The 55,027-nt window shown below is 68.0% G+C and carries 49 protein-coding genes (1 of these 49 cut by a window edge); 25 read left to right on the plus strand and 24 right to left on the minus strand.

The annotated features are described in order from the left end of the window. Positions 1 to 1,244, minus strand: a 1,244-nt coding sequence (locus AC1DFC_RS08130; protein ID WP_478178938.1) for a secretin N-terminal domain-containing protein, incomplete at its 3' end; no start/stop codon positions are given. 517 nt (positions 1,245 to 1,761) lie between these two features. Between AC1DFC_RS08130 and AC1DFC_RS08135 the strand changes: the two genes are divergently transcribed. Both AC1DFC_RS08135 and AC1DFC_RS08140 read left to right on the plus strand, forming a co-directional pair. Continuing rightward, positions 1,762 to 1,890, plus strand: a complete 129-nt coding sequence (locus AC1DFC_RS08135; protein ID WP_007827620.1) for a hypothetical protein — start codon at positions 1,762 to 1,764, stop codon at positions 1,888 to 1,890. Then, positions 1,887 to 2,423, plus strand: coding sequence for a methylated-DNA--[protein]-cysteine S-methyltransferase (locus AC1DFC_RS08140; RefSeq protein ID WP_007827622.1), 537 nt, complete (start codon positions 1,887 to 1,889; stop codon positions 2,421 to 2,423). The genes AC1DFC_RS08135 and AC1DFC_RS08140 overlap by 4 nt, the downstream gene beginning before the upstream one ends. Positions 2,424 to 2,440: 17 nt before the next feature. Here the strand turns inward: AC1DFC_RS08140 and AC1DFC_RS08145 are convergent, their stop codons facing one another. Beyond that, positions 2,441 to 3,664, minus strand: coding sequence for an MFS transporter (locus AC1DFC_RS08145; RefSeq protein WP_413332706.1), 1,224 nt, complete (start codon positions 3,662 to 3,664; stop codon positions 2,441 to 2,443). A 76-nt stretch (positions 3,665 to 3,740) separates the two neighbouring features. Beyond that, positions 3,741 to 4,628, minus strand: coding sequence for a LysR substrate-binding domain-containing protein (locus tag AC1DFC_RS08150; protein WP_413332704.1), 888 nt, complete (start codon positions 4,626 to 4,628; stop codon positions 3,741 to 3,743). A gap of 78 nt (positions 4,629 to 4,706) precedes the next feature. Between AC1DFC_RS08150 and AC1DFC_RS08155 the strand changes: the two genes are divergently transcribed. Next, complete coding sequence (locus AC1DFC_RS08155) at positions 4,707 to 5,873, plus strand: MFS transporter (protein WP_042672536.1); 1,167 nt, start codon at positions 4,707 to 4,709, stop codon at positions 5,871 to 5,873. 116 nt (positions 5,874 to 5,989) lie between these two features. Here the strand turns inward: AC1DFC_RS08155 and AC1DFC_RS08160 are convergent, their stop codons facing one another. The 3 genes from AC1DFC_RS08160 to AC1DFC_RS08170 form a co-directional block, all read right to left on the minus strand. Next, on the minus strand, positions 5,990 to 6,151 hold the full coding sequence (locus AC1DFC_RS08160) for an HHHH-motif protein (protein ID WP_165403270.1): 162 nt from the start codon (positions 6,149 to 6,151) through the stop codon (positions 5,990 to 5,992). Positions 6,152 to 6,305: 154 nt separating this feature from the next. Beyond that, positions 6,306 to 7,604: an MFS transporter gene (locus AC1DFC_RS08165; protein WP_478178939.1), complete on the minus strand. Its 1,299-nt coding sequence runs from the start codon at positions 7,602 to 7,604 to the stop codon at positions 6,306 to 6,308. Positions 7,605 to 7,677: 73 nt separating this feature from the next. Beyond that, positions 7,678 to 9,540 (minus strand): M48 family metallopeptidase, encoded by a 1,863-nt coding sequence (locus AC1DFC_RS08170; protein ID WP_413332701.1) that lies wholly within the window; start codon positions 9,538 to 9,540, stop codon positions 7,678 to 7,680. A 296-nt stretch (positions 9,541 to 9,836) separates the two neighbouring features. Between AC1DFC_RS08170 and AC1DFC_RS08175 the strand changes: the two genes are divergently transcribed. The 11 genes from AC1DFC_RS08175 to AC1DFC_RS08225 all read left to right on the plus strand — a co-directional run bounded on the left by AC1DFC_RS08175 (position 9,837) and on the right by AC1DFC_RS08225 (position 21,721). Next, on the plus strand, positions 9,837 to 10,697 hold the full coding sequence (locus AC1DFC_RS08175; protein WP_007827632.1) for a CmcJ/NvfI family oxidoreductase: 861 nt from the start codon (positions 9,837 to 9,839) through the stop codon (positions 10,695 to 10,697). Between the two features lie 129 nt (positions 10,698 to 10,826). Beyond that, positions 10,827 to 12,041, plus strand: a complete 1,215-nt coding sequence (locus AC1DFC_RS08180) for a multidrug effflux MFS transporter (RefSeq protein ID WP_007827633.1) — start codon at positions 10,827 to 10,829, stop codon at positions 12,039 to 12,041. Continuing rightward, positions 12,041 to 13,489 carry an MFS transporter gene (locus AC1DFC_RS08185; RefSeq protein ID WP_007827634.1) on the plus strand — a complete coding sequence of 483 codons (1,449 nt, stop codon included), beginning with the start codon at positions 12,041 to 12,043 and terminating at the stop codon, positions 13,487 to 13,489. Before AC1DFC_RS08180 ends, AC1DFC_RS08185 begins: the two co-directional genes overlap by 1 nt. Positions 13,490 to 13,559: 70 nt before the next feature. Further along, positions 13,560 to 14,201 carry a paraquat-inducible protein A gene (locus AC1DFC_RS08190; RefSeq protein ID WP_413332698.1) on the plus strand — a complete coding sequence of 214 codons (642 nt, stop codon included), beginning with the start codon at positions 13,560 to 13,562 and terminating at the stop codon, positions 14,199 to 14,201. After that, a complete protein-coding gene (locus AC1DFC_RS08195; RefSeq protein ID WP_478178940.1) occupies positions 14,198 to 14,917 on the plus strand; it encodes a paraquat-inducible protein A in 720 nt (239 codons plus the stop codon). The genes AC1DFC_RS08190 and AC1DFC_RS08195 overlap by 4 nt, the downstream gene beginning before the upstream one ends. After that, complete coding sequence (locus AC1DFC_RS08200) at positions 14,914 to 16,557, plus strand: PqiB family protein (RefSeq protein ID WP_007827637.1); 1,644 nt, start codon at positions 14,914 to 14,916, stop codon at positions 16,555 to 16,557. The genes AC1DFC_RS08195 and AC1DFC_RS08200 overlap by 4 nt, the downstream gene beginning before the upstream one ends. Continuing rightward, positions 16,554 to 17,174: a PqiC family protein gene (locus AC1DFC_RS08205; protein ID WP_413316212.1), complete on the plus strand. Its 621-nt coding sequence runs from the start codon at positions 16,554 to 16,556 to the stop codon at positions 17,172 to 17,174. Before AC1DFC_RS08200 ends, AC1DFC_RS08205 begins: the two co-directional genes overlap by 4 nt. 150 nt (positions 17,175 to 17,324) lie before the next feature. After that, positions 17,325 to 18,926 (plus strand): MFS transporter, encoded by a 1,602-nt coding sequence (locus tag AC1DFC_RS08210; protein WP_478178941.1) that lies wholly within the window; start codon positions 17,325 to 17,327, stop codon positions 18,924 to 18,926. Positions 18,927 to 19,066: 140 nt separating this feature from the next. Further along, positions 19,067 to 20,140: a LacI family DNA-binding transcriptional regulator gene (locus AC1DFC_RS08215; protein ID WP_478178942.1), complete on the plus strand. Its 1,074-nt coding sequence runs from the start codon at positions 19,067 to 19,069 to the stop codon at positions 20,138 to 20,140. Further along, positions 20,137 to 21,162, plus strand: a complete 1,026-nt coding sequence (locus AC1DFC_RS08220) for an NAD(P)-dependent oxidoreductase (protein WP_478178943.1) — start codon at positions 20,137 to 20,139, stop codon at positions 21,160 to 21,162. Before AC1DFC_RS08215 ends, AC1DFC_RS08220 begins: the two co-directional genes overlap by 4 nt. A gap of 82 nt (positions 21,163 to 21,244) precedes the next feature. Continuing rightward, on the plus strand, positions 21,245 to 21,721 hold the full coding sequence (locus AC1DFC_RS08225; RefSeq protein WP_413311987.1) for a VOC family protein: 477 nt from the start codon (positions 21,245 to 21,247) through the stop codon (positions 21,719 to 21,721). A 14-nt stretch (positions 21,722 to 21,735) separates the two neighbouring features. Here the strand turns inward: AC1DFC_RS08225 and AC1DFC_RS08230 are convergent, their stop codons facing one another. Genes AC1DFC_RS08230 through AC1DFC_RS08245 form a run of 4 tightly spaced genes read right to left on the minus strand, consistent with a single transcriptional unit; the run spans position 21,736 to position 24,788 of the window. Next, complete coding sequence (locus AC1DFC_RS08230; protein WP_007827652.1) at positions 21,736 to 23,151, minus strand: MATE family efflux transporter; 1,416 nt, start codon at positions 23,149 to 23,151, stop codon at positions 21,736 to 21,738. Then, on the minus strand, positions 23,148 to 23,723 hold the full coding sequence (locus AC1DFC_RS08235) for a DUF2239 family protein (protein WP_478178944.1): 576 nt from the start codon (positions 23,721 to 23,723) through the stop codon (positions 23,148 to 23,150). The genes AC1DFC_RS08230 and AC1DFC_RS08235 overlap by 4 nt, the downstream gene beginning before the upstream one ends. 55 nt (positions 23,724 to 23,778) lie before the next feature. Further along, complete coding sequence (locus AC1DFC_RS08240) at positions 23,779 to 24,222, minus strand: GIY-YIG nuclease family protein (RefSeq protein ID WP_478178945.1); 444 nt, start codon at positions 24,220 to 24,222, stop codon at positions 23,779 to 23,781. A gap of 59 nt (positions 24,223 to 24,281) precedes the next feature. Further along, on the minus strand, positions 24,282 to 24,788 hold the full coding sequence (locus AC1DFC_RS08245; protein ID WP_007827663.1) for a hypothetical protein: 507 nt from the start codon (positions 24,786 to 24,788) through the stop codon (positions 24,282 to 24,284). Between the two features lie 502 nt (positions 24,789 to 25,290). Between AC1DFC_RS08245 and AC1DFC_RS08250 the strand changes: the two genes are divergently transcribed. From AC1DFC_RS08250 to AC1DFC_RS08265, 4 genes are all read left to right on the plus strand, one after another. Beyond that, positions 25,291 to 26,085 (plus strand): LuxR C-terminal-related transcriptional regulator, encoded by a 795-nt coding sequence (locus tag AC1DFC_RS08250; RefSeq protein ID WP_007827664.1) that lies wholly within the window; start codon positions 25,291 to 25,293, stop codon positions 26,083 to 26,085. Positions 26,086 to 26,093: 8 nt separating this feature from the next. Continuing rightward, positions 26,094 to 27,062, plus strand: a complete 969-nt coding sequence (locus tag AC1DFC_RS08255) for a sensor histidine kinase (protein WP_478178946.1) — start codon at positions 26,094 to 26,096, stop codon at positions 27,060 to 27,062. Between the two features lie 79 nt (positions 27,063 to 27,141). Continuing rightward, positions 27,142 to 29,517 carry a Tex family protein gene (locus AC1DFC_RS08260; RefSeq protein ID WP_007827667.1) on the plus strand — a complete coding sequence of 792 codons (2,376 nt, stop codon included), beginning with the start codon at positions 27,142 to 27,144 and terminating at the stop codon, positions 29,515 to 29,517. Between the two features lie 34 nt (positions 29,518 to 29,551). Then, entirely contained in the window at positions 29,552 to 30,625 is a 1,074-nt protein-coding gene (locus tag AC1DFC_RS08265; protein ID WP_478178947.1) for a patatin-like phospholipase domain-containing protein, read from the plus strand. On the opposite strand, the gene AC1DFC_RS08270 is transcribed toward AC1DFC_RS08265, so the two are convergent. From AC1DFC_RS08270 to AC1DFC_RS08290, 5 genes are read right to left on the minus strand one after another with little or no spacing between them, the layout of a single operon-like run. Beyond that, a complete protein-coding gene (locus tag AC1DFC_RS08270; protein ID WP_007827672.1) occupies positions 30,589 to 30,954 on the minus strand; it encodes a hypothetical protein in 366 nt (121 codons plus the stop codon). The genes AC1DFC_RS08265 and AC1DFC_RS08270 overlap by 37 nt on opposite strands. Beyond that, the gene (locus tag AC1DFC_RS08275) at positions 30,954 to 31,334 is read right to left on the minus strand and encodes a RidA family protein (RefSeq protein WP_007827674.1); all 381 of its coding nucleotides are present in this window, start codon (positions 31,332 to 31,334) and stop codon (positions 30,954 to 30,956) included. The genes AC1DFC_RS08270 and AC1DFC_RS08275 overlap by 1 nt, the downstream gene beginning before the upstream one ends. Continuing rightward, positions 31,331 to 32,836 (minus strand): efflux transporter outer membrane subunit, encoded by a 1,506-nt coding sequence (locus tag AC1DFC_RS08280; RefSeq protein ID WP_478178948.1) that lies wholly within the window; start codon positions 32,834 to 32,836, stop codon positions 31,331 to 31,333. Before AC1DFC_RS08280 ends, AC1DFC_RS08275 begins: the two co-directional genes overlap by 4 nt. A 16-nt stretch (positions 32,837 to 32,852) precedes the next feature. After that, positions 32,853 to 35,948, minus strand: a complete 3,096-nt coding sequence (locus tag AC1DFC_RS08285) for an efflux RND transporter permease subunit (RefSeq protein WP_478178949.1) — start codon at positions 35,946 to 35,948, stop codon at positions 32,853 to 32,855. Then, the gene (locus AC1DFC_RS08290; protein WP_478178950.1) at positions 35,941 to 37,095 is read right to left on the minus strand and encodes an efflux RND transporter periplasmic adaptor subunit; all 1,155 of its coding nucleotides are present in this window, start codon (positions 37,093 to 37,095) and stop codon (positions 35,941 to 35,943) included. The genes AC1DFC_RS08285 and AC1DFC_RS08290 overlap by 8 nt, the downstream gene beginning before the upstream one ends. Before the next feature lie 186 nt (positions 37,096 to 37,281). Between AC1DFC_RS08290 and AC1DFC_RS08295 the strand changes: the two genes are divergently transcribed. The 3 genes from AC1DFC_RS08295 (at position 37,282) to AC1DFC_RS08305 (ending at position 40,459) form a co-directional block, all read left to right on the plus strand. After that, positions 37,282 to 37,986, plus strand: a complete 705-nt coding sequence (locus AC1DFC_RS08295) for a response regulator transcription factor (RefSeq protein ID WP_413332671.1) — start codon at positions 37,282 to 37,284, stop codon at positions 37,984 to 37,986. Next, positions 37,979 to 39,400: a sensor histidine kinase gene (locus tag AC1DFC_RS08300; protein ID WP_478178951.1), complete on the plus strand. Its 1,422-nt coding sequence runs from the start codon at positions 37,979 to 37,981 to the stop codon at positions 39,398 to 39,400. The genes AC1DFC_RS08295 and AC1DFC_RS08300 overlap by 8 nt, the downstream gene beginning before the upstream one ends. Before the next feature lie 78 nt (positions 39,401 to 39,478). After that, on the plus strand, positions 39,479 to 40,459 hold the full coding sequence (locus tag AC1DFC_RS08305) for a tripartite tricarboxylate transporter substrate binding protein (protein WP_478178952.1): 981 nt from the start codon (positions 39,479 to 39,481) through the stop codon (positions 40,457 to 40,459). Positions 40,460 to 40,476: 17 nt separating this feature from the next. Here AC1DFC_RS08305 and AC1DFC_RS08310 read toward each other — a convergent pair whose 3' ends face one another. From AC1DFC_RS08310 to AC1DFC_RS08340, 7 genes are all read right to left on the minus strand, one after another. Next, positions 40,477 to 40,863 carry a DUF4150 domain-containing protein gene (locus AC1DFC_RS08310; protein ID WP_413311963.1) on the minus strand — a complete coding sequence of 129 codons (387 nt, stop codon included), beginning with the start codon at positions 40,861 to 40,863 and terminating at the stop codon, positions 40,477 to 40,479. A 23-nt stretch (positions 40,864 to 40,886) separates the two neighbouring features. Then, positions 40,887 to 41,633, minus strand: coding sequence for a DUF3540 domain-containing protein (locus AC1DFC_RS08315; RefSeq protein ID WP_478178953.1), 747 nt, complete (start codon positions 41,631 to 41,633; stop codon positions 40,887 to 40,889). Further along, a complete protein-coding gene (locus AC1DFC_RS08320; protein ID WP_478178954.1) occupies positions 41,630 to 42,748 on the minus strand; it encodes a pentapeptide repeat-containing protein in 1,119 nt (372 codons plus the stop codon). Before AC1DFC_RS08320 ends, AC1DFC_RS08315 begins: the two co-directional genes overlap by 4 nt. Continuing rightward, positions 42,745 to 45,384, minus strand: coding sequence for a DUF2169 family type VI secretion system accessory protein (locus AC1DFC_RS08325; RefSeq protein ID WP_413332663.1), 2,640 nt, complete (start codon positions 45,382 to 45,384; stop codon positions 42,745 to 42,747). Before AC1DFC_RS08325 ends, AC1DFC_RS08320 begins: the two co-directional genes overlap by 4 nt. Positions 45,385 to 45,408: 24 nt before the next feature. After that, positions 45,409 to 45,846, minus strand: a complete 438-nt coding sequence (locus tag AC1DFC_RS08330) for a hypothetical protein (protein WP_007827692.1) — start codon at positions 45,844 to 45,846, stop codon at positions 45,409 to 45,411. An 8-nt stretch (positions 45,847 to 45,854) separates the two neighbouring features. Next, positions 45,855 to 48,197, minus strand: a complete 2,343-nt coding sequence (locus AC1DFC_RS08335) for a type VI secretion system Vgr family protein (RefSeq protein WP_478178955.1) — start codon at positions 48,195 to 48,197, stop codon at positions 45,855 to 45,857. 141 nt (positions 48,198 to 48,338) lie between these two features. Further along, entirely contained in the window at positions 48,339 to 49,475 is a 1,137-nt protein-coding gene (locus AC1DFC_RS08340) for an iron-containing alcohol dehydrogenase (protein ID WP_478178956.1), read from the minus strand. Between the two features lie 134 nt (positions 49,476 to 49,609). Between AC1DFC_RS08340 and AC1DFC_RS08345 the strand changes: the two genes are divergently transcribed. Further along, the gene (locus AC1DFC_RS08345; protein ID WP_007827697.1) at positions 49,610 to 50,524 is read left to right on the plus strand and encodes an alpha/beta hydrolase; all 915 of its coding nucleotides are present in this window, start codon (positions 49,610 to 49,612) and stop codon (positions 50,522 to 50,524) included. Further along, positions 50,521 to 51,411: a YbgC/FadM family acyl-CoA thioesterase gene (locus AC1DFC_RS08350; protein ID WP_413311952.1), complete on the plus strand. Its 891-nt coding sequence runs from the start codon at positions 50,521 to 50,523 to the stop codon at positions 51,409 to 51,411. The genes AC1DFC_RS08345 and AC1DFC_RS08350 overlap by 4 nt, the downstream gene beginning before the upstream one ends. On the opposite strand, the gene AC1DFC_RS08355 is transcribed toward AC1DFC_RS08350, so the two are convergent. Beyond that, positions 51,405 to 52,313 carry a hypothetical protein gene (locus AC1DFC_RS08355; RefSeq protein WP_478178957.1) on the minus strand — a complete coding sequence of 303 codons (909 nt, stop codon included), beginning with the start codon at positions 52,311 to 52,313 and terminating at the stop codon, positions 51,405 to 51,407. The two genes, AC1DFC_RS08350 and AC1DFC_RS08355, sit on opposite strands and share 7 nt — an antisense overlap. Positions 52,314 to 52,460: 147 nt before the next feature. Then, positions 52,461 to 53,387, minus strand: a complete 927-nt coding sequence (gene ygfZ / locus AC1DFC_RS08360; RefSeq protein ID WP_478178958.1) for a CAF17-like 4Fe-4S cluster assembly/insertion protein YgfZ — start codon at positions 53,385 to 53,387, stop codon at positions 52,461 to 52,463. 113 nt (positions 53,388 to 53,500) lie between these two features. Here ygfZ and mltG point away from each other — a divergent pair, with 113 nt between their 5' ends. Next, a complete protein-coding gene (gene mltG, locus AC1DFC_RS08365; RefSeq protein ID WP_007827703.1) occupies positions 53,501 to 54,526 on the plus strand; it encodes an endolytic transglycosylase MltG in 1,026 nt (341 codons plus the stop codon). Then, positions 54,523 to 55,027 carry the 5' portion of a dTMP kinase gene (gene tmk, locus AC1DFC_RS08370; protein WP_413332652.1) on the plus strand. Its footprint extends 152 nt past the window's final position, so 505 of the gene's 657 nt are visible here — the first part of the coding sequence; it begins with the start codon at positions 54,523 to 54,525; its stop codon lies beyond the right edge, outside the window. The genes mltG and tmk overlap by 4 nt, the downstream gene beginning before the upstream one ends.

The following is a 55,027-nucleotide window of genomic DNA, read 5'->3' on the forward strand; positions in this document are numbered from 1 at the left end:
ATGTTGCCGGCCGCGCCGTTGCTGCTTTCGCTGGGCGCGCGGTCGAGCTTGTCGACCAGCGTGCGCACCAGCGCCACGCGCGCCGGATTGGCCGCGCGCAGGATCAATGAGTTGCTGCGCGGATCGGCCAGCAGCGTGGTGCGGAACGACGTATCGGTCGCGCCTGGTGCGGCCGCGTTCGGTGCGGCGGTGCCCGCCGCACCCGAGCCGCCGCTGTCGACGAGACGGGTGATCAACGGCAGCATGTCGGTGGCGATCGAGTGCCTGAGCTGGATGATCTCGACGTCGGACGCATTGGGTACGTCGAGCGAGGCGATGATGCGCGCCAGCCGGCGCATGTTGTCGGCGTAGTCGGTGATCACGAGCGAGTTGTTGCCCGGATTCACGTTGATGGTGTTGTTCGGCGGAATCAGCGGGCGCAGCACCGGCAGCAGGTTGTTCGGCGACTCGTAGTTGAGGCGGAAGATCTGCGTGACGATCTGGTTGCCGCCGCTCGACGCGGTGGCGCTGATGGAGGTGTTGACGGTGCTGCTCTGCAGCTTGGCGCTGGCCTCGGGCACCACCTTGTAGAGGCCGTCGGCTTCCACCAACGCGAAGCCCCGCAGGCGCAGCGCCGCGGCAAACTGGTCGAAGGCGGCCGCCGGCTGGATCGCGCGGTCGGTGACGAGGTTCATCGTGCCCTTGACGCGCGGGTCGACCACCACGTCGCGGCCGGTGACCACCGCCATGGTGCGGGCCACGGCCTCGATGTCGGCATTGGAGAAGTTCAGCGTGATCGGCCCGCCGCGAACAGGCGCCACTGCAGCGTCTGTCGATGCGGATGTCTCCGGCGACCGTGTCTCGGCAACGGTCTGCAGCGTGACCCGCAGCGAATTGCCTCGTATCTCTGCCTTGTACGGCGTCGGCTGCCTGAGATTCAATACCACCCGGCTGCGCTCGCCTGCCTGAACCACATTGATCGAGCGCAGGTTGGGTTGATTCACTTCGATGGCCGCACGTCCGACATCGCTTGCGACGCCGGGGAAATCCAGTGCGATGCGCGCGGGGCTCTGGACTGAAAACCCGCTGGGCACGGCGGCGAGCGATTGCGCCAGATCGATCTGGATCACCTCGACGCCCTGTTGGATGGAGGCTGCAACCGCCTTGATCGAATTTTGCGCACAGGCGGCGCTGAACGTGCCGGCGGCAAGCAGGCTCAAGCACACGGCGCGAACGCAGCGCGCAATGACGATCGACCTCCTCATGCGCCAGCGCCGAGACAACTTGTTGTTGTCCTGCAATCGAGAAGGGAAGGGGCGCATCGCGTGCGCAGAGTCTTCCACTTGTGCGTGGTTCGTTTCAGATCGAATGGCCGAGCACCATCACGGCATACGGTTCAACCGACAGCGTAAGCCTGCTCAGGCCGAGCGAGGTCGAACCCTTGGTCAGTGCGACGGACGGGGGATTCATCGTGGCACGCGGCAAGCGCACGGGAAAAGGGAGCAGCATGAGATACGCGTCAACGGCGGTTTAAATTTGGATGTCGATCACACGCCGCTGCGGCTTCGTCGACCCTCAAGAGTCGCGTTCGCATTCACTGCCCGTCCTCGCCCACAAAAGATGCGGTTCTTCCGGCGACGAGGGCACATGTGTCATTCGGTAACTTTGCGCGCCGATTGTCTGCCAAAACGTGTACTTTGCGCCAGCCATGAAAAATGGAATTCAGATACTCAGCTTTCAGGGTAATTGCCGAGGGCACAGAATGGCAGACCGCCCGTTTCGATGTCGATGACGCTCACTTCCTCCGTCCCCGTACAGCCCACGCTGCGGCTCGCGTTCGCGCTGTCGATGGGCGCGGCGGTGTCGCTCGGCATCACTCGCATTGCATATGCGCTGCAGGAGACGTCATGACCGGGTTTGCCTTGTTCGAGACTTCCATCGGCATGTGCGCCTTGGCCTGGGGACCGCGCGGACTGGTCGGCGTGCAACTGCCTGCCGACAAGGGCGAGGCAGCCACGCGGGCGCGGATGAAGCAACGCTTCCCTGAACTGAGCGAAGGGCCGCCGAGCGAGGCGGCGCAACGCGCCATCACCGCCATCCAGGGCCTGCTGCAAGGCGTGCACGACGACCTGGGCCACATCGAACTCGACATGCGCGGCGTGTCTGAGTTTCACCAGCGCATCTACGCGATCGCACGGCGCATTCCACCTGGGCAGACGCGCACCTATGGCGAGATCGCCGAGGAGCTGGGCGACAAGGGCCTGTCGCGTGCCGTGGGCCAGGCCATGGGCCACAACCCGTTCGCGCCGGTGGTGCCTTGCCATCGGGTTCTGGCGGCGGGCAACAAGCCCGGCGGCTTCTCGGCCGGCGGCGGCGCGCTGACCAAGCTGCGCATGCTCGACATCGAGGATGCGCGGCCTAACGGGATGGCTTCGCTTTTTTAGCGGCGCTTCCCCGCAGCTCAGGTGACCGGCACCGGCAACCGATGCAGCCCCGCAATGCGCGACGCGAAGATGATCGCCGCCTGCAGCACGAACCCTGCGAGCGCCAGCAGCAGGCAGGCCGGCTCGCCCCAGGCGGCCCCGACCACGCCGCCCAGTGCTGCGCCGATGGGCCGCGCCCCCGCATTGATCGTGAGGAACACGGCCGACACCCGGCCCAGCATCGTCGCTGCCGTCACGCTCTGGCGCAGCGTGGTCGTGGTAATGACCCACACCATCGGACCCGCGCCGAACAGAAAGAACGAGAGCGCGGCCAGCGCGGCGGTCGGTACGACGAGCGTGGCCGCCATCGCCGCCGCTGCAACAACCGCGACCGCGGGCCCGACCTGGATCGCGCGGCCGAACGCCAGGCACGCCACTGCGCGCGGCGTCAGCAGCGCGCCGACGACCATGCCCGCGCCATACATCGCCAGCGTGAGGCCGACCGCCTGCGCGCCCAGGCCAAGCACCCGCACCGCATAGGGCACGTAGCCGGCCTGCAGCACGAACCACGAGATGTTGAAGACCGCGCCGGTCATCAGCATCGGGCGCAGCATCTCGTGCCGCCAGACGAAGCGCGCGCCATCGCGCACCTCGAGCAGCGGATGCCGTCCGGAGGCGGGTGCGCGGGGCACCTCGCCCAATCGCAGCAGCAGGCCCACGGCCGCCACTGACAGCACCGCAGCCAGAACGAACGCGGCAGACGCACCGGCCCACGCCACCAGTGAGCCCGCGAGCGCGGGGCCGGCGGTGAATGCTGCGCTGCGCGCCAGTTCGAGCCGTCCGTTGGCCACGGCCAGCGCCTCACGCGGCACGAGTGCCGGCACCAGCGCGGGCGCCGCGACGCTGAAGCCCACGGTGCCCACCGCGCCCAGGAAACCAAGCGCGGCCAGCCAGCCGATGCTGAGCTTCGACGCGAACACCATCGCCAGCAACACGAGCAGCGACACCGCCCGCAGCCCCTCGGCCCAGACCATCAGCTGCCGCCGCGACATGCGGTCCGCGAGCAGGCCCATGGGCATCGAGACCAGCAGGAAGGGCAGTGTCTGCACCGCCGCGAGAAAGCCGATTTCGCCCGGCCCTGCGCCGAGCGCCAGCACGGCAACCAGTGGCACGGCCGCAAGGCTCAGTTGCTCGGCGGACTGCGCGGCAAGGTTGGACCAGGCCAGGTTCTGGAAGGAGGGGGGAAGGAATGTAGGGGGCATGCACTCATCTTGCGAGCGGCGAGCTCGTGGCGCCGGCCGTTTCCGGACGCACGAGCATCCGCCGCACGCCGATCGACTACGCGCCCTGGGCCTGCATCTCCACGAACCATTCGGCCATGTACGCCGCTTCCGGCGCGGCATCGGGCGCCAGGCCGTAGTAGTACCGCTCCAGCGGCATGCGCAGCGTGGGCAGCGGCGACTGCAGGCGGCCCGAGGCCAGGTCGTGCGCCACCAGCGATGTCGGCGCCAGCGCAATGCCAAGCCCATCGACCGCGGCCTGCAGCACGAAGTGCAGGTGGTCGAACTGCAGCCGGCCCGCCGGCCGCGCGCGCGGCGCGCCGACCTGCTTCCTCCAGTCGTCCCAGTCGTCCTTGCGGGTCCTGGCCGACAGCAGCACGTGTGAGGCGAGCGCGCGCAGGTCGTCCAACGGATGGGCCTTGAACAGCGAGGGCGCACCGACCACCAGCACCTCGTCTTCGAGAAAGGGCTGCACCCCCATCGAGGACGGCCAGCCTTCCAGGCCGCGACGCACCGCGATGTCGAAGCTGCCGACGGCCTGTTCGGGCATGACGGTGCTGGTGACGACTTGCGGCTCGATGTCGGGGTGGCGCTCGACGAAGGAGGGCAGGCGTGGAATGAGCCAGCGCACCGCGAAAGAAGGGCGCACGTTGATCCGCACCGCGCGGGCCGCCTCCCGCGACTGCAGCGCCCGCGCCGCCGCGCCGATCTGTGCAAGCGCTGGCTCCACCTCCGCGAAGAACTGCTGTCCCTCGGCAGTCAGCGCCACCTGCCGGATGCGGCGCTCGAACAGCGAGATGCCAAGGAACTCCTCCAGGCTCTTGATCTGCCGGCTCACCGCGCTGTGCGTGACGTGCAGCTCGAGCGCCGCACGCGTGAAGCTCAGGTGACGTGCCGCGGCGGTAAAGGCGCGCACGGCGTTGAGGGGAGGCTCTCGAAGCGGCATGCGTGCAATTTTCTCACGCATGACGGGCGTTAATGTCGTTTGTCGGCGGGGCAGGCGGCGGCGCACCATCAGCGCTCGATGTCTCGCACCCGACCCGCTTCCAGCCCCACGTCCACCGACCTGAATTCCCGCCACGCGGCGATGGCTCTCGGCCTTTCACTGCCGGCCGACGTGGTGCTCTACCTGCTGCTGCCGATGTACGCCAGCCAGTTCGGCGTGACGCTTGCCGAGACCGGCATGCTGCTCGCGGCCAACCGCCTGGTGCGCATCGCCGGCTATGGTTTCGTCGCGCGCTTCTACGCCCGCAACGGCGACCGGCTGACCTGCACCATTGCGGTGGTGGCGGCTGCCGTGTGCGGCTTGGGCTACGCCACGCTTTCGGGCTTCTGGGCGCTGCTGCCGCTGCGGCTGATGTGGGGCCTGTGCTTCGCGGCGCTGAACCTGTCGACGCAGGCGCTGGCCACGGCCGACCCGGTGGGTGCCGCGCGGCGCAACGGGCGTTCGCGCGCCTTCATTGCGGTGGGGCCGGTGCTCGCGCTGCCGCTGGGCGCGTTGCTGGCGCACTGGACGGGGCCGCGCGCGATCTTCGGCATCCTCGCGGTGTTCTCGCTGCTTGCGTGGTGCGTCACGCGGCGGCTTCCGGCGGCGCCGCATCCCGTGACCAGGCCGGCGAAGCGCTTCAAGCTGCCCAACAGCCTGGACGGCTGGTCGTTCATGGAAGGGCTGACGCTCGACGGGCTCTTCATCGTCGGCCTCTCTTACCTGGGCAAGGACCTGCTGCCGGGCGGCGCCGTGATCGTCGCCGGCGTACTGATGGCGTTGCGCTACCTCGCGGAGATTCTGCTGAGCCCGGTGGGCGGGCGCATGGCAGAGCATTTCGGCGCCGAGCGCCTGCTTGTGAGCCTGTCGCTCGTCACCGCCATCGCGCTCGTGGGCTTCGGCCTCGGCTGGCTGTGGAGCTGCGCGGCGCTGATCGTGGTGCTGCGCGCCCTGCAGCTGCCGCTGTTGCCGCCCATCGTGGCCCGCCGCACGCCGGGGCCGGAGCGTTTGCAGGCGCTGGCGGCCCGCTCCGTGTGGCGCGACATCGGCGCCGGCACCGGGCCGCTGATCGCGGGCCTGCTGCTGCCGGTCGCGTCGCCGCCGTGGATCTATGGCGTGGCTGCCTCGCTGCTCGCGCTGATGGCGCTGGCCTGCGGCTGGAGTGCATCGCCACCTGAAGCCGAAGCCGCGCGCACGGCCGGTTGACCGGTCACATGCCTCCTTCAGGAATCATCGCCATGACCACACTGCTACTCCATCGACGTTCGCCCAAGAAAAAGCCCGCATCAGCGGGCTTCCTGGAGCGGTCTGCACCGACAGAATCAACGCACCCAGTGGCAAACACGGTGGTGATGACGTGCATCCCACTTGCACACCTTGTGCTTCTTGGGGTGGTACGGCGCTGCCGAGGCGATGCTCGGTGCCAGCATGGCGAGGCCGGCGAACGCGAGGATGCTGGAGAGGATGAGCTGCTTGGTCTTCATGGGGTTCTTTCTAAGCAAAGACATCGAAGAAATGCGTCATTCAACGGGCGCTCTTAAAAAACGATCAGAGTTCACATTCGGATGACGTTTTGTACGAACTAGGCGTGAAAAATCGCACAGATCAATGGGACCGAAATGTTGGGGCTAACCCGTATCAGGCCTGCCCGGGCAGCGCCGCCTGCTCCGTGCGCGCGTCGTGCCCGATGATCAGCACCAGCCCGAACGCCACCGCAGACAGCAGCGCCAGAAAGATCACCGCGTAGATGTCGTTGCCCATCCTGTCTTTCAGCGCGCCGAAGATCGTCGGGCCGATATAGCCGCCCAGGTTGCCGATGGAGTTGATCCACGCAATGCCCGCCGCAGCCGCCGTACCGCTCAGGATGGCGGTGGGCAGGGTCCAGAAGGTGGGCAGTGCGCTGAAGATGCCGAAGGCGGCGAGCGTCACGGCGGCCATCTTCGAAATGGGCGCGCTGGTCTGGGCGGCCAGCACCAGGCCGATGAAGATGCAGGCCAGCGGAATCAGCAGGAACCACTTGCGTTCCTTGCGCGCGTCGGAGGCACGCGTCCAGAACAGCATGGCGATGGCGCCGACCAGGTACGGGAAGGCGTTGATGAAGCCGATCTCCACGTTGCTCAGCCCGCCGAAGCCCTTGATGATCTGCGGCAGGAAGAAGCTCAGGCCGTACAGCGGCACGGTGATGCCCATGTAGACGAAGCCCAGCCCGATCACGCGCGGGTTCAGCAGCGACTGCTTCCACGAGATCGGGTTGATCGCCTCGCGGTTGCGGCGCTCCGTGTCGAGTGTCTGTTCCAGCCAGCTGTGCTCTTCCTTGGTGAGCCACTTGGCATCCTTCGGGCCGTCGGGCAGGTACATCAGCACGAAGAAGGTCAGGATCAGCGAAGGAAGCGCCTCCAGGATGAACAGCCACTGCCAGCCATGCATGCCGCCGATGCCGTCCATGTTCAGGATGTAGCCCGAGATCGGCGAGCCGATCACGGTCGAGATCGGAATGGCGAACATGAACCAGCCGACGATGCGCGCGCGGTACGCCGCCGGGAACCACAGCGTGATGTAGAAGATGACGCCCGGAAAGAAGCCGGCCTCCGCAATGCCCAGCAGGAATCGCACGATGTTGAAGCTGGTCGAGCCGCCCACCCATGCCTGGGCCGCCGAGAGGATGCCCCAGCTGAACATGATGCGGGCGATCCAGCGGCGCGCGCCGAAACGCTCCAGCGCCAGGTTGCTTGGCACCTCGAACAGGAAGTAGGCCAGGAAGAAGATGCCAGCCGCGCTGCCGAACACGGCGGCGGTGAAGCCCAGGTCCTTGGACATGGCCGCGCCTGCAAAGCCGAGGTTCACGCGATCGAGGTAGGCGATGAAGTAGCTGATCATCAGCAGCGGCAGGAGCCGCCAGCTGATCTTGGAGATGGCTCTTTGTTCGACGGTATTCATGGGTGTCTCCGGTGTTGGATGGTTTTATGGAGCTGGTCGGGAAGGGGGAAGGGCGGGCATTGCCGCCGGGGTGTCAAGGCTGCTGTTCCTGCTGCTTTTGCTGCGCCCTCATGATCTGGTGCCGCTGCCAGTAGTGCCCGGTGGCGGCCTTGAAGTTTTCCTTCTGCTTGCCCAGGCCCGCGAGCTTCACCTTGGTGGTGCGCGCGCCCAGCATGCCCTTGTCGTGGTGGGTGACGATGAGCGTGTCGCCGAAGCTGCCGTCCTTGTAGGTCAGGCCCTTGACCTCGTCCCACGCGATCGTCGAGCCGCCGTCGGCACTGGGGTGCATGCCGGCATAGGTGATGTCGATGCGGTCGCCGTTCTTCAGCGCGAAGCCGACCGGTGGAAAGTGCCGCAGCACGATGGCACGCTCTTCCTCGGTGGCCGGCTCGTAGCGGTAGGCCAGGCTCAGCTCGTGGTTCTGCACGAAGCGCTGCTCGTAGTCGCTCCACAGGCGTTGCTCGATGGCGGGGGCGGTCTCGATGTCGTCGGCCCACGAGGCTTGCGGTGCGGTCGCGACGATGGCGCCGTAGGCGCTCTCGGGCACGTGGTGGCCGACGTTGCGCATGCGCTCCAGCAGCGGAGGGTGGCTGTCGTAGGGGTGCGGCACGTCGGCGGTCTTCATCGCCTCGATGAACGCTTCGGAGCTGGCGTAGGGCGGCAGGCCGTCCGCCACGAAGCGGGCGATGCCCAGTGCGCCGTCATGCTCGCGGTTCTGCGCGAACAGCTTGTGCTCGACGTCGTTGCGGTAGCTCGCATAGGCGGAGATCTTGATGAGCGACTGCACGATGGCCTGCGGCGCCGTGAGGCCGGCGGCCACGCGGTCGGCCTTGTATTCGCGCTCGCGGCTGTCTCGCGCCAGGGCGAACGCGAAGATCATGCGGTACAGCCGCAGCAGGTAGTGCGCCACGATGGTGAGGCCGCCGCTGCGCATCTTCCAGGTGTACTGGTCGAACTGCAGCAGCTTGGGGCCGAGCGCCGCGCTGCTGCGGGTGTCGCCGCCGCCCAGGTGCGCCAGCTCGTGCGCGAGCACCGCATCGGCCTCGGCCTGGTCGAGCACGCGCAGCAGCGGAAGGCTGACGAACAGCGTGCGGCCCTGCAGGGTGCGGCCCCTGACTTCGCACGGTGCCTCGGTCACGAAGAAATTGGTGTCGATGCCGGCCACGATCTGGTCGGGTGGCGCCGTCTTCACGCGGCCTGCCAGCTGGCGGATGCGCTCCCACAGGCGCGGTGCGTCCGCCTGCGCGATCAGCTCGCCCTCGATCTCGTTGCCCCAGGGCAGCTTCTTGAACAGCGTGTAGATCGCGTAGAACACCGCGGCCCCGGCCATGATGCCCGCCAGCGCGATCAGCTTGACGTAGTAGCTCTGCCAGAAATAGGCCGTGAGCCAGAACGACAGCCACACCAGCATCGCGCTCTGCAGCACGACCTCAAGCGCGCTCGACACCGTCATCAGCCGCCAACCCGCGACGAAGCTGGCGTAGCGCAGCCCGCGGTTGGCGAAGGCCAGCGCGCCCAGCACCAGCGCCGCCGCGAGCAGCGCAGCACCGAGCACGATGGTCCAGACAGCGGCGCGGTCGGCCCAGTGGAACTGCCATTGCATCGAGTAGGGGCTGCACACCTTGTCGTGGAAGTTCCTGTCTTCCGGCGCGGTGGCGTCGCAGGCCCTGGAAAGCGGATGGCTGCGATAGAAATCGGTGGCTTCGGCCTTGTCCTTGGACGAGAGCTGCGCATCGCCGGCGATGCGCTTCTCTATCGATTGCAGGAACGCCGCATCCTGCGAACGCAGCGCGTATTCGGTGAAGGCCAGCGTTGCCGCGGGAATGGCGAACAGTGACACGAGCGTGAGAACGAAAACGCGCAAGAGGTCTGCGTGGATCGTGCGGGCGAGGGCCATAAGAGTGATGCTCCTTCCTGGATAGCGGATGCTGTGAGTTGTTGTGGGGCGGTCCGGAAAGGCGATAGGGTAGCGGGTGCGGCGCGTGGAGTGAAGCCTGCTGCAGCGTCAAGCGGCGCGGGGCACCGACCAGCCGCCGAGCAAGGTTATGCCCTTTGCATTCTTCTGATTCGCGGGGTGCAGGTATAGCCTTGGCGATCATCCGTGGCCGCAAGCTTCGTCATCACTTCTTCTGTGCTTTCTTCCCATTTCAGGCTCGCGGCCATTCGAGCAATCGTTTCGAGGAGTCGCATCGCATGAGTGCTGGGTCAAACGGACAGATGCTGGCAGCCACGCTGCCTTCGGTAGTGGCGGAGCTCAACTACCTGAAGGCGGGCCAGGGCCGGCCCGTGAGCTACACCTTCGAGCCGCCGCCGGGCACGCCCTGGGTGGCTGGCGAACTGGAGCCGCGCCGCGTGACGATCCGCGATGGCCGCCCGCTGGTGGCGCTGAACGAACTGACGCTGGACCGCAGCGGCTTCACGCAGATTTCGCATCGCAGCGCGCTCGCCGATTTCTCGCGTGACGAAACGATCCGCGACATCTACTACCGCGAGTCCGAGGCCTTGCTGCGCGACCTCACCGGTGCCGAGAAGATCGTCGTGTTCGACCACACGCTGCGTGACAGCGCACAAGGCTCGCGCCGCACGGCCGAACTGCGCGAGCCGGTGCGTCGCGTGCACAACGATCAGACTTTCGTTTCCGCGCCGCGCCGCGTGCGCGACCATCTGCCCCCCGAAGAGGCCGAGGAACGCCTGAAGCAGCGCTTCGCGATCATCAACCTGTGGCGCCCGCTGGCCACGGTCGAGCGCTTGCCGCTTGCGCTGTGCGATACACGCTCCATTTCACTGCAAGACATGGTGCCGAGCGACCTCGTCTATCCGGACAAGGTCGGCGAAATCTATTCCTTCACCTGGAACCCGAACCACCGGTGGTACTGGTTCCCGCGCCTGCGGCCCGACGAGGCGCTGCTGCTGAAAATCTACGACTCGCGCGAAGACGGCGTGGCGCGCTTCACCGCGCACACCGCGTTCGAAGACCCGACCGGTTCGCGCGAGGCGCCGCCTCGCCGCAGCATCGAACTGCGCGCGCTGGTGTTCTGGCCCGCCGGCAAGTAAGTCGAAACCGTTCATCCGGGCGAAGTCTTCGCAGCCTCGCGCCTGCGCGATTCTTTGGCCAGGATTAGCTCTGGCCAGAAGCAGACCCCACGCCTGCAGCGATTGCCGTGCTTGACGACAATCGGTTCAATGCGTTCTTCCCCCTTCTTCAAGATGGCCCTGCTGCTGGGCCTGCTCTCGGCCATCGGGCCATTCGCCATCGACATGTACCTGCCGGCGCTGCCCGCCATCGGACAAAGCCTGCGCGCCGACATCGGCGCCGTGCAGATGAGCCTCACGGCCTTCTTCCTGTCGCTCGGCGCGGGCCAGCTGCTGTACGGGCCGATCTCCGACATGGTGGGCCGCAAGCCGCCGCTGTATGCGGGGCTGCTGCTGTTCGCGCTCGCCAGCGTGGGCTGCGCGATGGCGACCGACATCCAGACGCTGATCGTGCTGCGCTTCGTCCAGGGCCTGGGCGCCGCGGCCGGCATGGCGATCCCGCGTGCGGTGGTGCGCGACCTGCACACGGGCACCGATGCCGCACGGCTCATGTCGCTGCTGATGCTGGTGTTCAGCGTGTCGCCAATCCTCGCGCCGCTCGCGGGCAGCGCGGTGATCGCGGTTGCGGGCTGGCGCGGCGTGTTCTGGGCCGTGACCGTCGCGGCCGTCGCGGGCCTCGCGATGATGGTCAAGCTGCTCGACGAAACGCGCCCCGCCTCGGAACGCGTCGAGAGCAGCCTCGGCAGCGCGTTGTCAGCCTACTGGCTGCTGCTGCGCGACGCGCACTACCTCGGGCTGGTGTTCATCGGCAGCTTCGCGATGGCGGGCTTCTTCACCTACCTCGCGAATTCATCGTTCGTGATGATCGACCACTACGGCCTGTCGCCCGCGCTCTACAGCGTGGCCTTCGGCGTGAACGCGGCGGCCTTCATCGGGGCCTCGCAATTCACCGGCTCGCTGGGCGAGCGCTACGGGCTGGTCAATCTCGTGAAGTTCGGCGTGGTGTGCTGCGGTGTTGCAATGCTCGCGATGTTCGCCTACTTCGCGATGGGCGGCGACAGCCTCTGGGTGCTCATCGTGCTGTACTTCATCGCCTCGGGCTTCATGGGACTGGTGATCCCGACCACCGGCGTGCTGGCGCTCGAGAAGCACGGCGCGATCGCAGGCACCGCCTCGGCGCTGCTCGGTACGCTGCAGATGCTGACGGGCGCACTGGCGATGGCGGTGGTGGGCTTTTTCACCGACGGCCGGCCGCTGCCGATGGTGGCCGGCATGGCCGGTGGCGCGCTCATCGCACTGGTGCTGACCTGGCTCACGCTGGGCGGCGTGGGCTCCGAACAGGCGCGCAGGGCGCAGCGGGCCTGATGAACACGGTACGCGCAGGCGCCGGGCTCCCGGTGGCCGAAGACCACGACGATGCAGCCCGCAAACCCTTGGACGGGCTGGCCCTGCCGGAGCGCGGCTGGGCAATGCTGGTCATCATCCTCGGGCTGATCGTGGCGGTGCTCGACGGCACCATCGTCAACCTCGCACTGCCGGGCATCGCGCGTGAGCTGCAGGCCAGCCCGTCCCAGGCGATCTGGGTGGTCAATGCGTACCAGATCGCGACGCTGGTGATGCTGCTGCCGCTGGCTTCGCTGGGCGATCTCGTGGGCTACCGGCGCGTGTACCTCGTGGGCATGGCGGTGTTCGCGCTGTCGTCGCTGGCCGCCACGTTTGCCAATTCGCTCGGCACGCTGATCGCCGCACGTGCCTTCCAGGGGCTGGGCGCCGCCGGCATCATGAGCGTGAACGCGGCGCTGGTGCGGCTGACGTATCCGTCGGCGCAGCTGGGCAAGGGCATGGCCATCAACTCGCTGGTGGTCGCGACGTCTTCCGTGGCCGGGCCTTCGGTGGCTGCGGCCATCCTGTCGGTGGCCTCGTGGCCGTGGCTCTTCGCCATCAACGTGCCGCTGGGCATCGTCACCTTCGCGCTGGGCATGCGGGCGCTGCCGTTCAACCGCGTGGCGCCGGCTGCGGGGCTGCGGTTCTCGCCGGTCGACGTGGCGCTCAACGTGCTGATGTTCTCGCTCGTGTTCCTCGGTGTGGACCGGCTCGGCGTGCGCGAGGGGGCGGTGCAGGGCGCTGGCGGTTCGCAGGCCTCGGCCTGGGGCATCCTGCTGGCCGGGGTGGTGGTCGGCTTCATCTACCTGCAGCGCCAGCGCAGGCAGGCAGTGCCGCTGTTCCCCATCGACCTGCTGCGCATTCCGGTGTTCGCGCTGTCGATGGGCACCTCGGTCGCCGCGTTCTGCGCTCAGATGCTGGCCTACATCGCGCTGCCATTCCTGCTGCTGGACGTGTACGGGCGCAGCCACATCGAGGCCGGGCTGCTGATCACGGCATGGCCGCTGGCCATCGTGGTGATGGCGCCCATCGCCGGGCGCCTGATCGGCCGCTACCCCGACGGGCTGCTGGGCGGCATCGGGCTGGGCCTGCTGGCCAGCGGCCTGGCGCTGCTGGCGGCGCTGCCTGCGCACCCGGGCGATGCCGACATCGCCTGGCGCATGGCGCTGTGCGGGCTGGGCTTCGGACTGTTCCAGTCGCCCAACAACCACACCATCGTGACCTCTCCGCCCGCGCACCGCAGCGGCGCGGCCAGCGGCATGCTGGGCACGGCCCGGCTGACCGGGCAGACGCTGGGGGCGGTGGTGCTGGCGGGCGTCTTCAGTGTCTGGAGCCCGCACGGGGGGCATGGCCCGGTGGTGGCGCTGGTGCTGGCAGCCAGCTGTGCCGCGGTGGCGGCGGTTTTCAGCACCCTGCGCCTCAGGACGTAAGGCCGGGCGAGGGCGGTTAATTGGTTTCAATCCCAGGCCCCGGCGGCTGAATGAGTTAGGGTACTCACCTATGACGGAAGTACCTGACACCGTGGTCTGCCCGGGTTGCGATGCGGTCTACAGCCGCACGCCGCTGCAGCCGCGCGACGTGGCGCACTGTCCGCGCTGCGGCACCGAGCTCGACCGGCACCCCGGCCGGCAGGAGCGCCGCATTCTCCCGCTGACGGTGGCCTGCCTGATCATGTTCGCCATCGCGAACCTGTTTCCCATCGTCGAGATCGAGCTTCAGGGCCTGCGCAGCCAGACCACGCTGGCCGGCGCGGTGGTGGCGCTGGGCGCCGAGGGCATGTCGGTGGTGGCGCTGCTGGTGCTGGCCACGACCATTCTTTTTCCCTTCCTGCAGCTGTGCATCCTCGCGTACCTGCTGGTTCCGCTGAGTCGCGAGCGCCGGCCCGGGGGCTTCGCGCTGCTGGTGCGGCTGATGCAGTCGCTGCGGCCCTGGGGAATGATCGAAGTGTTCCTGCTCGGCGTGCTGGTGGCCATCGTCAAGCTCTCCAGCATGGCGACCGTGGTGCCGGGCGCGGCGCTATGGGCCTTCATGGCGCTCACGGTCATGCTGACGGTGGTGCTGTCGTTCAACCCCGGCGCGTTCTGGGAAATGACGTTTCGACCGAAGGGCGAGGCGCAGGATGAAGGAGCGCCGGCATCATGAAGCTGTTCGCCTTCCCGTGGCCGCGCGAACCCCGCGAGGCCGACGATGCTCACGACCTCCACGACGAAGACGCGCATGTCCCCACCGCCGCCTCGCTCGGCCTCACGGCCTGCCCACACTGCGCCGCCGTCTGGAAGGGGGCCCAAGAGGGCGAGGCCTGCGGCCGCTGCGGCACGCGCCTGCACACGCGCAAGCCGCAGAGCCTGAACCGCACCTGGGCCCTGCTGATCGCGGCGTGCATGATGTACATCCCGGCCAACCTGCTGCCGGTGATGATCACGCGCACGCTGTTCGGCACGCAGAACGACACCATCCTGAGCGGGGTGATCTATTTCTGGGTATCGGGCGCCTACGGCCTCGCGGCCATCGTATTCATCGCGAGCTTCCTGGTGCCGCTGTTCAAGCTGGCGGTGCTTTTCCTGCTCGTGGTGCTGGCGCAGCGCGGCAGTACCTGGCGCCGGCGCGAGCGGGCGAAGCTGTATCACATCATCGAGGTCATCGGCCGCTGGTCGATGCTCGACGTGTTCGTGGTGTCGCTGCTGACCGGGCTGGTGCAGATCCAGGGTTTCGCGGTCATCACCGCGGGCGTGGGCATCGCGGCCTTCGGGTCGGTGGTGGTGCTGACCATGCTGGCCTCGCTGAGCTTCGACCCGAAGCTCACGTGGGACAGCGAAGTGGCACAGGGACATGAAATCAGAGACGAGAAACCAGCATGAGTGAAGAAGACCAACCCCAGGACAAACCGACGCCCCCGCCCGCGCTGCCCAGGCCGCGCGTGGTGCGCCGGCGCGAATGGCTGCCCTCGCTGATCTGGCTGATTCCCATCGTGGCTGCGCTGGTCGGCATCACGCTGGTCGCACGCATCCTGCTGGAGCGCGGGCCCGAGGTGGTGCTGACCTTCAAGACGGCCGAGGGGCTGGAGGCCGGCAAGACCGCCGTGAAGTACAAGGACGTGCAGATCGGCCTCGTCACCCATCTGCGGCTGGCGCGCGACCGCTCGCACGTGCGCGTGCTGGTGCAGTTCAACAAGGACGCCAAGGGCTTCACCGCCGCGGACTCGCGCTTCTGGGTGGTGCGGCCCCGGCTCGACACCTCGGGCATCTCGGGGCTCAACACCTTGCTGTCGGGCGCTTACATCGGCGCCGACGCGGGCGTGTCGGAAGACACCGCGGGCGAGTTCACCGGGCTCGAAACCCCGCCCATCGTCACGCGCGACGACTCGGGCAAGCAGTTCCTGCTGCGCGCCAACGACGTGGGCTCGCTAGACGTGGGCTCGCCGGTGTACTTCAGGCGCATCAAGGTAGGGCAGGTGGCGGCCTACGAACTCGATGGCGATGGGCGCGGCGTGACCATGCGCGTCTTCGTGAACTCGCCCTACGACAAGTTCGTGGGCATGAACACGCGCTTCTGGCAGGCCAGCGGCATCGACGCGCAGCTCAGCGCCAGCGGCTTCACGCTGCGCACGCAGTCGCTGGCGACCATCCTGCTCGGCGGCATCGCCTTCCAGGCGCCCGACGACACGATGGGCCCGGTCGCGAAGGAGAATGCCGCCTTCGCGCTGGCGCAGGACGAAGCCGCCGCCATGAAGGAGCCCGACGGGCCTTCGCAACCGCTGCTGATGTACTTCAACCAGTCGCTGCGCGGCCTGACGCCGGGTGCGCCGGTGGATTTCCGCGGCGTGGTGATCGGCGAGGTCAAATCGATCGGCGTCGAGTTCGACCGTGCCGAGCGCGAGTTCCGCATGCCGGTGCTGGTGCAGGTCTACCCCGACCGGCTGCGCCGCCGCGCCGGCGAGAGCGGCACCGAATCGCGCGCCACCCAGCAGGAGCGGCTGCGCTTCCTGGCCGAGAAGGGCCTGCGCGCCCAGCTGCGCAACGGCAACCTGCTGACGGGGCAGGTCTACGTGGCGCTCGACTTCTTCCCGAAGGCGCCGCCGGTCAAGATCGACCTGACGAAGAATCCGGTCGAGCTGCCCACCGTGGCCAACAGCCTCGACGAGATTCAGTCGCAGGTGCAGGAAATCGCGACCAAGCTCAACAAGGTGCCGTATGAGCAGATCGCGGGCGACCTGCGCACCACGCTCGCGGCGCTCAACAAGACGCTGACGACCACCGAGCAGACGGTGAACCGCATCAACAACGACGTCACGCCCGAGCTGGCCGCGGCCATGAAGGACGTGCGCAAGACCGTGAGCTCGGCCGAGCGCACGCTGGCCGACGACTCGCCGCTGCAGCAGGACATGCGCCAGACGCTGCAGGAGCTGACGCGCGCCGCGGGCTCGGTGCGCGTGCTGACCGACTACCTCGAACGCCATCCCGAGTCGCTGCTGCGCGGCAAACCGGACGACAGGAAATGAAGAAGAACCTAGCCTTCCTCGCGCTGGCGGCCCTGCTCGCGGGCTGCGCCAGCAAGCCCGACAGCTACTACACGCTGGCCAGCCCGGTGGCCGCCGCCGAGGCTGCGCCTTCGACGCTCGGCAGCGCCGCGCCGCTCTACATCGAGCTCGCGCCCGTGGCCGTGCCCGAGCGCTTCGCGCGGCCGCAGATGGTGGTGCGCCAGCCCAACGGCAGCGTGCAGGTCGAGGTGCTGGAGCAGCACCGCTGGGCCTCTTCGTTCGAGAACGAGCTGCGCGATGCACTGGCCAGCGGCATCGCCGGGCGGCTCGGCGCGCTGGACGTGACCAAGGGCGGCCGGCAGGGCTCGCAGCCGGTGTGGCGCATCGCGGTGCAGCTGCGGCAGTTCGACGCGGTCGATGGCGGGCGCGTCGATGCCAGTTTCGGCTGGACGCTGCGGCGTTCGGACGAGGCACGCACGGTGGTGTGCCAGCTGGACCTCGGCGAGGCCGTGGGTACCGGGATGGACGCGGTGGCGCAAGGGGCGCAGCGCGTGGCGTCGGCGGCGGCCGCAGCGATGGCGCGCAGCGTGAATGCGGCGCGCGCGAATCCGTCGGCCACCGCCTGCGCGACGACCTGACCTCGTCTTTCTCCCTCCCCCTCCGGGGGACGGCTGGGGTTGGGGCGCGACGGCGGTCGATCGAGCATGGCGTATCGTGCGGGCAGCCCCCATCCCAACCTTCCCCCAGAGGGGGAGGGAGCAAAACGGAATCCAATCGACGGAGATCCCATGGCACAGATCGGCAAGGCTCCCTGCGACGACACGTTGATCCTGCATGGCGCGCGGGCGGAAGAGGGGACCTGTCCCGAGGCTTCCAAGCCCTGGGTGCTGGCCGCGGCCGTCGTGGGGTCGAGCATGGCCTTCATCGACGGCACGGTGGTCAACGTGGCGCTGCCGGCCATCCAGGCCGAGCTGCAGGCCACGGCGTTCCAGGCGCAATGGGTGGTCGAGTCGTATGCCTTGCTGCTGGCGGCACTGCTGCTCGTGGGCGGCGCACTGGGCGATCGCTATGGCCGGCGGCGCATCTTCGCGATCGGCGTTGGCATCTTCGCGCTCTCTTCGGTGGCCTGCGGGCTCGCGGCCACCGTGCAGCAGCTCATTGCCGCGCGGGCGGTGCAGGGCATCGGCGGCGCGCTGCTGGTGCCGGGCAGCCTGGCGCTGATCAGCGCGTCGTTTCCCGAGAAGGAGCGCGGCAAGGCCATCGGCACATGGTCAGGCTTCAGCGGCATCACGGCGGCGGTGGGGCCGGTGCTGGGCGGCTTCCTGGTCGATCACTTCTCGTGGACCTGGGCCTTTTTCATCAACGTACCGATGGCGCTGCTGGTGCTGTGGATCGTGTGGCGCCACGTGCCCGAGAGCCGCGGCGCATCGGCCACCGGCAGGCTGGACTTCTGGGGCGCGCTGCTGGCGACGGCCGGGCTTGGCGGCGTCGTCTACGCCTTCATCGAGGCGCCCACGCAAGGCTGGGGTTCGCCGGCCGTGCTCGGGGCGCTGGCCCTGGGTGTGCTGGGCAGCGCGGGCTTCATCGCCGCCGAGCGCAAGGTGCGCACGCCGATGCTGCCGCTGACCTTGCTGCGCATCGGCAACTTCAGCGGCGCGAATCTGCTGACCCTGCTGCTTTATGCGGCGCTGGGCGGCGGGCTGTACTTCTTTCCGCTCAACCTGATCCAGGTGCAGGGCTACTCGGCCACCGTGGCGGGCGCGGCGCTGCTGCCTTTCATCTTCACCATGTTCGCGCTCTCGCGCTGGGCCGGACAGTTGGTCGACCGCTTCGGGCCGCGTTTGCCGCTGGTCATCGGGCCTTCGATTGCGGCGGTCGGCTTTGCGCTCTTTGCCGTGCCGGGCGTCGGCGCGAGCTACTGGAGCGGCTTCCTGCCGGCGGTGGCGGTGCTTGGCTTCGGCATGACGGTGACGGTGGCGCCGTTGACCACCACCGTCATGAACGCGGTCGGGCCGGACCTGGCGGGCGTGGCTTCGGGCGTGAACAACGCCATGTCGCGTGCGGCGGCGGTGCTGGCGATTGCGGTGTTCGGCGCAATCATGGCCTGGGCCTTCGACGTCGCGCTGGAAGAGCATCTGCGGGGCATGGGCGCTTCGGCGCAGGTGGCGGCTTTTCTCGAAGGCGAGCGCAGCAAGCTGGCGGGCGCGGCGCTGCCGCCGGGCGTGGATGCGGCCACGGCGGCAGCCCTCAAGAGGGCCGTGGCCGAATCCTTCGTGGCGGGCTTTCGCTGGGTGATGCTGCTGAGCGCGGGGCTGGCCGTGCTGAGCGCGGCGAGTGCCTGGCTGATGATCGGTGCGGAGCCTGCGGCCAGGCCGGCCACCGAGAAATAACTAGGGCGGGTACGGAGGCGGGACTCGGCGAAGTCCGTTACCTTCGTTGTGCGTTGGCGGAAGTGCCGGCATGTTCCGCGTGGCCGCCGATGCACGCGGGGGAGCGACTCGAAAAACATAAGACAGAAGGGGGAGATGCCATGAGCAGAATCAGCGACGTGGCTCGGCGGGCAGGCGTTTCGAACAGCACCGTATCGAACGTGATGAACGGACGCATCGATCGCATGGCCAAGGAAACGCTGGCGCGTGTCGAGGCCGCCATCCGCGATCTGAAATACCGGCCCAACACCTCGGCGCGGCAGCTCAAGACCGGGCACACGCCGCTGATCGGCCTGCTGGTGCCGTCGATGGCCAACCCCATGTACGGCTTCATCGCGCGCGAAGTCGAAACGCTGGCGCAGGAGCGCTACGGCTTCCGGATCATGATCGGCAACACCTACCGCGACGCCGCGAAGGAAGCGCATTTCTTCGAGGACCTGATGGCGCACGGCGTGCGCGGCGTGATCATCATCTCGTCGCTGCTCGACGAGCAGCACGTCGAGGCCGCCGCCGAGGACGGGCTGGTGGTGGTCAGCTACGACCGGCGCGCCACGCCGGGCATGGCCTCGGTCATCGACCACGTGACCGTCGACAACTTCGAGACCTCGCGCCTCGCCACCCAGCACCTGATCGAGCAGGGACATCTGCGGCTGGCGTTCGTCACGCCCTCCGGACGCACCATGAGCCGCAGCGAAAAGGTCGACGGCTTCCTCGCTGCCGTCCGGACTGCGGGCCTCGAAGGCAGCGCCCAGGTGGTCGAAGGCCTGCCGGTCGACGAGTACGGCGATTCGATGATGAGCGAAATGGGCCGCACGCAGGCGGTGCTGATGGCGAAGTCGAAACAGCGCCCGACCGGCGTGATCGGCGTGAACGACCTGCTGGCCTTCGGCCTGATGGCGGGTTTTCGCGATGCCGGGCTTGCCGTGCCGCAGGACGTGTCGGTCATCGGCATCGACAACGTGTTTCTATCGACGCTGATGTATCCCGCCATGACTTCGGTGCGCGTGCCCGTACCCGAGATGGCGCAGGTGATGGTGGAGCGCGTGATGAACCGGCTGTCGGACCCGTCGCTGCCGGCGCAGGAGTTTGTCTTTGCGCCCACGCTGGTGGCACGCGATTCGGTCGCAGCGCCGCTGCGCGGAGAGTCGCCAGCCGGACAGGTGCTTTTTTCATGACCACGGTTTTCGTCAGCCATCCGCAGAGCAAGCTCGCGCACTATTTCGGCGACCGGGCCTCTGCCGCCTTGCAGGCCATCGCGCAGGTGCGCTTCAACCCCACGGACACCGATCTTTCGTCGGCCGACCTGGCCGAACAGGCACAGGACTGCGACGCCATCGTTTCCTACCGCCAGACGGCGGGCGACGAGGCGCTGTTCGCCGCGCTGCCGCAGTTGAAAGCCTTCGTGCGCTGCGCCATCGACATCCGCAACATCGACGTGGCGTCGGCCAGCCGGCATGGTGTGCTGGTCACGCGGGCGAGCGCGGGGTTCGTTCCCGCGGTGGCCGAGTGGATCGTGGGCGCAATGATCGACCTGGGGCGGCACATCAGCGCGTCGTCCGAGGGCTACCACGCAGGCCGGACCGTGGCATCGGCAATGGGTCGCGAACTGCGTGGCAGCACGCTGGGCGTGATCGGCTACGGGCAGATCGGCCGCTACCTGTGCGACATCGCGCTGGCGCTGGGCATGCGCATCGTCGTGCACGACCCGCACACCGCAACCGGCCGGGCCGAGTTCGCACAGGCGACGCTCGAAGCGCTGCTGGCGCAAGCCGACTTCGTGGCCTGCCTCGCAGCCGCCACCGGGGAGACCGAGAACATGATGAATGCCGCAGCCTTCGCAGCGATGCAGCCCCATGCCTTCTTCATCAATGCATCGCGCGGCGATCTCGTGGATGAAGACGCGCTGCTCGCTGCGCTCGATGCAGGAGTCATTGCCGGCTGCGCGCTGGACGTGGGCCGTGCACCCGACCAGATGCCGTCGCTGCGCGTGGCGGCGCACCCGCGCGTGATCGCCACGCCGCACATCGGCGGACTCACGCCGCCGGCCGTGGAGCACCAGGCCATGGAGACCGTGTCGCAGCTGGCGGAGATTTTCCAGGGCAGGGCACCGCAGGGCGCGGTCAATGCGGCCGAGGCATTCCGCTGGCGGCAAGCGTTCGGCGTGGGTGCCCGAGCCTCGATGGGAACTTCCCGCTGACAGGCGCCGCACGGGTTGACAACGCCCTCCTGCCGATTTGATACTGAACTCTCTGGTTCATCATTCAAGCGAAGGAGATCCCATGCAAAAGATCGTTCCCTGCCTCTGGTTCGATGGCAACGGCGAAGACGCGCTGAATTTCTACACCGCGATCTTTCCGAACTCGCGCGTGACCGACAAGCTRCTCTGGGGCGACGTCAACCCCGCCAAGAAGGGCTCGGTGCTCACCGCAACCTTCGAACTCGAAGGGCAGGAGTTCATGGTGCTCAACGGAGGGCCGGAGTACAAGTTCACCCCCGCCATCTCGATGCTCGTGAAATGCGAGACCCAGGCGGAGGTCGACTACTACTGGGAGAAGCTGCTCGAAGGCGGCGGCCAGCCGGTGCAGTGTGGCTGGCTCACCGACCGCTACGGCGTGTCCTGGCAGGTCGCGCCCATGCCGATGATCCGCATGTTCCAGGACAAGGACCCGGCCAAGGCGGCCCGCGCAATGCAGGCGATGATGAAGATGGTCAAGCTCGACATCGCCACGGTGCAGAGGGCCTTCGACGGGGAGTGATCCGCCGCCGGCGGCTATACCAGCCGGCGGATTCCCTTCTTGCGCCACACCAGCTGGTAGTACGCGGTCTGCAGCAGCAGCATCGCGCCGAAGGTCACCGGGTAGGCGATCCAGATGCCGTTCAGGCCGATGCGATGGCTCATGAGCCAGGCCACCGGCACTTCTATTCCGAGGATGCAGAGGATGGAGATCAACGTAGGCACCAGCACCGAGCCGCTGGCGCGCATGATCCCCGACAGCGCCGCGGCCATGCCGAAGATCACCAGGCTCCACAGCATGATGTGCAGCAGCGTCTGTGCGATCTCGAGCACCGGCGCGCTGGTGATGAAGAAGGCCATCAGGTGGCGCGAGAACAGGTAGCCCAGCAGCACGAGGCCGCCGGTCAGCACGAGATTCATCAGCAGCGCCGTCTTGGCGATGGCGCCGAGCCGGTCGGCGCGGCCCGCTCCGATGGCCTGCGCGCCGAGGATCGACGCGGCGATGGCGATCGAGATGGCCGGGAACTGCACGTACGCCACCACCTGGTTCACCGCGCCGTAGGCCGCTGTGGCGCTCGAGCCGTAGCTGTTGACCATCGACAGCAGCACCACCTCGGCCAGAGCGACCACGATCATCTGCACGCCCGTGGGTACGCCGATCTTCAGCACCGCCTTCAGCAGGTGCGGCTGGATGCGCAGGTTGCGCACGAATGCTGCGTCGGGCGCGAGCGGGCTCTTGCGGCTGTGCAGCCGGAAGCCGAGCCAGGTGGTCGCCACCGCGAAGGACAGCACCGAGGCCCACGCACCGCTGGCCACGCCAAGCTGCGGCAGGCCGCCCCAGCCGCGGATGAGCGCGGGCGTGACCACCAGCCCGATCAGCGTCGAGATCACCAGCGTGAGCAGCGGCGTGACGGTGTCGCCCACGCCGCGCAGCATGGCCGTGGCGAGCAGGAACACGAACACGCCCGGCATCGCGATCAGCATGATGCGGGCGTAGCGCGTGGAGTCGGCCAGCACATCGGGCGGCGTGCCCAGTGCGGCCAGCATCGGCGTGGTGAAGGCGCCGCCGAACACTGCGATCACCAGGCCCATGAGCACGCCCACAGTGAGCGTGGTGCCGGCCACGGCCTTGGCCTTGGCCACGTCGCGCGCGCCCCAGGCCTGGCCAATGAGCACCGAGGCGCCCGCGCCCAGGCCGATGATGAAGGCGATGAAGAAGAACATCACCGGGAAGAAGCTCGACACGGCGGCCAGCGCGCCCACGCCGAGCATCTGCCCCACGTAGACGTTGTTGAGCGTGCCCGAGAGCGATTGCAGGATGTTGCTGAGCAGCATCGGCGCGAGGAAGAAAAGAAAGACCTTCCACAACGGACGCGTTGCGCCCACGGGCGCCACGGGCACGCCCTGAAGGCCGCTGCGGCCGGTTGCGGAAGTCTCGGGGGTTGCTCTCATGCGGGAGTGCTCCAGCCGGCGGCTGACAATTTTTGAAGATGGGAGCGCAGGTCCACGGGCCAGGCGTCGATGAGTCCTTCGAAGCGATTGCGCTCGCCGGCGAACAGCGCGCGCGTGGCTTCCTCGAAGCCGGGCAGGGCGCCGGCAATCGCGGTCATGAAGCGATAGGTGGCCTCGCGCGAAGCGCGCACGGCGTCGCGGTCGGCGTTGACGCGGCTAGCCTCCTGCACCAGGCGCCGCAGCGCGACCGATGCGCCGCCGGGCTGGCGGTTGAGCCAGTCCCAGTGGCGCGGAAGCAGGGTGACTTCGCGCGCGACCACGCCCAGCTTCGGACGGCCTACGCCGCGGGGCGTGTCTTCATGGGCCTCTGTACCGGCGGCGTGCGGCACGAGGCCGGCCCGGTTGTGCACGTCGAAGTCGAGCGGCTCGCCGGTCTGCTCGTCGAACACGAGGTAGGGCGTGTCGTCCTTGCGCTCGCGCAACTGCGCGAGCACGTCGGCGGTGCTTCCCTGGGCAATGCACTTGAAACCGGCAAAAACGATCAGGTTGGTGGGTGGCGTGTCGGAGGGCATTGTTCTTTCTTCCGGTCCGTTCGAAACGAGGTGCGTAATCTACCCGTTGAACGGCTCAGGCGTTTGGTGTGTCGTCGAGGCAAGGCGCAAGAAGCGCGGCGTTGATTTGCGGCAGGCTTTTTTCGGCCGCCGGGGCGGATGGCGTGTTGTAGCCCTTGTCGCCGTCGCACTGGAGTTCTTCGCGCCAGAGCGCGAGGAGTTTCTCGAGTTCCGCCGCGCGGTCGAAGGCCGGGTCTTCGCTTTCCTTGACCCGGTCGATCACCTCGAAGGTGAACCGATCGGCGCCGTGCGCGATCCAGTCCTGCCCAAGCGCCTTGTTGCGGTGCGAGTGCATGTTCAGCTCGAAGCGGGCGCGGTTCATGGCGCCTTCGACGTCGAGGCTGCCGGCCACATAGGCCCGGCCGGTCAACCTGTTGCGGATGACGAATACGCCGGCCGGTCGCGCGCTTTCCTTGTACTGGCGGGAGATGGCTCGCCGGCTTTCTGCTGAGAGGTTCATGCTCCAAATATTACCCGGGTTAAATGAAGACTGCAATATATCCGGGTAAAAATAACTACTCAACCTTCCCTAAGCCGCCGCCAGCCGCGCGAGATGCGCCGGTTCAACGCCCGCACCACGCGCCAGGGCCGACTCTGGCGAACGAGCGTGAGCACCTTGTCTTTCCATGCCTTCCATCGCGGATACCAACGGGCGAACCACGGAATGCGCATCAACGGCCCTTCGACCAACTGGAAGATCCGCGCGACGATGGCCGTGCCCACCAGCTTGGCCAGCACGAGCACGGTGAGGGCGCTGGCCGCGTGCCCGCGGCTGAAGAGAAAGAGCGCCAGTACCTTTACCGGCAGCAGCAGCACAACCGGCACGAAGAAAGCCAGCAATGCGCCCCAGGGCGGCAGGCGGCGCAGCCGTTCTTCGAGCGCTGCCCAGAAGGGCAGGCGGGACAGCCGCGCGGCGAGCGCGGCCAGTGGCTCCCAGCCCCACTCCTCGAAGAGCAGCACGGGAACGACGAGCACGATACCGATGGCGCGGAGCAGTGCGCGCAGTGCACGGGCGAATGAGGTCATCCGCGAAGGGTAAGGCAGCGCGTGCCCTCGGCCACGGGAACGCTCCGCCTGTTGCAAGGCCGTTGCCGGTTGTCGCGGCCATGCTGGTTACCTGGCCCTGCGTGGTCGCCGAACCGCTTGCCGTCGCGCCCGCCGATCCGAAGTCCCGCGCCGCCCGCTCGATCACCGGACGATCCGGCCTTGGCTCGGGCAGCGGCGCGGTTTAGATGCTTTCGCCATGACCGGAGCGCAGTTTCCGGGTCGGGAAACCAGCCAAAGATGTCTCATGCTGGGTAGTGCAAGGCTATGACGAAAGTAGTGGTTTGCTCCCTCTCCGCTGGCATCGGAAGGCGTCCTTTCACGCGACGCCAACATGGAAATTACAACTTTCAGTTGACATCGAAAATCAATGGAAACAAGATGCAACCAAAGTAATCAAAAAAGCCGAAACTCGAAATCTGAATAGAAATGGATTAACTTTTCGACACGAACAAAGTGCATTAATTGTCACAAAGGGGCTGGAATGGAAAGCGATCTCGACATTTCGTTGACGGAAACAGGGAATGGGGCTAAGCACTATGCCAACCCCGGTCAGTTTGGCGGGCTGCTCGCGCCGTCCGCCGACACGCTCCCATGGCCCGATTTTCTTACCGGGCAGCACACCAAACCCGTGCGCGTCCTGCTGGTGGACGACGACCCCTTCGTGCGTCGCGTCATCGCCCAGGAACTGCTGGGCGACCTACGCATCCAGCTCGAGGGGCAGGCCGGCACGCTGCGCGAAGGGCGACGATTGCTGATGCAGCATGAGTTCGACGTGCTGATGGTCGACATCCGCCTCGGTGACGGAAGTGGATTCGAGCTCATCGAAGAGGCCAAGCGGCATCGCAGCGCGGCGGAGATCATTGTCATCTCGGCGCTCGAGGACGAACCCCAGGTGCTGCACGCCTTCGAGCTTGGCGCCTCCGGCTACCTGGTCAAGAACGCGTGGTTCCAGAGCTATGCCCAGGCCGTGCTGCAGGTGGTGAACGGCGGGGCCGCCATCACCCCCCGGCTGGCGCGGCGGCTGCTCGTGCACCTCGATCACAAGCGTTCCAACGTGAACCCGGTACGTCCACCTGAGAGCAAGGCGACGTTATCCACGCGCGAGCGCGAAGTGTTACGACTTGTGGCGACGGGCTACGTAACCGAAGAGATCGCGCTGCAACTCACCATCAGCGCCCAGACGGTGAATGCGCATGTGAAAAACATCTACCGCAAGCTGCACGCCCATACCCGCGCGCAGGCCGTGAGCTTTGCCTCCCACAGGGGGCTCCTGTAGGCCATGCCATGCTCTCGCCGCAGGTCCTTCATTTACCGCACTTTCTGGAAGACCAGTTCGTGTGGCTGTCGATCGGCTCGTGGGGCGTGCTGTTGATGTGGCTGCGCTTGCGCATCTCGCGCAGGCGGTTGCTGATGTGGGCTGGCCTGGCGGCGGCGCTGCATCTGACCCCGGTGACCGCGCAGGTGATCCGGGCTGCATCGGCCGCCAACTTGATGGGGAATGACATGCCATTCACATTTTGGGCAATGCAGGCGCTGAACCTGGGGGTGCTTGCCACGGTCGTCGGCATCTGGCTCGTTTCCCGGCACCGCGCGGAAAGCCACGGGCCCTCGCAGGAGGTGATGACCGAGCGGCGGCGCATCGCTCATGACCTGCACGACGGGGTCGGCTCGCGGCTGGTAGCGCTGCTGGCCAGCCAGGACCCCCGGTTCACCGGCCCAGGCAGCCTGTCGATGGCCCTGCAAACCTGCCTGCTCGAACTCCAGATGACGGTGGACGACCTCGACGACCAGACCTCCGCCACCGTCGTCGAGCGGCTGGCCCATCTGCGCTACCGGCTGCAGCCCGCATTCGACCGGCTGGGCATCGCGCTGGTATGGAACATCTCAAGCGAGACACAAACCCATTCGGTGCCGCCAGAAACCGCCATGCAGATCTGCCGGGTGGCGCAGGAAGCGCTGTCCAATGCGCTGCGGCACGCCCGTGCGACCCGCGTCGAACTGCGCTTCGGCATCCAGTCCCACCCGCAAGGGCTGGTGCTGGAGGTGCACGACGATGGCCGCGGCCTGGGGGCTGCCCGCAGTGCCTCTTCCGCCTCGATGGGCAAGGGCCTGCGCAGCATGCGCACGCGGGCCGACGCCATTGGCGGCGAACTGACGCTGGCGAATATCGTGCCCCGTGGACTGTGTGTGCAACTGGTGGTTCCAAGCCGGGCGCAGGCCGGCACCCGGCCCGAAGCGGAAAGCATGCTGTAACGCGCCCCGCCGGACGGCCCCGGCCGGGCACCGAGCGCCTATGGCAAACTTCCGCGCTTTGCCAGGGACGCGCTCAAGCATGCAGAAAATCATTCGCCAGCTCGCCGCCGAGATCAAGGTCGGCGAGAACCAGGTGAAGGCCGCCGTCGAACTGCTCGACGGCGGCGCCACGGTTCCATTCATCGCCCGCTACCGCAAGGAGGTCACAGACGGCCTCGACGACGTGCAGCTGCGAGAGCTGGAAGCTCGCCTTTCCTACCTGCGCGAACTTGAAGACCGCCGCGGCGCCGTGCTCAAGGCCATCGACGAGCAGGGCAAGCTGACCCCCGAACTGCGCGCCGCGATCGAATTCGCACCCACCAAGCAGGAGCTCGAAGACCTGTACCTGCCGTTCAAGCAGAAGCGCCGCACCAAGGGCCAGATCGCCCGCGAATTCGGCATCGAGCCGCTGGCCGACAAGCTGCTGGCCGACCCCATGCTGGACCCGGCCGTGGAAGCCAAGGCCTTCCTGCAGCCCGCCACCACGCTGGACGACGGCAAGCCGGGCCCCGATTTCTCCACCGTGCCGCTCGTGCTCGACGGCGTGCGCGACATTCTTTCCGAGCGCTGGGCCGAAGACGCTGCTCTGGTCCAGGGCCTGCGCGAATGGCTCTGGAACGAAGGCCTGCTCAAGTCCAGCCTGATGGCCGGCAAGGACGAGAACAACGCCGACGTCGCCAAGTTCCGCGACTATTTCGAGTACGACGAGCCCATTGGCCGTGTGCCATCGCACCGCGCGCTGGCCGTCTTCCGCGGCCGCGCGCTCGACATCCTCGATGCAAAGCTGGTGCTGCCGGTCGAGCCCGAACCGGGCAAGCCGAGCATCGCCGAAGGCCGCATCGCCTTGCACCTGGGCTGGAGCCATGCGGGCCGCCCGTCGGACGACCTGCTGCGCAAGTGCGTGGCCTGGACCTGGCGCGTGAAGCTGGCGCTGTCGACCGAGCGTGACCTGTTCACCCGCCTGCGCGAAGACGCGGAGAAGGTCGCCATCAAGGTGTTTGCCGACAACCTGCGCGACCTGCTGCTGGCTGCGCCGGCCGGACCGCGTGTCGTGATGGGCCTGGACCCTGGCATCCGCACCGGCGTGAAGGTGGCCGTGGTCGATTCCACCGGCAAGCTGGTCGAGACCGCCACCGTGTTCCCGCACGAGCCGCGCAAGGACTGGGAAGGCTCGCTGCACACGCTGGGCAAGCTGTGCGCCAAGCACGGCGTGAACCTGATCGCCATCGGCAATGGCACCGCCAGCCGCGAAACCGACAAGCTGGCCGCCGACCTCATCAAGCTGCTCGCCAAGATGGCCGCGCAGGCCGGCGCGCCGGAAATCAAGGTCGAGAAGGTCGTGGTGAGCGAGGCGGGCGCTTCGGTGTACTCCGCCAGTGAATTCGCCTCGCAGGAAATGCCCGATGTCGACGTGAGCCTGCGCGGCGCAGCCTCCATCGCGCGACGTTTGCAAGACCCGCTGGCCGAACTCGTGAAGATCGATCCCAAGAGCATCGGCGTGGGCCAGTACCAGCACGACGTGAACCAGAGCGAACTCGCACGCACGCTGCAGGCCGTGGTCGAAGACTGCGTGAACTCGGTGGGCGTGGATCTGAACACGGCCAGCGTGCCGCTGCTGTCGCGCGTTTCGGGCCTGTCGGGCAGCGTGGCCAAGGCCGTGGTGCGCTGGCGCGAGGCCAATGGTGCGTTCTCCACCCGCAAGCAACTGCTCGACGTGACCGGCTTCGGCCCCAAGGCCTTCGAGCAGAGCGCGGGCTTCCTGCGCATCCGCGGCGGCACCGACCCGCTGGACATCACCGGCGTGCACCCGGAAACCTATCCATTGGTCGAGCAGATCATCGTGAAGACCGGCAAGCCGATTGCCGAGCTGATGGGCCGCGCCGACATGCTCAAGGCGCTCAAGCCCGAGCTGTTCGCCAACGAGAAATTCGGCGTCATCACGGTCAAGGACATCCTGGGCGAACTCGAGAAGCCGGGCCGCGACCCGCGCCCCGACTTCAAGGTGGCGCGTTTCAACGACGGCGTGGATGACATCTCGGACCTGGCCGAGGGCATGATCCTCGAGGGCACCGTGAGCAACGTGGCCCAGTTCGGCGCCTTCGTCGACCTCGGCGTGCACCAGGACGGCCTGGTCCACGTGAGCCAGCTGAGCCACAAGTTCGTGAACGACGCGCGCGAAGTCGTCAAGACCGGCGACATCGTCAAGGTCAAGGTGATGGAAGTGGACGTGGCGCGCAAGCGCATCGGCCTGTCGATGAAGCTCGATGCAGCGCCCGCGCGCCGTGACGGCCCGCGCGACAACCGTTTCGAAGGGGCAGGGCGCGGCCAGCAGCAGCAAGGCCGGCGCGACAACTCGCCGCAGCCGGCGGGGCAGATGGCGAGCGCGTTTGCCAAGCTGCAGGGGTTGCGCAAGTAGTCGGCAACGCACGGTTCTTGCGGAAGCATCCGGCATGAAAGCCCTGCGCATCTACGCCGGCCCCGCGGCCCGCAAGCACATCGAACGGCACGGCCTGCGCTCGCAGGACGTGCGCACCATCCCCGGCGCGGCAGGCGGTCCCAAGGGGCTGATCCTCGGGCCGCTCGACCGCTTCATCTTCGGGCGCTGGCTCACGCAGTCGAGCCAGCAGGTGCATCTGGTGGGCGCCTCCATCGGCGCGTGGCGGCTGTCGACGGCCTGCCTGGCCGACCCTGACACCGCTTTCGAACGCTTCGAGCACGACTACGTGCACCAGCAGTTCGAGGTGCCGCCGGGACAGAAGCGGCTCAGCCCGCGCCAGCTCAGCGACAAGTTCGCCCAGAGCCTCGAAGACTTCTATGGCGGGCGCATCGGCGAGGTGCTGAACCATCCGCGTTACCGCCTGCACGTGGTGACTTCGCGCGGGCGCCACATCCTCGGGCGCGAGGGCAGGGCGCGCACTCCCGTCGGCTACCTGGGTGCCTTCGCGACCAACAGCCTGCACCGCAGGAGCCTGGGCGCGTGGCTGGAGCGCTGCGTGTTTTCCACGCCCGGCGCCTCCTTGCCCTTCGGTACGCGCGACTTCCGCACGCGCCAGCATGCACTGAGCGAGGCCAACTTCAACATGGTGCTGCAGGCCTCGTGCTCCATTCCGTTCCTGCTGGCTGCGGTGCACGACATTCCCGGCGCGCCGCGCGGCGCCTACTGGGACGGCGGCATCACCGACTACCACCTGCACCTGGACTACCAGCCGGCCGACGAGGGCATCGTGCTGTATCCGCATTTCCAGCAGGCGGTGGTGCCGGGCTGGCTCGACAAGGGGCTGCGCTGGCGCCACAAGGCCAGCGGCTTCCTCGACCGCATGGTGCTGCTCGCGCCCGACCCCGATTGGGTGCGCTCGCTGCCCAACGGCAAGCTCCCCGACCGCAAGGACTTCATCCACTTCGCGAACGACGCGCAGGCACGCATCGCCGCGTGGGGCCGTGCCACGCGCGAAGCGCGGCGGCTGTCCGACGAGTTCGAGGGCTGGCTTCAGCGCGACGGCGTGCCCGAGCTGCTGCCGCTCTGACCCACCGGCGCCAGCAGTGCCAAGGGTGCCGCGCAGTCGAGGATGTTCACTTCCACCGCATCGCCGACCTTGAGTTCGGCGCCTTGAGGCCATCGCCCCGTGCCTACCGAGCGCGTGTGCACGCCGCCGTAGCGGTAGCGCACGACGGCGTAGGGTGTCGCGGCACCGCCGTCTGCACCGCAATCGCGATCGGCAGTGGCTGCCAGATCGCTCGTGCGCCCGACGCTGACGACCTGCGCGGCCCGCCAGCCGGCGGAACGGTCGAAGGAATGCGCATCGAAGGCCGAGCAGCCGCCCAGCATCAGCCCCCAAAGAACGACCGTGCGCATCACGGCGTCGGCCCCATCGCGGTGATGGCCGCCGTGGCCTGGATCTCGACGCGGTACTCGGAGTCGATCAGCTTCGCCCCCACCGTGGCGCGCGCCGGCGTGTGGCCGGCGGGCACCCATTCGTCCCACACCGAGTTCATCGCGGCGTAGTCGCCCACGGTGCGCAGGTAGATCGTCACGCTCACCAGGTCCTGCTTGGTCGCGCCCTGGGTGGCGAGCAGGCGATCGATGTGGCGCAGGATCTCGCGCATCTGCCCGGTGATGTCGAGCGAAGGGTTCTCGGCCACCTGGCCGGAGAGGTACAGCAGGCGCGCAGCGCCCAGGTCGACGGTCACCATCTCGCTGAAGCGGGGGCCCATGTCGTGGCGGATGATGTTCATGGCGATGCGGTGGAAATGGAAGAAGACGAGACGATGGCAGGTTGTGGCGCATTCCACCAGCCGCCGCCGAGCGCCTGGAAGAGGGCGGTGGCATCGGTCAGCCGCAGCGCACGGGCCTGTACGAGATTCAGCAGTGCTTGCTGCTGGGCCTGCTGGGCAATGCGCAGCGAGAGCGCGCTGGCATCGCCCAGCCGCACCTGCGCCTGCGTGCGCGCCAGGCTCTGCGAAGCCGTGCGCTCGGCCTTCACCGCCGCCTGCAGCGCGCGGGTGTCGGCATCGATGGCTTCCAGCGTATTGGCCACGTCCTGGAAGGCGGCGAGCACCGTCGCGCGGTACTGCGCGGCTGCCTGGTCGAAGGAGGCGCGCGCGGCTGCCTCGCGGTGCTTGAGCGCGCCGCCGTCGAAGATGGGCTGCGTCACGCTCGCGGCCACCGTCCAGAAGAGCGATGACGACTTGAACAGGTCCGCCAGCCGGTAGGCCGAGGAGCCGTACGAGTTCACGCCAAGCGTCACGTTCGGCAGCCGCGCCGCGACCGCCACGCCGATGGCGGCGCTGGCGGCCTGCAGCTGCGCTTCGGCGGCACGCACGTCGGGGCGATGCTCGACCAGGCTGGAAGGAAGGGTCAGCGGCAGTTCCGTCGGCAGCTGCAGCGCATCCAGATCGAACCGCGCCTCCACGCCCTGGCTCGGGAAGCGGCCCGCCAGCGTGGCCAACAGGTTGCGCTGCTGCGCCAGTTGCCGGTCCAGCGGCGGCAGCGTGGCCTCGGTGGCGGCCAGCGCGGCTTCCTGCGCGTCGACGTCGGCTGGCGCCACCTGGCCCAGCGCCAGCTGCTTGCGGTAGGCCTGGAGCACTTCCTTCTGGCCCGCGATGATCTTCAGCGTGGCGGCCTGCTGCGCGCGCAGCGAGGCCTCGGTGATCGCGGCGGTCACCACGTTGCTGCTGAGCGTGAGCTTTGCGGCAACGCCCTGGAACTGCTGCAGCTCGGTATTGGCCTGCGCGCCTTCCACCTGCCTGCGGGTGGCACCGAACACGTCGGGCGTGTACGACACCGTCACCTGCGCCGTGTGCAGCGTGTACAGGCTCGCGTTGGACGACACCGGGCTCGCCACCGCGCTGGCCACGCGCTGCCGCGTCGGCGAATAGCCCAGCGCCACGCTGGGCCAGGAGGCGGCGCGGTCGGCGGCTTCGTTCTCCTGCGCCGCGCGAAGGGCGGCGTCGGCCGCCTCGATGGTCGGGTTGCCGGCAAGGCTCTGCGTGACCAGCGCGTTCAGCGGCTCGCTGCGGAAGGCCTGCCACCACTGGGCCGGCACGTCGAGATCGGGCGACAGGCGCGCCAGCGGCACGCCTTCGGCTTCCTTGCTTACAGGTGGCGCGGGCGTGTACTGCTGAGGCAGATTCAACTGCGGGCGGGCGTAGTCGGGGCCGACCGCGCAGCCGGCCAGCAGCATCGCCGCGATGCCGGCCGCCACGGGCGTCGCCAGGTTTGTCTTCTTTGTCGTCATTGCTTGTTCTGCTTTCCTAGCGGTCGCGCCGCGAGCGCGTGCCCCAGCCCTTGCGTTCGAACACGCGTTCCATCGCGAAGTACAGCGTGGGCAGGATGAAGAGCGTCAGCAGCGTCGACACCACCAGCCCGCCGACCACCACCGTGGCCAGCCCGCGCTGCACGTCGGTGCCCACGCCAGTGGCCAACGCCGCCGGCAGCATGCCCACCGATGCCACCGTGGCCGTCATCAGCACCGGCCGCAGCCGCTCGGTCGCGCCTTCGAGCACCGAGGCCTGCAGCTCCAGACCTTCGCCGCGCACGCGGCGGAAGTTGGCGACCATGATGATCCCGTTCTGTATCGAGACACCGAAGAGCGCGATGAAGCCCACGGCCGTTGCCACGTTGAGCGTTTCACCCGCCACGTGCACTGCGATCAGCCCGCCCAGCGTGGCCATAGGCACCACGCCGAGGATCAGCGCCACCTGCCGGATCTTCCCGAACTGGAAGAACAGCAGCACCGCCATGATGCTCACCACGATGGCCAGCGACACGCTCAGCCGGGCCTGCGCGCGCTGCTGGTTCTCGAACTGGCCGGCCCATTGCAGGCGGAACTTCGTGGGGTCGAACTTCACTTCCTTCGCGATGCGATCGCGCGCCTCGTCGAGGTAGGAGGCGAGGTCGCGGTCGCGGTTGTCCACGCGCACCGTGATCTGGCGCTCGTTCATCTCGTGCGAGATCGTGCTTTCGCCGGTCTGCAGGCGGATGTCGGCCACCTGCGCGAGCGGCACCTTGGCCCCGCTGGAGCTGTTGAGCAGCAGCGAACCGATGGCCTCGGTATTGCCCTTGGCGCTCCCGGGCATCTTCACCGACACGTTGTAGGTGCGGTTGCCCGAGTACACGGTGATGACAGGCGCGCCGCCGATGCCGGTCTGGATCAGGCTGGCCACGTCGTTCGCGTTCACGCCGAAGCGCGCCGCCGCCTCGCGGTTGAGCTGGATCACCACCTGCGGAATCGGCGGCTCCTGGAACAGCGACGCCGAGGCGGTGCCGCGCACCGTTTCGAGCAGGTCGACGATCTGGTTGCCGATGCGCCGGCTTTCCTTCAGGTCGTCGCCGTAGATGCGCAGCACCAGCGGGCTGTGCGCGCCGCCCACGGCGTCGTTCACGCCGTCGATGATGGGCTGGCTGATGCCCACGTCGAAGCCCGGCATGCGCGCGAAGCGCTCGGTCAGGGTGCGCACGAAGTCGGCCTTCTTCACCCCGGCCGGCCACTCGCCATAAGGCTTGAGACCCACCGGCACCTCCATGTGCGAGGGCGTCCACGGGTCGGTGCCATCGTCGTTGCGGCCCAACTGCGTCACCACGTACGAGACTTCCGGGTATTCGAGCAGCACGTGCCGCAGCTCGGTCGCCATCTCGCTGGCCTTGTCCAGCGACAGGCCCGAGGGCAGCTGCACCTGCAGCCACAACGCCCCTTCGTCGATGTCGGGCAAAAATTCGCGCCCGGCCGTGGCACCCAGCACCACCACCGCGGCCAGCGCCGCCACGCTCAGCCCGTAGGCGATGGCCGGCACCTCCAGCAGCCGCGCCAGCACCCGCCGGTACGCACCGGTGAGCCACACCAGCGGCTTGTTGACGAAGGGCTTGCTCGGCTTGCGCAGCGCCACGTAGGCCAGGCTCGGAATGAGCGTGAGCGCGCAGAGCAGGGCACCCACCAGCGCGTAGCCGACCGTGAAGGCCATCGGCTTGAACAGCTTGCCCTCGGCCCGCTCGAACGCGAACAGCGGGAAGTAGGCCGTGATGATGATCAGCGTCGCGAAGAAGATCGGTCCCGACACGTGGCTCACCGTTTCGAGGATGTTGCCCTCGGTGAGCGTGGCGTGCGGTTCTTCTTCCCGGCGCCGCAGGATGGCCTCCATCACCACGATGGCGCCGTCCACGATGATGCCGAAGTCGATCGCGCCCAGCGAGAACAGGTTGGCCGGCATGCGGGTGAAGTGCATCACGATGAACACCGTCACCAGCGACATCGGAATGGCCACGGCAGCCACCACCGCGCTGCGCGGGCTGCCCAGGAAAAGAATGAGCACGAAGCACACCAGCGCCATGCCTTCGAGCACCGTGTGCGTCACCTTGTCGACGGTGAGCTTCACCAGGTCGTCGCGGTCGATGTAGGGCACGATCTTCACGCCCATGGGCGCGAGCTCGGCCTGCAGCTCGTCGATCTTCTTGTGCACACCCTCCAGCACGCGCGAGGGGTTCTCGTACTTGAGCATCAGCACGATGCCCTCGATGGTGTCCGGGTTGGTGTCCTTGCCCAGGATGCCGCCGCGCTCCTGGTGGCCGAACTGCAGCCGCCCCAGGTCGCGCACCTGCACCGGCGAGCCGTTGCTCTGCGCCACCACCACCGTGCCCAGGTCGTCCAGCGTGCGGATCTGGCCGATGCCGCGCACCACGTAGCTCTGGTCGCCGCGCGCGATGCGCCCGCCGCCGGCGTTGGCGCTGTTGTTGTTGATGGCCGTGACCACGTCGTTGAGCACCAGCCCGTACTTCTGCAGGCGCGCCGGGTCGAGTTCCAGCTGGAACTCTCGGGTGAAGCCGCCGAAGTTGTTGATGTCGACCACGCCCGCCACCTGCTTGAGCGCGGGAATCACCTTCCAGCGCTGCAGCTCCGACAGTTCCATCAGGTTCCTGGTGTCCGACTCCAGCGTGTAGCGGTAGATCTCGCCGGCCGGCCCCGCCACCGGCCCCAGGCCGGGCTGCGCGCCCGAGGGCAGGCTGACCTGGCCGATGCGCTCCGTCACGCGCTGGCGCGCGAAGTAGTCGTCGGTGCCGTCCTTGAAGGTCAGCGTGATCAGCGACAGCCCGAAGGTGCTGCTCGAGCGGATCGAGGCCAGCCCCGGCGTGTTGCTCAGCGCGCGCTCCAGCGGCGTGGTGATCTGCTGCTCGATCTCCTCGGCGGCCAGGCCGTTGACCTGCGTGGTCACCTGCACGTTCACGTCGCCGAGGTCGGGGTAGGCCTCCACCGTCATCTGCGTCCATGACCACGCGCCGAAGAGCACGAGCGCCACCGACATCGCCCAGGCCAGGTGCCTGCGGCGGAAGAACTGGGTGATGATGAGATTAATCATTCAGCAGCACACCACCGCGGACCACCACGCGCTCGCCGGCGGCCAGGCCGCTGCGGATGCGAACCTTGTCGCCGTCTTCCCGGCCCAGCTCCACCGTGCGGCGCACGAAGGTCCAGGGCTCGGCCTCGACGAAGACGCTCACGCTGTCGTTGTTCATCAGCAGCGCCGATGCCGGCACCTGCGGCTGCACGCCCTGCGGCACGCCCAGCACGGCCGTCGCGTACATGTTGGGCTTGAAGATGCCGTCGGGGTTGGCGAAGACGATGCGCGCGCGGGCGCGGCGCGTGTCCGCGTCGAGCACCGCGCTCACGAAGGCCACCTTGCCAGTGAAGCTGCGCCCCGGGTAGGCCGCCAGCGTGACCACCACGTTCTGCCCAGGCGCGACCGTGCCGACCACGCCCTCGGGCACGTTGACCGTGACCCAGACCGAATCCAGGTTCGACACCGTCATCAGCACCGCGTTGGCGTCGTTCAGGCTGGAGCCGGCGGCCGCGTTCAGCGCCGTGACCGTGCCGGACGTGGGCGCGACGATCTTCAGCACCTGGCCGGCCTGGGCGCCGCTCGCGTCCGCGCCCAGGCTGCGCAGGCGCGCCTCGCTGCGCTGAAGCTCGGCCTTCTGCTGGGCGACGCTGCTGCTGGCGGCTTCCACGTCCTTCGCGGCGTTGGAGCCTGCCTCGTTCACGCCGCGCGCGCGCACCAGCGCGCGCTGCGCGAGGTCGAGTGCGTCGCGAGCCTTCTGCGCGTCGGCCACGGCCTGCGCGAGGTCGGGCGAGCTCATCGTCGCAAGCACCTGGCCGCGCTTGACGGTGTCGCCCAGGCGCACCTTCAGCTCGAGCAGCCGGCCGGTCAGCGGCGGGAGGATGTTGGCGGTATTGGCCGGATTGGCTTCCACCGTGGCGGGCAGGCTCACCTCGTGCGGCAGCGTGTCCTGGCCGACCGTGGCGACCAGCAGGCGATCGCGCAGCGGCGAGCCGGCGGGCACGCTCAGGCGGTTGCCCTGGCGCACCAGCATCGGCGCGGGGGCGGCGGCCACGGTGGTGGCTGCATGGGCGGCGCCGTCGAAGGAGTCAACGCACAGGGCCGCGCAGGTCATCACGCCGAAGACGATGCGCGCGGGGGTGATCTGGTAGAGGGATTTCTTCTTCATCACGATACGGATCTCGCGGGACGGGCGCGCCGTGCACGGGACGCCTTCCCATGCCCTCGATCCGCTCCCGTCTCCTGCCGGGGAGCGTAAGAAAAGGCGCCTGAAGAAGCTCCCAAGAAATCCTGAAGTTCTCTTAAGGATCGGCCCGGTGGCCGGCAGTCAGGAACACGCGGCATGATCCGCGCCATGAGAATTCTGCTGATCGAAGACGACCGCAAGGCCGCCCGGCTGCTGGCCCGGGGCCTGCAGGAAGAGGGCTTCGTGGTCGACGTGGTGCATACCGCGGAGGAGGGCGACGAGGAGGCTTTCGTCGTCGCCTACGACCTGATCGTGCTCGACTGGATGCTGCCCGGAAAGGACGGCCTCACCCTGTGCCGCGACCTGCGCCAGCGCGGCTGCAAGACGCCCGTGCTCATGCTCACCGCCCGCGACGCGCTCAGCGACCGCGTGGCCGGCCTCAACACCGGCGCCGACGACTACCTGACCAAGCCCTTCGCCTTCGACGAACTGCTGGCCCGCGTGCGCGCGCTGCTGCGCCGCTCCGAGCTCGTGCGCCCGATGGTGCTTTCGCTGGTCGACCTGAGCCTCGACCCGATGAGCCAGCGCGTGCTGCGCGGCGGCTCGGTGCTGGAGCTGACCCACAAGGAGTTCGCGATCCTGCAGATACTGCTGCGCCATGCCGGCGAGGTGGTCAGCCGCTCGCGCCTGGCCGAGCAGGTGTGGAAGGACGACCTGATCGCCATCGACAACCTGATCGACGTGCATATCAGCAACCTGCGCCGCAAGGTCGATGCGCCGCCGGCCGCGCCGCTGATCCAGACCGTGCGCGGGCGCGGCTTCAGGCTGGCGCTGGCGGACGACGGCAGCACCGGTGGCGTTGCGCATGCTTAGTTTCCGCAAGCGGCTGGCGCTCGCGCACGTCAGCGCGATCGTGGTGGTGATGGCGGTCGCCGCCTTCGGCTCGTACCTCGTGTTCTCGCGCAACGTGCACCGTGAGCTCGATGCTGCGCTGCTGGCACTGGCCGAGACCGAAATGGGCATGCTGCTGTCGGCCGGCGAGGGCGACACGGTCATCGTCCACGAAGCGCCGCCGGGCCCGGGCGCGCCGTCATTCGTGCGGCTCGACCGGCTGGTGCAGATCGTCGATGCCGACGGCCGCGTGCTCGCGCGCAGCAGCAACCTCGGCGAGGCGCAGCTGCCCATTCCGGCCGTGCTGCGCGAGCGGCTCGCGGCGGGCGAAACCGTGTTCGAAACGCTCGACGGCTACGGCGAGGAACCCACGCGCATGGTCTCGGTGCCCGTGCCGGGCCGTGCCTCGCTGCTGGCGGTGCAGGTGGCCGGCTCGCTGGACGACGTGAACCGCACCGTGGCCATGGCCAGCGTGCTGTTCATCATCCTCGGCGGAGCGCTGCTGCTGGCGTTGGGCGCAGCGGGCGCGCTCATCACCCGGCGTGCCTTCGGCGCCATCGACGACGTGGTGCGGCAGGCTCACCGCATCGGCGACGCGAACCTCGGCGAAAGGCTGCCGCACCCCGGCACGCGCGACGAGATCGGCCGGCTGGTGGACACGCTCAACGACATGCTGGCGCGCATCGAGCAAGGAATGGAAGCGCAGCGGCGCTTCACGTCGGATGCCTCGCACGAGCTGCGCTCGCCGCTGTCGCGCCTGCGCACCGAACTCGAACTGGCACTGCGCCGGCCGCGCGAACCGGCCGCGTATGTGGAAACGCTGCGCTCTTCGCTGGAGGAGGTCGAGTCGCTCACGCTGCTGGTCGAAGAACTGCTGGTGCTGGCCCGCCTCGACGCCGGCCAGGAGCGCGACGCGGTGGAAACGGTGTCGCTGAATCAGCTCGCCGAAGAGGCCCTGAGGCGGCTTGAACCACTGGCGCGCGAGCGGCGCCTTGCCCTGTCGCTGGCGCCCGCTTCGCCCGTGGCCGCGCGCTTCGCCCGTGGCGCGGCCAGCCTCGCGCTGGCCAACCTGCTGGACAACGCCCTGAAGTTCTCTCCGCCCGATACCACGGTGCGTGTGAGCCTGCGGGCGGACACCGAGGCGAGCGAGGCCGTCATCAGCGTGGCCGACAGTGGCCCCGGCATACGCGGCGACGAAATGCCTCACCTCTTCGAGCGCTTCTACCGCGGCGCCACGGCGCGCTCGGACGAGAAGACACCGGGCCTCGGGCTAGGGCTGGCGCTCTCGCAGGCTGTGGTGCATGCGCATGGCGGGCGGATCGAGGCGGCGAACGAGAGCGGTGGCGGGGCGCGGTTCGACATGAGGTTGCCGCTGGCGGTGCCGGGCAAACCCTGACCGGATGGGCGGATGGCGCTTCGAGAATGGCCCGGTCCATTTCCCGAAGCAACGCAACGAAGAAGGGTCCCCTCCGCCATGCCCCAAACCACGCTGTCCCGCCGCCGGTTCACGATTGCCACCGCCGCAGCAAGCCTCGCTTTGCCGTCCTTCGCGCAGACCGCATGGCCCAGCAAGCCGATCCGCGTGATCGTGCCCTACACGCCCGGCGGCTTCACCGACCAGATGGCGCGGCTGGTGCAGATCGGCCTGCAGACGAAGCTGGGGCAGCCGGTGCTCGTCGACAACAAGCCCGGCGCCAACAGCCTGATCGGCGTCGATGCGATCGCCAAGGCGGCACCCGACGGCACCACCTTCGGCGTCGTCATCGCGGCCTATGCGGCCAACACCACGCTGTACCCCAAGCTGCCGTATGACCCGCGCAAGGACCTGACCGGCGTTTCGCTGATGGGCGTGTCGCCGCTGCTGGCGGCCGTGAACGTCGATGCGCCTTTCAAGACGGCGCGCGAGCTCATCGACTATGCGCGCGCCAATCCGGGCAAGGTGAGCTTCGGCTCCTCGGGCAACGGCTCGGCTGCGCACCTGACCACCGAGCTGTGGAAGTCGCTGACGCAGACCTACATGATCCACATCCCGTACCGCGGAGCGGTGCCTGCGCTGACGGACCTGATGGGCGGGCAGATCCAGCTTTTCTTCGATGCGCCGACGGGCCTCATCAACCAGGCCAAGGCCGGCAAGGTTCGGCTGATCGGCGTGGCGGGCGACAAGCGGCTGGCGGCAGCGCCCGATGTGCCGACCTTCATCGAACAGGGCTTCGCGGGCTTCACCGGCAGCACCTGGGCCGGCATGCTGGCGCCGGCGGGCACTCCGCGCGACATCGTCAAGCGCATGTCGGAAGAGGTGGCGCGCATCATCAGGAGCGACGACACGCGCGCCAAGCTGGATGCGATGGGCACCATTCCGGCGGGCAGCACGCCGGAGGAATTCGATGCTTTCATCACGGCTGAAACGGCGAAGTGGGGCAAGGTGATCCGCACGGCGGGGGTGAAGGCGGAGTAGCTCCGGAGGCCCCGGCCTCAAGCCGCCAGCACCAGCACCTTGCACTGGCTCGGCACGATCCGCATCCCGACGATGTTGCTGCGGTTCTGCACCGACAGGCTCGTCATGCGCGTGCAGGGCGAGCCCTTCAGCAGCACGGTGAACGCGCCCGTGATGTGTCGCGAAGGACCCATCACGGTCTGCGACACCACGCCCATCATCACGCCCGCGTTGTCGCCATTGGTGATCGGTGTGATCGTGGCAAGGTTGTGCGCCGGCGTGCCGCCGTAGAGGATGTTCCAGGCATTGGGAATGGCGGTCGGTCCCAGCGCGAAGTTGGGGTAGGGAATGGGCACGGCCGGCGGAGTCTTGCAGACATCGGGGAAGGCGAGGTCCATGCCCATCATCTGGGAGTTGGCAAACATGGCGGGGGCTCCTTTTCCGGGCATCAGCCCATGTGGATCTGCTCGGCGTCGATCTTGACCAGCTCCTTGCTGGTGACGAGCGTGTTCTTCGCATGCAGGCGCAAGGTGCTCGACGACTGGATATCGATCTGGCCCGCGCGCACCTGTTCGACTTCCTCGGTCAAGCGGAAGCTCGACCGGGTGAGCAGGTGAAGGCGGTCGAGCACCACCTCGCACGCGCGGCCCACGAAACGCGAGACCAGCGCGCTGAAGCGCACCTCGGCGCCCTGGTAGTCGAGCTCCGAGACCTTGCACAGGCCGCGCCCGGCCGTGAGGTTCCATTCGGGTGCGCGGGTGGCGACGGCGGTGTCCGATTGCAGATCGAGTGCGCCGGAGCTGCGCACGGCGATGCCGCCGTGCTTCGACGCCAGGGTCAGGTCGCCGTTCACCGCGAGCACCGCATGGCCCTGGTCGGCCTGTGCGACAACGGCGATCAGGTAAAGCTCGTCTTCGTCAGGGCCTGCGACCATGACGATGTCGCCCGGCGCGGGCACCAGCAGGCAGCTGGCGGCGCGGCGACAGGGCCGCGACCGGGTCTCTCCCGTCGGGACCACATCGTGGCTGTCGTCCGAATGGCTGGCCAACACCTTCGCCATGCAAATGCCCGGGGGCTGCGCGGTGGCCTGCCGCTTGGCGGGCGGCGCCTTGTGCAGCAGGGGGGCGAGTTCGCTTTCGCCGTGGACGTCTGCAGGGGGGGCGGTGGAATGGGAGCTTCGTGCGCTCATCGTCATGCGATGTCCTTTGCGTCGATGGAGAGGCGACCCTCGGCGTTGCGGTCGAGGCGGATGGCGCGGGCCGGGCGCTGGCGGGCGATGCGCTCTGCCTCGTACAGGTGGGGGTCGTTGTCGAGCACACCGATGCGGTCGCTCCAGCGCGAGCCGCCCAGCTCGGCCCGGTGCAGCTGGGTGCGCTCGAAGCGGGCCTTCTCGAAGTTCGCGCCGCGCAGGTCCGCGCAGGAGAAATCGGCGTAGACGAGCCGGCTGCGCTCGAAGCTCGCGTTCTCGCAGCGGGCGCGGAGGAAGACGCCTTGTTCCAGGCTCGCGCCGGAGAAGTCGGCTCCCGCGAGCCAGGCGTCGACCCAGAGCGACTGGTCGAGCGCCGCGCCACGGAAATCGGCGCCGCGCAGGTCTGCCTCGACGAACAAGGTTTGCGGCGCTTGCACGCGGGCCATGCGCGCGCCGTCGAGCCTTGCGCCCTTGAAGTTGCATTGCGCGAGCTGCGCGTCCTCGAACACGCAGCCGGACATGCGCGCGTCCGTGAACTGGCACATCGCGAAGGCCTGCCCCGCGAACGACTGGCCGCGCAGGTCGGCCTCGGAAAACACGGCGTTGTGGAAGCGCGCGGTTTGGAACGCGACCTCGCGCAAGTCGCTGCGGAAGAACACCGCGCTCGTGAGCGAGGCATTGCGCAGGTCCGCGTTGCCCATGCGGCTGTCGTTGAAGATCGTCTTGGTGAGCGTGGCGCGCTCGAAGCTGGCGCCGTGCAGCTCGCAGCCGTAGAAGACCGTTTCCGCCAGCTGTGCACCGGCGCAGCGCGCGTCGCGCAGGTCGGACTCGGTCACGACGGTGCGCGGCCAATGGCTGGCGGTCGCATCCACCCCCCGCAGGCTGCAGCGCAGGAGCGACACGCCATCCAGCCGCCCCGACGCCAGCGTCGCGTCATCGAAGGTGCAGCGCTCGAACACCGAGTCGTCCAGCCGGCTGCCGGCGAGCGAGGCCCGCGTGAAGCGGCATTCGCTGAACATGCCGCCCGAAAGGTCGAGGCCGTCGAGCGGCATGCCGGTGAAATCTTCTCCTTCCATGCGCTTGCCGTTGCGGATGTGAAGCACCAGCTCCTGCGGGCTCATCGGATCGGCGTCGCGCGCGGGGCCGGCACGGTCTTGGTCTGCTCGATGTAGGCACCCTGGGTGGCGGTGGTGCCGTCGATGCGGATCTGCGACATGTCGGCGCGAAACAGGTTGGCCTCGCGCAGGTCGGCGCTAGGCAGCAGGGCCTTGTTGAAGTTGGCGGTCATCAGGTTGGCGCCCCGCAGCGACGCCCGGCTCAGGTCGGCGCGAATGAAGAGGCTGTCGGGCGCCTGCACTTCGGCGAGGTCGGCGCCGCTCAGGTTGCAGGAAGAAAAGTCGCAGGTGTCGAGCGTGGCGCGGGCGAGCCGCGCATCTTCCATGGCCATCGCGCGCAGGCTGCACTGCACCAGCGTGGCCGCCTCGAAGCTGGCGCCGCGCAGGCTGGTGCTGCCGGCAAAGCAGGTGGTGCGCAGCAGGGCCGCCGCGAACACCATGCCCTCGTCGCACGGCGTGTGGGTCCATGCGCAGGCTTCGAGCGTAGCGCCGGTGAAGTCGAGCCGCGCCACGCGGCACGACAGGAAGGCAGCCTTGTAGAGGCGGGCGCGCCGAAAGCTGCAGCCTTCGATGGTCACGTCGGAAAGGAAGCCGGCGTAGGCAATGTCGGCGTCGTCGAAGTTGCAGCCGCGCAGCCGCGAATCGATCAGGTGCAGATGGTGCAGGCGCGCGCCCTCGAAGCTGCAGCCGGCAAGCGTCACCTTGTCCAGCTTCGCGCCTTCGAGATCGGCGCGCGAGAAGTCAGCCTGTTCGCAGGCGATACCTCCGAGGTTCGTGTCGCGCAGCACCGCGTCATGAAACCGGGCGCCCGAGAGTTGCGCACGCACCAGTACGGCCTGGCTGAAATCGGCGCTGTCGCATTGCACGCCGCGCAGGTCGGCGCTTTCCAGCAGCGTGCGGCGAAAGCATGCGCCGCGCAGGTCCAGGCCCGAGAGATCGGCGCCGGTCAGGTCCATCTCGGTGAAATCGCGGCTGCCTGCGAGCACCGACGCCACATGGGCACGCAGTGCCGCAAGCCGCTCGGGGGGCAGGGGATCGACGCTGGCCTGATGCTGGGCAGTGCCGCGGTACAGCGCGAGCAGGCCGCGCTCGCCGGCCTCTGTCATTTTTCGCATCGATTCCACCTGGTCCGGCGGCATGGGCGCGGTGCCCGTGGCCGCTGCGATGCCCGTGAAGCCGCGCAGCACCGACGCGCCATCCACGCGCGGCGGCCCCTTGATCTCGGCGCGGTCATGCTCGCGCACCAGCTTGCCGGTGTCGAAGCCGACCTTCCTCGACTCGCTGGCGTTGGCGTCGGCTTCGCGCTGAAGGCGTTCGCGCTCGACAGCGCCTTGCGCGCGCTGCGCGCGGGCATAGGCATCCGCCTGCTCGACGAACCCGGGCAACTCGTGCAGGGTGGGTGTGCGCTGGAAGGGCGCTGGAAGAGCGCGCTCCCTGAAATGGCGCGCCTTGTGCCCGGCGTCGAGCGCCATCTGCTTGAGTTCGTCGCGGGCTTGCCGGCCGCGTTCGCGCATGTTGCGCACCAGCGCTGATTCGGTGGTTTCGGGCTGTTCGAGCCATGGACCAATGGCCCCCGGGGGCACCAGTTCATCGTCTCGGAACATGTAGAGCGCGCCCTTTTCCGGGTCGCAGCGCTGGCGCAGCACGGTCTCGTAGTGCGCGAGGCCGCGTGGTGCGTCGATCGTTTCGAGCGCGGGCATCACGTGGGTGACGTCGCTGGCGTCGTCTTCTTCGATGAGGGTCTCGCCATGGAAGACCAGCGCCACGCGCTCCAGGTGCGGGAAGAACCACGCGGTGGTCAGCCGCTGCGCGATGTCCTCGATCTGCCCCGGCGACCGGCGCCGCGCGATGAAGGCGAGGGCGCGCCAGCTGGGCAGTCGGCCCCGCTGGATCGGCACGCCGGGGTGCATGTTCCACACCGCATAGGGGGTGCCCGGAGCGATCTCCAGGGCACCGGCCAGGCGCTGGTCGGGCGGCGCGGCATTGAAGAGCTGCCAGTCCATGTCCTCGGCAAAACCCGGAAACAGGTGGGCGCGCCAGTGCTCGTCGTACTGCCTGCCGATCATGCGCATGCGCCGGGGCCAGGCGATGTCGAGCGGGCCGAAGCCGGCGGGTTCGGGCTGGTCGCCGGGCCGGTGCACGCGGTGGGAGGGGTCTTCGATGTTGGGCAGGCGCTGCACCTCGCGGCCATCGACTTGTTCGAGCCCGTGGCCGCGGCCCAGCGGGTTGTCCGCGAAGGCGGGGCCGCCATAGGCGCGCGTCCAGTCCACGCGCATGGACTCGAAGGGCTGCGGCTGCGTGGCACGGCCGCCAATCCAATAGCGGTCACCAAAGACGGCCAGGTCCTTGGCAAGGCCGCCGAGTTGCAGCCGTGCGGCGCACATCGTCTTTTCCGCCTGGTGCGCGGTGTAGGCGAAACCGGTGGCAAGCACCTCGGCGCGGATCTTCGGCAGGCCCAGGTCGATGGCGGTGGCCGGACCGAGTTCGTCGGACAGCGCTTTCCAGAACTCGGGTTCGGGCGTCAGCACGGGCTGCTCGCCCATCGATGCCATGCACAGCGTGGTCACGGCCAGGCGCTGCTCGCCACCGCGCAGGAACGGCCGCGTGGTGACGCTCAGCCGCAATGGCTTGACGGTCTTCATCGGCGGCGCATCCGCGGCATCCGCTCAGGACGCACGCGGGATCTCCAGCGGCGTGCGCTCGCGGTCGATCGCGACCGAGGCGGCGTTTCGCGGGTCGTAGCGCAGATGAACGATCTTCAGCGGTTCCTGGAACCGGGGCACCAGCGCGTCTTCGACGAATGTGCGGATCGACGCCGTGTGCAGCGTGCCGGCGGTGTCGGCGTAGTCCACGTCGAGCACCACGGCGCAAACGGTCTGCCCGCGCGAGCCGCCGCGGGTCATGTTTCCCGGGTGCATGCGCAGGCTGCGAAGCACGCCGTCGGCCGGCTGGCCCGTTTGCGCGAGCGACAGCCACAGCTTCTGTTCAGCCGAATACAGCCGGCTCTCGCGGCGCATGTAGCCCACTGCGCCGATCGAGAACACGACGACCGCCGTCATGACGACGGCGAAGACAACCCAGAGAAGAATTTCCCAGACAGGCATCGTGTCCTTCACATGACGATGTGCATGGCCTGCGCATAGGTCGCGAGACCGTCCATCAGGAAGCGCAGCGCGGCGTTGCCGACCTGTATGGCTTCCTTGGTGATGTCGGTGCCCTTGTTCGCGATCTTGAAGGTGAGGAAGTCCACCTTGAGCACGGCGTATTGCGAATTGATGCCGTAGAACTGTTGCCGCACGCCCCAGAAGTCCAGCGAGGCGCCCACGGCTCCGAAGCGAAAGCCCACGCCGCCCGAACGCGCCAGCCGCCAGTCGCTGCTCTTGGCGTAGTTGTTGGTGTAGCTGACGGAGTTGTTGGTGTAGTTGTTCGTCAGGTTGTTGTAGGTGTTCGACGTCGTGTTGTAGACGCTGGTGTTGATGACGTGCTGCGTCGTGTTGTGGATGTGGTTCGTCGTGTTGAAGGTCACGTCCGGCGAGGTGTGCACCGTGGGGCCGGTGACGGTGGTGGTCGAGGGGCCGTTGACCTGCACCGTGTTCGAGGCGTTGATGGTGTCCTGGCGGCCCGCGCTCACGAAGCGGATTTCCTGTCCGTCGATGGTGCCGTTGAAGCCGCCGCTGATCGCCAGCTTGACGCCGCCCGTGATGGTGTCGTTCAGCCCGCCGCCGATCGAACGCGTCTTGCCGCCGGAGATGGTCTGCGTCACGCCGCCGGCCACTGTTTCGGTGAAGCCACCGGTCACGCTGCGGGTGTCGCCACCGCTGATGGTTTCCTTGGCGCCCGCGGTGATGTCGCGCGTCTCGCCGCTCTGGTAGGTGGCCGACTCGTGGCCCTTGATGAGGGTGGTGCGGGTGCCGCCGGTGGTGTGCGTCTCGTCGGCCTCCACCTCCACGTCGAGGTTGCGCTCGGCGTGCAGCAGGATCTGCTCGGCGCCCGAGCGGTCCTCGAAGCGCAGCATGTTGGCCTGGTTGGCCGCACCGCCCGCGCTGGAGCGCGTGAGGATGCCGCTGGCCGTGGCGTTGGCGGGCAGCTCCCATGGCGGCATCTGGTCGCTGTTGTAGACGCGGCCGGTGATGATGGGACGGTCGGGCTCGCCACCGATGAAATCGACGATCACTTCCTGGCCCACACGCGGCATGTGCATGGTGCCGTAGTTGGCGCCGGCCCAGTTGCTGGACACCCGCACCCAGCACGAGCTGTTCTCGTCCGACTGGCCGTAGCGGTCCCAGCGGAACTGCAGCTTCACGCGGCCGAAGCGGTCGGTCCAGATCTCCTCGGGACCGACCACCGTGGCGGTCTGCGGGCCGTTGGTGCGCGGGCGCGGCGTGGTGCGGGCGGGGCGGTAGGCCACGGAGGAGGGCAGCACGGTGAAGTCGAACTCGCACACCGATTCGCTGCTGCCGCCGGTGGAGTACTCGGGCTCCTGCAGGTTGTAGCGGGTCTCGGTGACGAGGTATTCGCGGTTGTCCGATTCGCGCGGGCAGTGCGTCATCTCGAACAGGTAGCCCGGCGCCATGCCCGCGACGTTGGTGTGGCCCGAAGCCAGCTCATGCGCGCACTGCAGCTCCTGCAGGCGGACCTTGGCGTAGGCATCGCCCTGCTGGTGCTCGCTGTAGCCGCCCAGCCATTCGTAGACCTCGTAGGTCGAATGCTCGTGGGCTTTGGGGTCTTGCTGCACGCTCTGCAGCGAGGCGCGCGACTTCTTGAAGTCGAAGTCGTCGAGCATCACACGGCCCGAGGTGATCTGCTCGGCCACGCGCCACTGGTCGATGCAGGGCTCCAGCGCATTGAGCACGCGGTCGCGCGGGCGATAGGCGATGCTGGCGTGGCCGGGCAGCGGCTTGTAGCTGCCGGTGTCGTCGACCAGCACCAGCAGGTGCGAGCCGTTGCCGTGCTCGAAGTGATAAGCGATGCCTTCGTGCTCCATGAGGCGGCTCACGAAGGCGAAGTCGCTTTCCTGGTACTGCACGCAGTACTCCATGGCGGGGTAGCTGCCCGTGAGGCGCTTGTCGAACTGGAAGCCGTACTTGCCCAGCACTTCGTCGAGCACCTCGGGCACGCTCTTGTTCTGGAAGATGCGGCAGTCGGTGGTGCGCGTGAGGTACCACAGCCACGGCTGCACCAGCGCACGGTAGATGTAGTGGCGGCCGGTTTCGTTGGCGCGGCCTACAAGCTCGAAGCGCACCACCGTGCCGTTGAGAAAGCGCGGCGCGCCTTCGTCGGCCAGCTCCAGCGTGAGCGAGGTGCCGAGCAGTTGCTTCAGGTCGAGGCTGAAGCTGGTGCTGACCATGTCCACCTCGAACTCGAAGAGTTGCGAGAGCCCCTCCCGCCCCCGCATGGCGCGGAACTTGAGCTGCTCGGCGCTCAGGACGGTGTGGACTTGGACGGTACGCGGCATTCGGAATTTCCCTGACCCATGGGGCTTCTGCGGATGCGAAACCTTCGATGGGCAGTCTAGAAATTCCTTATGTCATATACATGACGCGCAGGGCGCGGCACGGGCCGCTTTCCCCTCTGAAAACAGGCGTAGAAGAAGCCCTTACATCGAGGCTTCGAGCATGGCCTTGTAGTCGTCGCGCGTGGCCAGGCGCGGGTTGGTCTTGTGGCAGTGGTCGGCCATGGCGCCGTCGATGATCTGCTCGAACATTGCGGGCGTCACGCCCACCTCGGCCAGGCCCTTGGGCAGCCCGAGGCGCGCGTTCATGTCGCGGATGGCGTCGCCGAGATCGCCGGCCGAATCGAGGTGCATGGCCTGCGCCATGCGCTGAAGGCGCTGCTCCTTCTGCACCGATTCGGCACCCGAGTTGAAGTGGATCACCGCGGGCAGGAAGAGGGCGTTGAGCGTGCCGTGGTGCAGGCGTGGATCGACGCCGCCCAGGCTGTGGCTCAGCGAATGCACGCAGCCCAGGCCCTTCTGGAAGGCCATGGCGCCCTGCATCGATGCGCTCATCAAGTTCAGGCGCGCCTCGCGGTCGCTGCCGTCCTTTGTTGCGCGTTCGATGTGGCCCCAGGCGCGTTCGAGCCCGTCGAGGCCGATGCCGTCGGCCGGCGGGTTGAACGCGGCCGACATGAAGGTCTCCATGCAGTGCGCGATGGCGTCCATGCCGGTGGCGGCCGTGAGCCTGGGCGGCAGGCCGAGCGTGAGCTCGGGGTCGCAGATGGCGGCCTTGGGCATCAGGAACCAGCTGTGGAAGCCGAGCTTGCGGTGGTCGTCGACGATGACGATGGCGCCGCGTGCCACCTCGCTGCCCGTGCCGCTGGTGGTGGGCACCGCAATCAGCGGCACTGCGCGCTCGGTGATCCTGGGCGACCCGCCTTCGATGGTGGCGTAGGTCTTGAGCGGTCCTTCGTGCGTGGCCGCGATGGCCACGCCCTTGGCGCAGTCGATGGCCGAGCCGCCGCCCACTGCGATGAGCCCGTCGCAGCGGCCGCTTCGATAGAGCTCCACGGCCGCGCGCACCGCGGCTTCGGTCGGGTTGGAGGGCGTCTGGTCGAACACCGAGGCTTCCAGGTCGGCGATGGCATCGAGCGCCTTCTGCAGCACGCCGGCCGCGCGCACGCCGGCGTCGGTCACGATCAACGGGCGGTTGATGCCGATGCGCGCGCACTCGCTGGACAGCAGCTTGATCGCGCCGAATTCGAACTGGATCTGGGTGAGGTATTGGATGAGTGCCATGAATGTGGATATGCCGTAGGGCAGTACGATTGCCGACCAGCCCAATCTAACAAGAGCGATCAGTCTTGCACACGAAAGAAACCCTTGCCGTTGTCGCGCCGGGAACACCCCCCGCCATACGACTTACCCCGAAGATGGCCAGCGTTGTCGAACGCATGGCGCGCGCCGGCCACCCCCCACTCGACCGGCTCACGCCGGAGGAGGCCAAGGCCTCCTACGAAAAGGGCGCCGGCGTGCTCGAAGTGCCCAAGCCCGAACTGGCGCGGGTTGAAGACTTCACCATTCCCGCACGCGATGACTTCGCGATCCCGGCAAGGTTGTATGCGCCGTCCACCGATGTGCTGCCCGCGCTGATGTACTTTCATGGCGGCGGCTTCACCGTCGGCAATATCCGCACGCACGACACGCTGTGCCGCGTGCTGAGCGCCAAGAGTGGCTGCGCGGTGGTGTCGGTGGACTACCGCCTCGCGCCCGTGCACAAGTTTCCGACGGCGTCGAACGATGCATGGGACGCCTTCGCCTTCCTGGCCCACGAGGGTAGACGCGTCGGTGTCGACACGCGGCGCCTGGCGGTAGGCGGCGACAGCGCCGGCGGCACGCTCGCGGCCGTGTGCGCGATCCTGGCGCGAGATGCTGGCCTGCCGCTCGCGCTGCAGATGCTGATCTACCCCGGCATGACAGCCCACCAGGACACGGCCTCGCACCAGCGCCACGTCAACGGCCCGCTGTTGACCAAGGCGATGATCGATTTCTTCTTCGCGCAATACGTCCGCACGCCGGCCGACCGCGACGACTGGCGCTTTGCGCCGCTGCTGGCCGACGACGTCGAAGGCGTGGCGCCGGCCTGGATCGGCCTCGCCGAATGCGATCCGGTGGTCGATGAAGGCATCGCCTACGCCGACAAGCTGCGCGCCGCGGGCGTGCCGGTCGACCTGGAGATCTACCGCGGCGTAATCCACGAATTCGTCAAGATGGGGCGGGCGATTCCCGAGGCGCTGCAGGCGCAGGAGGACGCGGCCCGCGCACTCAAGGAAGCACTGGCACCATGAGCGAAGCAGCCACCCAACGCAGCAATTTCCGCTTCTTCCACCGCCTGCGCGTACGCTGGGCCGAAGTCGACATGCAGAAGATCGTCTTCAACGCGCACTACCTGATGTACTTCGACACCGCCATCTCGGACTACTGGCGTGCCTTGGCGCTGCCGTACGAAGAGGCGATGCATGCGCTGGGCGGCGACCTCTACGTGCGCAAGGCCACCATCGACTTCCGCGCCTCGGCGCGCATGGACGACATGCTGGACATGGGCGTGCGCTGCGCGCGCATCGGCAATTCGTCGATGGTGTTCGAGGGCGGGCTGTTCCGGCAGGACCAGTTCCTGGTCGGCTGCGAGCTGGTCTATGTGTTCGCCGACCCGGCGACGCAGACTTCGAAGCCGGTGCCTGCTGTACTGCGAGAAGTGCTGACCGGCTATGAGGCCGGCGAGACGATGAGCACCGTCGAAACCGGCGACTGGGCCACCCTGGGCGAAGGCGCTGGCGCCCTGCGGCGCGCGGTGTTCATCGAGGAGCAGAACATTCCCGAAGCGATGGAGTGGGACGCGCAGGACGCCGTGGTGCTGCACGCGGTGGCGCGCAACCGCATCGGGCAGGTCATCGCCACAGGGCGGTTGCTGGCGGCCGAGAACGGCGTCTCGCACATCGGCCGCATGGCGGTGCACCGCAACCTGCGCAGCGGCGGGCACGGCGCTGCGGTGATGCAGGTGCTCGAAGACGCCGCCAGGGCGCGCGGCGACAGCGTGGTGGCGCTGAATGCGCAGCGCAGCGCCGAGCGTTTCTATGCGCGGCTGGGCTATGTGCCGCATGGCGACGGCTTCGAGGAGGCCGGCATCCCGCACATCGAGATGCGCCGGTCCCTTCTTCCTTCTTCTTCTCAATAGCGAGCGGGCGGGTCCGGCACGTAGCCTGGGTCGGAACCCGGGAACGGCGACGGACCGGCCGGACGCGGCCAGCGCGGCGCGGGCGGCACCGGGATCACGCCCGCGGCCACGAGGTTCTCGCGGCTGTCGTAGCGGATACGGACCACCTCGTCGGGCGACGGCTGTGCGCGCTCGAAGGTGGTCTTGCCGACGTACGAGGTTTCGCGGCGGCCGTGCGCGGTGCCCAGGCTCGGGCTGGGCGCGGGCTGGCGCAGGCTGCCCGCGGGGGATTCCGCTGCCGCGGTGGCACCGTCGGCCGAACCGGCCTTCGCGCGCGCATCGCCCAGGGACGACGAGTCGCTTCGGCGCTCGCGCTCGCCGCGTTCGTCGCGGTACGGAAAAGGCGTGACCGGCGGCGGGGGCGGCTCGGGCATGCGCTCGCGGAACATCGCGACGCCGATCACGCCAACATCTTCCGGGCGGCCCGTGCGGCTCGCATAGGAGTTGCCGGCCGCGGCGAACTCGAAGGCCGCGATCTGCGAATCGCTCTTGCGCCAGCCGGTGATGTCGCTGCGCTCGCTGCCGCTGAACACATAGCCGTTCTGCCCGACGCCGGCCGTTTCGCCGGTGACGATGTTGACGCCGTCCACCGACATCACGGCCATGATGCGTTCGTCCGTCGCGTTGCGCGCCCGGATGGCGTAGCGCGCTCCGGGGCGGCCGGCCACCCAGTATTCGCCGTGGTGGCGGTAGATCGGCAGTTCGGCACCGGTGCCGCGGTCGACCACGCTGATCTGCATCAGCGAGCCGATGCGGCTGGGCGGCGTGGGCGGGGCGTAAGGCCGCTCCGGGCTCTGCGCGCAGGCCGAGAAGGAGGCCGCGGCGCTCAGGGCCAGGGCGGTGGAAAAGAGTCTGCGCTTCATGGTGTCTTCCTTGCCGGGAGTTGATCGGTGCAGGCTTCTACGGCGCAGCATCGGCGGCAGGGTTAAACGACGCGCAAAAAAATGGCGCCATCTGTTCGATAGCGCCGAACGCCCCTTTTCTTCAAGGGCGTTGGGGGAATGGGAGACTCAGATGTCCTCGAGCAGGGGGTAGGGCAGCGGATCGACCGTGAGTGCCGGGCCGTCGGCCGCGCCCGCGTGCAGGCCACCGGCCTCGAGCGCCGTGATCTGCATCGAGACCAGCGCGGACCAGCCGCCCCCGGGCGCCGGCGCGGCCTGCGCCACGATGCCCACGGGCTGCTCGGCATCGGCGGCCGCGAACACCTCCTGTCCGGCGGAGACGGGCGCATCGGCCTGCACGAGGTAGGTGCGCCGCTTCAGCGTGCCGCGGAACTGGCTGCGCGCGACCACTTCCTGGCCGGGGTAGCAGCCTTTCTTGAAGTTCACACCGCCGACCGATTCGTAGTTGATCATCTGCGGCACGAAGGCGTCGACGATCGGCGTGGTCAGCGTCACGATGCCGCTGCGCACCTCGCTCCACTGCCACAGGGCGGCATCTAGCGCGGGGCCCGTGGGTGCGGCGTGGCCGGCCGGCGCGATCCAGAGCGCACGTGGCACGCCGTCGGCCGGATACAGCGACACGGCGCTGGCGTCTTCGCCGACGGCCGTGCGCTTGCCGGGCGAAGCGGCGGCGTCGAGGCCGTTGCCGGTCAGGGCGGTGCCAGCCAGGCCATACAGCGCAAACTGCTCGGTGGCGTCGGTCAACTTGGCCTTGGCGCGCAGCACGAACATCGACAGGCGCTTGAGCGTCGCGGCCAGGATGTCGCGGCTGCACACCAGCAGGATCAGCTCCGGTTGCGGCTTGATGCCGATGAAACTCGCGATCACACGGCCCTTGGCGGTGCACAGCGCAGCCAGCCGGGCGTTGGAGGCCCCGAGCAGCGAGAAGTCCTGGGTGAGCTGGCCGTGCAGGAAGCTTGCGGCGTCCGGGCCCTCGGCACGGATCACACCGAGGTGGGAGAGGGCGGTCACGCCATTGAGAACGACTGTGGTCATCGCTGAATTATCATGGCCGGGCCTGTTCCTTCGGGGCGGCAGGGGCTCCTTCCCTGCAGCCTGCGAATCCATCGGTTTTCTCCGGCTTTTTCCGTCTTCCCCATATCGGATCCGTGCGCAGCTTCTTCCTTACGCTTTTCCTGCTCGCTGCCCTGATCGCGCTCGCGCTCGGCGGCGCCGGTCTCTGGTGGGTGCACCAGCCGCTCAAGCTGCCGGCGCCCAGCGTCGACCTGTCTGTCGAGCCCGGCACCACGCCGCGCGGCATCGCACAAGCCGTGGCCGACACGGGCGTCGACGTGCAGCCGCAGCTGCTCTACCTGTGGTTCCGCATCTCGGGACAAGACCGCCAGATGCGCGCCGGCAGCTACGAGCTGGAACGCGGCGTCTCGCCCAAGCTGCTGCTCAACATTCTGGTGCGCGGCGAGGAAGCCACGCGCAGCCTGGTGCTGGTCGAGGGCTGGAACATCCGCCAGGTGCGCGCCGCGCTCGCCAAGGCCGACCAGCTCAAGCCAGACAGCGTGGGCCTGAGCGACGAGGCGCTGATGGCCAGGCTGGGCAAGCCGGGCCTGCATCCGGAAGGGCGTTTCTTTCCGGACACCTACACCTACTCGAAAGGCTCGACCGACATCGCCCTGATGCAGCGCGCGATGCGGGCCATGGACAAGAAGCTCGAAGCCGCCTGGGCCGCCCGCGCTTCCGATCTGCCGCTGAAATCGGCCGATGAGGCTCTTATTTTGGCCAGCATTGTCGAAAAGGAGACAGGCAAGGCCAAAGACCGCTCGGAAATCGCGGCTGTCTTCACCAATCGCCTGCGCATCGGCATGCCGCTGCAGACCGACCCGACGGTGATCTACGGCATGGGCACCGCCTTCGACGGCAACCTGCGCAAGAAAGACCTGCTGACCGACACGCCCTGGAACACGTATACGCGCGGCGGGTTGCCGCCGACGCCGATTTCCATGCCCGGCAAGGCAGCGCTGCTGGCTGCGGTGCAGCCGGCGCAGAGCAAGTCGCTGTACTTCGTCTCGCGCGGCGACGGCACAAGCCAATTCAGCAGTTCGCTCGACGACCACAACCGCGCGGTCAACCGCTATCAGCGCGGGGGCGGCAGCGATTCCAAACCGAAGGCGACCCAATGAGTGACAACGGTCTGTTTCTGACGCTCGAAGGCATCGACGGGGCGGGCAAGTCGAGCCACCTCGATGCGCTGGAAGCCCTGTTCAGGGCGCAGGGCCGCGAGGTCGTGCGCACGCGCGAGCCCGGTGGTACGCCGCTGGCCGAGACGCTGCGCGAGTTGATCCTCGAGCAGCTGATGGATCCGCTGACCGAATCGCTGCTGGTGTTCGCGGCGCGGCGCGACCACATCGCGCAGGTCATCGAGCCGGCGCTGGCGCGCGGCGACGTGGTGCTGTGCGACCGGTTCACCGACGCGACCTTTGCCTACCAGGGCGCGGGGCGGGGCTTCGATCAAGCCGTGCTGTCGACGCTCGAACAATGGGTGCAGGCGGAGGCGGGCAGGGCGGCGCCACTTCAGCCGCACATCACGCTGTGGTTCGACCTGGCGCCCGGGATCGCGGCGCAGCGATTGGCCGGCGCCCGCGTGCCCGACAAGTTCGAAGCCCAGCCCGTCGAATTCTTCA

It is taken from the genome of Variovorax sp. 10L421 (assembly GCF_056395365.1).

What these genes read in the sequence shown, in the direction of transcription:
- AC1DFC_RS08255 (WP_478178946.1), top strand. Translation starts at nt 26,094, where the DNA reads ATGCTCTCGCCGCAGGTCCTTCATTTACCGCACTTTCTGGAAGACCAG.
- AC1DFC_RS08340 (WP_478178956.1), bottom strand. Translation starts at nt 49,475, where the DNA reads ATGGCACTCATCCAATACCTCACCCAGATCCAGTTCGAATTCGGCGCG.
- AC1DFC_RS08200 (WP_007827637.1), top strand. Translation starts at nt 14,914, where the DNA reads ATGAGTGAAGAAGACCAACCCCAGGACAAACCGACGCCCCCGCCCGCG.
- AC1DFC_RS08220 (WP_478178943.1), top strand. Translation starts at nt 20,137, where the DNA reads ATGACCACGGTTTTCGTCAGCCATCCGCAGAGCAAGCTCGCGCACTAT.
- AC1DFC_RS08165 (WP_478178939.1), bottom strand. Translation starts at nt 7,604, where the DNA reads ATGAATACCGTCGAACAAAGAGCCATCTCCAAGATCAGCTGGCGGCTC.
- AC1DFC_RS08180 (WP_007827633.1), top strand. Translation starts at nt 10,827, where the DNA reads ATGCGTTCTTCCCCCTTCTTCAAGATGGCCCTGCTGCTGGGCCTGCTC.
- AC1DFC_RS08235 (WP_478178944.1), bottom strand. Translation starts at nt 23,723, where the DNA reads ATGCCCTCCGACACGCCACCCACCAACCTGATCGTTTTTGCCGGTTTC.
- AC1DFC_RS08350 (WP_413311952.1), top strand. Translation starts at nt 50,521, where the DNA reads ATGAGCGAAGCAGCCACCCAACGCAGCAATTTCCGCTTCTTCCACCGC.
- AC1DFC_RS08335 (WP_478178955.1), bottom strand. Translation starts at nt 48,197, where the DNA reads ATGCCGCGTACCGTCCAAGTCCACACCGTCCTGAGCGCCGAGCAGCTC.
- AC1DFC_RS08170 (WP_413332701.1), bottom strand. Translation starts at nt 9,540, where the DNA reads ATGGCCCTCGCCCGCACGATCCACGCAGACCTCTTGCGCGTTTTCGTT.
- AC1DFC_RS08160 (WP_165403270.1), bottom strand. Translation starts at nt 6,151, where the DNA reads ATGAAGACCAAGCAGCTCATCCTCTCCAGCATCCTCGCGTTCGCCGGC.
- AC1DFC_RS08275 (WP_007827674.1), bottom strand. Translation starts at nt 31,334, where the DNA reads ATGAACATCATCCGCCACGACATGGGCCCCCGCTTCAGCGAGATGGTG.
- AC1DFC_RS08250 (WP_007827664.1), top strand. Translation starts at nt 25,291, where the DNA reads ATGGAAAGCGATCTCGACATTTCGTTGACGGAAACAGGGAATGGGGCT.
- AC1DFC_RS08270 (WP_007827672.1), bottom strand. Translation starts at nt 30,954, where the DNA reads ATGCGCACGGTCGTTCTTTGGGGGCTGATGCTGGGCGGCTGCTCGGCC.
- AC1DFC_RS08330 (WP_007827692.1), bottom strand. Translation starts at nt 45,846, where the DNA reads ATGCCTGTCTGGGAAATTCTTCTCTGGGTTGTCTTCGCCGTCGTCATG.
- AC1DFC_RS08310 (WP_413311963.1), bottom strand. Translation starts at nt 40,863, where the DNA reads ATGTTTGCCAACTCCCAGATGATGGGCATGGACCTCGCCTTCCCCGAT.
- AC1DFC_RS08145 (WP_413332706.1), bottom strand. Translation starts at nt 3,664, where the DNA reads ATGCCCCCTACATTCCTTCCCCCCTCCTTCCAGAACCTGGCCTGGTCC.
- AC1DFC_RS08240 (WP_478178945.1), bottom strand. Translation starts at nt 24,222, where the DNA reads ATGAACCTCTCAGCAGAAAGCCGGCGAGCCATCTCCCGCCAGTACAAG.
- AC1DFC_RS08155 (WP_042672536.1), top strand. Translation starts at nt 4,707, where the DNA reads ATGTCTCGCACCCGACCCGCTTCCAGCCCCACGTCCACCGACCTGAAT.
- AC1DFC_RS08300 (WP_478178951.1), top strand. Translation starts at nt 37,979, where the DNA reads ATGCTTAGTTTCCGCAAGCGGCTGGCGCTCGCGCACGTCAGCGCGATC.
- AC1DFC_RS08260 (WP_007827667.1), top strand. Translation starts at nt 27,142, where the DNA reads ATGCAGAAAATCATTCGCCAGCTCGCCGCCGAGATCAAGGTCGGCGAG.
- AC1DFC_RS08345 (WP_007827697.1), top strand. Translation starts at nt 49,610, where the DNA reads ATGGCCAGCGTTGTCGAACGCATGGCGCGCGCCGGCCACCCCCCACTC.
- AC1DFC_RS08190 (WP_413332698.1), top strand. Translation starts at nt 13,560, where the DNA reads ATGACGGAAGTACCTGACACCGTGGTCTGCCCGGGTTGCGATGCGGTC.
- AC1DFC_RS08295 (WP_413332671.1), top strand. Translation starts at nt 37,282, where the DNA reads ATGAGAATTCTGCTGATCGAAGACGACCGCAAGGCCGCCCGGCTGCTG.
- AC1DFC_RS08175 (WP_007827632.1), top strand. Translation starts at nt 9,837, where the DNA reads ATGAGTGCTGGGTCAAACGGACAGATGCTGGCAGCCACGCTGCCTTCG.
- AC1DFC_RS08135 (WP_007827620.1), top strand. Translation starts at nt 1,762, where the DNA reads ATGTCGATGACGCTCACTTCCTCCGTCCCCGTACAGCCCACGCTGCGG.
- AC1DFC_RS08305 (WP_478178952.1), top strand. Translation starts at nt 39,479, where the DNA reads ATGCCCCAAACCACGCTGTCCCGCCGCCGGTTCACGATTGCCACCGCC.
- AC1DFC_RS08245 (WP_007827663.1), bottom strand. Translation starts at nt 24,788, where the DNA reads ATGACCTCATTCGCCCGTGCACTGCGCGCACTGCTCCGCGCCATCGGT.
- AC1DFC_RS08315 (WP_478178953.1), bottom strand. Translation starts at nt 41,633, where the DNA reads ATGACGATGAGCGCACGAAGCTCCCATTCCACCGCCCCCCCTGCAGAC.
- AC1DFC_RS08290 (WP_478178950.1), bottom strand. Translation starts at nt 37,095, where the DNA reads ATGAAGAAGAAATCCCTCTACCAGATCACCCCCGCGCGCATCGTCTTC.
- AC1DFC_RS08215 (WP_478178942.1), top strand. Translation starts at nt 19,067, where the DNA reads ATGAGCAGAATCAGCGACGTGGCTCGGCGGGCAGGCGTTTCGAACAGC.
- AC1DFC_RS08140 (WP_007827622.1), top strand. Translation starts at nt 1,887, where the DNA reads ATGACCGGGTTTGCCTTGTTCGAGACTTCCATCGGCATGTGCGCCTTG.
- AC1DFC_RS08265 (WP_478178947.1), top strand. Translation starts at nt 29,552, where the DNA reads ATGAAAGCCCTGCGCATCTACGCCGGCCCCGCGGCCCGCAAGCACATC.
- ygfZ (WP_478178958.1), bottom strand. Translation starts at nt 53,387, where the DNA reads ATGACCACAGTCGTTCTCAATGGCGTGACCGCCCTCTCCCACCTCGGT.
- AC1DFC_RS08230 (WP_007827652.1), bottom strand. Translation starts at nt 23,151, where the DNA reads ATGAGAGCAACCCCCGAGACTTCCGCAACCGGCCGCAGCGGCCTTCAG.
- AC1DFC_RS08150 (WP_413332704.1), bottom strand. Translation starts at nt 4,628, where the DNA reads ATGCCGCTTCGAGAGCCTCCCCTCAACGCCGTGCGCGCCTTTACCGCC.
- AC1DFC_RS08325 (WP_413332663.1), bottom strand. Translation starts at nt 45,384, where the DNA reads ATGAAGACCGTCAAGCCATTGCGGCTGAGCGTCACCACGCGGCCGTTC.
- AC1DFC_RS08320 (WP_478178954.1), bottom strand. Translation starts at nt 42,748, where the DNA reads ATGAGCCCGCAGGAGCTGGTGCTTCACATCCGCAACGGCAAGCGCATG.
- AC1DFC_RS08205 (WP_413316212.1), top strand. Translation starts at nt 16,554, where the DNA reads ATGAAGAAGAACCTAGCCTTCCTCGCGCTGGCGGCCCTGCTCGCGGGC.
- AC1DFC_RS08210 (WP_478178941.1), top strand. Translation starts at nt 17,325, where the DNA reads ATGGCACAGATCGGCAAGGCTCCCTGCGACGACACGTTGATCCTGCAT.
- AC1DFC_RS08280 (WP_478178948.1), bottom strand. Translation starts at nt 32,836, where the DNA reads ATGACGACAAAGAAGACAAACCTGGCGACGCCCGTGGCGGCCGGCATC.
- AC1DFC_RS08285 (WP_478178949.1), bottom strand. Translation starts at nt 35,948, where the DNA reads ATGATTAATCTCATCATCACCCAGTTCTTCCGCCGCAGGCACCTGGCC.
- AC1DFC_RS08195 (WP_478178940.1), top strand. Translation starts at nt 14,198, where the DNA reads ATGAAGCTGTTCGCCTTCCCGTGGCCGCGCGAACCCCGCGAGGCCGAC.
- AC1DFC_RS08355 (WP_478178957.1), bottom strand. Translation starts at nt 52,313, where the DNA reads ATGAAGCGCAGACTCTTTTCCACCGCCCTGGCCCTGAGCGCCGCGGCC.
- AC1DFC_RS08185 (WP_007827634.1), top strand. Translation starts at nt 12,041, where the DNA reads ATGAACACGGTACGCGCAGGCGCCGGGCTCCCGGTGGCCGAAGACCAC.